General features: G+C 70.9%; 44 protein-coding genes and 2 riboswitches (2 of these 46 only partly in view). Of the genes, 20 read left to right on the plus strand and 24 right to left on the minus strand.

Annotated features, from left to right (window positions below):
• Window positions 1–1,178, minus strand: partial view of an MFS transporter gene (locus FHT38_RS07300; RefSeq protein ID WP_183490978.1) — the 5' portion only. Its footprint begins 268 nt before the window's first position; the window shows 1,178 of its 1,446 coding nt (coding positions 1–1,178); its start codon is at window positions 1,176–1,178; its stop codon lies off the left edge, out of view.
• Between the two features lie 226 nt (window positions 1,179–1,404).
• Between FHT38_RS07300 and FHT38_RS07305 the strand changes: the two genes are divergently transcribed.
• Window positions 1,405–1,602 (plus strand): hypothetical protein, encoded by a 198-nt coding sequence (locus tag FHT38_RS07305; protein WP_147241538.1) that lies wholly within the window; start codon window positions 1,405–1,407, stop codon window positions 1,600–1,602.
• 18 nt (window positions 1,603–1,620) lie between these two features.
• On the opposite strand, the gene FHT38_RS07310 is transcribed toward FHT38_RS07305, so the two are convergent.
• The 4 genes from FHT38_RS07310 to gcvT all read right to left on the minus strand — a co-directional run bounded on the left by FHT38_RS07310 (window position 1,621) and on the right by gcvT (window position 7,786).
• Window positions 1,621–3,012 (minus strand): L-serine ammonia-lyase, encoded by a 1,392-nt coding sequence (locus tag FHT38_RS07310; RefSeq protein WP_183490980.1) that lies wholly within the window; start codon window positions 3,010–3,012, stop codon window positions 1,621–1,623.
• A 135-nt stretch (window positions 3,013–3,147) separates the two neighbouring features.
• On the minus strand, window positions 3,148–6,042 hold the full coding sequence (gcvP, locus tag FHT38_RS07315; protein ID WP_183490982.1) for an aminomethyl-transferring glycine dehydrogenase: 2,895 nt from the start codon (window positions 6,040–6,042) through the stop codon (window positions 3,148–3,150).
• Between the two features lie 137 nt (window positions 6,043–6,179).
• Window positions 6,180–6,551, minus strand: a complete 372-nt coding sequence (gcvH, locus tag FHT38_RS07320; RefSeq protein WP_091724037.1) for a glycine cleavage system protein GcvH — start codon at window positions 6,549–6,551, stop codon at window positions 6,180–6,182.
• 101 nt (window positions 6,552–6,652) lie between these two features.
• Window positions 6,653–7,786 (minus strand): glycine cleavage system aminomethyltransferase GcvT, encoded by a 1,134-nt coding sequence (gcvT, locus tag FHT38_RS07325; RefSeq protein WP_183490984.1) that lies wholly within the window; start codon window positions 7,784–7,786, stop codon window positions 6,653–6,655.
• 64 nt (window positions 7,787–7,850) lie between these two features.
• Window positions 7,851–7,969, minus strand: a riboswitch (glycine riboswitch).
• A gap of 10 nt (window positions 7,970–7,979) precedes the next feature.
• A riboswitch (glycine riboswitch) is annotated at window positions 7,980–8,083 on the minus strand.
• A gap of 51 nt (window positions 8,084–8,134) precedes the next feature.
• On the opposite strand from gcvT, the gene FHT38_RS07330 reads away from it, so the two are divergent.
• The 4 genes from FHT38_RS07330 to xerD all read left to right on the plus strand — a co-directional run bounded on the left by FHT38_RS07330 (window position 8,135) and on the right by xerD (window position 13,019).
• Window positions 8,135–8,794, plus strand: a complete 660-nt coding sequence (locus FHT38_RS07330; protein ID WP_091724043.1) for a response regulator transcription factor — start codon at window positions 8,135–8,137, stop codon at window positions 8,792–8,794.
• Window positions 8,791–10,209, plus strand: coding sequence for an ATP-binding protein (locus tag FHT38_RS07335; protein WP_183490986.1), 1,419 nt, complete (start codon window positions 8,791–8,793; stop codon window positions 10,207–10,209). The genes FHT38_RS07330 and FHT38_RS07335 overlap by 4 nt, the downstream gene beginning before the upstream one ends.
• A gap of 136 nt (window positions 10,210–10,345) precedes the next feature.
• Window positions 10,346–11,929 carry a DegQ family serine endoprotease gene (locus FHT38_RS07340; protein WP_183490988.1) on the plus strand — a complete coding sequence of 528 codons (1,584 nt, stop codon included), beginning with the start codon at window positions 10,346–10,348 and terminating at the stop codon, window positions 11,927–11,929.
• Between the two features lie 115 nt (window positions 11,930–12,044).
• The gene (gene xerD / locus FHT38_RS07345; protein WP_183490990.1) at window positions 12,045–13,019 is read left to right on the plus strand and encodes a site-specific tyrosine recombinase XerD; all 975 of its coding nucleotides are present in this window, start codon (window positions 12,045–12,047) and stop codon (window positions 13,017–13,019) included.
• A gap of 23 nt (window positions 13,020–13,042) precedes the next feature.
• Here the strand turns inward: xerD and FHT38_RS07350 are convergent, their stop codons facing one another.
• Complete coding sequence (locus FHT38_RS07350) at window positions 13,043–13,606, minus strand: Lrp/AsnC family transcriptional regulator (protein ID WP_183490991.1); 564 nt, start codon at window positions 13,604–13,606, stop codon at window positions 13,043–13,045.
• A 116-nt stretch (window positions 13,607–13,722) separates the two neighbouring features.
• On the opposite strand from FHT38_RS07350, the gene FHT38_RS07355 reads away from it, so the two are divergent.
• Window positions 13,723–14,325, plus strand: a complete 603-nt coding sequence (locus FHT38_RS07355; protein ID WP_091724054.1) for a MarC family protein — start codon at window positions 13,723–13,725, stop codon at window positions 14,323–14,325.
• On the opposite strand, the gene FHT38_RS07360 is transcribed toward FHT38_RS07355, so the two are convergent.
• Both FHT38_RS07360 and FHT38_RS07365 read right to left on the minus strand, forming a co-directional pair.
• On the minus strand, window positions 14,304–14,879 hold the full coding sequence (locus FHT38_RS07360) for a GNAT family N-acetyltransferase (RefSeq protein ID WP_183490994.1): 576 nt from the start codon (window positions 14,877–14,879) through the stop codon (window positions 14,304–14,306). The genes FHT38_RS07355 and FHT38_RS07360 overlap by 22 nt on opposite strands.
• Before the next feature lie 46 nt (window positions 14,880–14,925).
• The gene (locus FHT38_RS07365; RefSeq protein WP_183490996.1) at window positions 14,926–16,938 is read right to left on the minus strand and encodes a CHASE domain-containing protein; all 2,013 of its coding nucleotides are present in this window, start codon (window positions 16,936–16,938) and stop codon (window positions 14,926–14,928) included.
• Window positions 16,939–17,301: 363 nt separating this feature from the next.
• Between FHT38_RS07365 and FHT38_RS07370 the strand changes: the two genes are divergently transcribed.
• Window positions 17,302–17,859, plus strand: coding sequence for a GGDEF domain-containing protein (locus FHT38_RS07370; protein WP_221213985.1), 558 nt, complete (start codon window positions 17,302–17,304; stop codon window positions 17,857–17,859).
• Between the two features lie 64 nt (window positions 17,860–17,923).
• On the opposite strand, the gene FHT38_RS07375 is transcribed toward FHT38_RS07370, so the two are convergent.
• From FHT38_RS07375 to FHT38_RS07410, 8 genes are all read right to left on the minus strand, one after another.
• On the minus strand, window positions 17,924–19,066 hold the full coding sequence (locus FHT38_RS07375; protein ID WP_183491000.1) for a lipocalin-like domain-containing protein: 1,143 nt from the start codon (window positions 19,064–19,066) through the stop codon (window positions 17,924–17,926).
• The gene (locus tag FHT38_RS07380) at window positions 19,066–21,657 is read right to left on the minus strand and encodes an FtsX-like permease family protein (protein WP_183491002.1); all 2,592 of its coding nucleotides are present in this window, start codon (window positions 21,655–21,657) and stop codon (window positions 19,066–19,068) included. The genes FHT38_RS07375 and FHT38_RS07380 overlap by 1 nt, the downstream gene beginning before the upstream one ends.
• A 40-nt stretch (window positions 21,658–21,697) precedes the next feature.
• A complete protein-coding gene (locus FHT38_RS07385) occupies window positions 21,698–22,357 on the minus strand; it encodes an ABC transporter ATP-binding protein (protein ID WP_183491004.1) in 660 nt (219 codons plus the stop codon).
• An 8-nt stretch (window positions 22,358–22,365) separates the two neighbouring features.
• Entirely contained in the window at window positions 22,366–23,355 is a 990-nt protein-coding gene (gene miaA, locus FHT38_RS07390) for a tRNA (adenosine(37)-N6)-dimethylallyltransferase MiaA (protein ID WP_183491006.1), read from the minus strand.
• Between the two features lie 17 nt (window positions 23,356–23,372).
• The gene (locus FHT38_RS07395; protein WP_183491008.1) at window positions 23,373–25,205 is read right to left on the minus strand and encodes a pseudouridine synthase; all 1,833 of its coding nucleotides are present in this window, start codon (window positions 25,203–25,205) and stop codon (window positions 23,373–23,375) included.
• Between the two features lie 73 nt (window positions 25,206–25,278).
• Window positions 25,279–27,309 carry a DNA mismatch repair endonuclease MutL gene (gene mutL, locus FHT38_RS07400; protein WP_183491010.1) on the minus strand — a complete coding sequence of 677 codons (2,031 nt, stop codon included), beginning with the start codon at window positions 27,307–27,309 and terminating at the stop codon, window positions 25,279–25,281.
• The gene (locus FHT38_RS07405) at window positions 27,210–28,136 is read right to left on the minus strand and encodes a CPBP family intramembrane glutamic endopeptidase (protein ID WP_183491013.1); all 927 of its coding nucleotides are present in this window, start codon (window positions 28,134–28,136) and stop codon (window positions 27,210–27,212) included. The genes mutL and FHT38_RS07405 overlap by 100 nt, the downstream gene beginning before the upstream one ends.
• Window positions 28,137–28,189: 53 nt before the next feature.
• Entirely contained in the window at window positions 28,190–28,399 is a 210-nt protein-coding gene (locus FHT38_RS07410) for a hypothetical protein (RefSeq protein ID WP_183491015.1), read from the minus strand.
• A 245-nt stretch (window positions 28,400–28,644) separates the two neighbouring features.
• Between FHT38_RS07410 and FHT38_RS07415 the strand changes: the two genes are divergently transcribed.
• From FHT38_RS07415 to FHT38_RS07435, 5 genes are all read left to right on the plus strand, one after another.
• Window positions 28,645–29,298: a DedA family protein gene (locus FHT38_RS07415; protein ID WP_147242330.1), complete on the plus strand. Its 654-nt coding sequence runs from the start codon at window positions 28,645–28,647 to the stop codon at window positions 29,296–29,298.
• 318 nt (window positions 29,299–29,616) lie between these two features.
• Window positions 29,617–33,081: a S41 family peptidase gene (locus FHT38_RS07420; RefSeq protein ID WP_183491017.1), complete on the plus strand. Its 3,465-nt coding sequence runs from the start codon at window positions 29,617–29,619 to the stop codon at window positions 33,079–33,081.
• Window positions 33,082–33,134: 53 nt separating this feature from the next.
• Entirely contained in the window at window positions 33,135–33,653 is a 519-nt protein-coding gene (locus FHT38_RS07425) for a nucleotidyltransferase family protein (RefSeq protein WP_183492412.1), read from the plus strand.
• A gap of 130 nt (window positions 33,654–33,783) precedes the next feature.
• Complete coding sequence (locus tag FHT38_RS07430; RefSeq protein ID WP_310737356.1) at window positions 33,784–34,194, plus strand: type II toxin-antitoxin system RelE/ParE family toxin; 411 nt, start codon at window positions 33,784–33,786, stop codon at window positions 34,192–34,194.
• Window positions 34,195–34,196: 2 nt separating this feature from the next.
• Window positions 34,197–34,589 carry an XRE family transcriptional regulator gene (locus FHT38_RS07435; protein WP_091724082.1) on the plus strand — a complete coding sequence of 131 codons (393 nt, stop codon included), beginning with the start codon at window positions 34,197–34,199 and terminating at the stop codon, window positions 34,587–34,589.
• A gap of 6 nt (window positions 34,590–34,595) precedes the next feature.
• On the opposite strand, the gene FHT38_RS07440 is transcribed toward FHT38_RS07435, so the two are convergent.
• Window positions 34,596–36,092, minus strand: coding sequence for an N-acetylmuramoyl-L-alanine amidase (locus FHT38_RS07440; protein ID WP_254783257.1), 1,497 nt, complete (start codon window positions 36,090–36,092; stop codon window positions 34,596–34,598).
• Between the two features lie 31 nt (window positions 36,093–36,123).
• Window positions 36,124–36,687, minus strand: coding sequence for a tRNA (adenosine(37)-N6)-threonylcarbamoyltransferase complex ATPase subunit type 1 TsaE (tsaE, locus tag FHT38_RS07445; RefSeq protein ID WP_183492414.1), 564 nt, complete (start codon window positions 36,685–36,687; stop codon window positions 36,124–36,126).
• Window positions 36,688–36,779: 92 nt separating this feature from the next.
• Here tsaE and queG point away from each other — a divergent pair, with 92 nt between their 5' ends.
• On the plus strand, window positions 36,780–37,859 hold the full coding sequence (gene queG, locus FHT38_RS07450; protein WP_183492413.1) for a tRNA epoxyqueuosine(34) reductase QueG: 1,080 nt from the start codon (window positions 36,780–36,782) through the stop codon (window positions 37,857–37,859).
• Here the strand turns inward: queG and FHT38_RS07455 are convergent.
• The gene (locus FHT38_RS07455; protein WP_183478925.1) at window positions 37,837–38,718 is read right to left on the minus strand and encodes a LysR family transcriptional regulator; all 882 of its coding nucleotides are present in this window, start codon (window positions 38,716–38,718) and stop codon (window positions 37,837–37,839) included. The two genes, queG and FHT38_RS07455, sit on opposite strands and share 23 nt — an antisense overlap.
• A 128-nt stretch (window positions 38,719–38,846) precedes the next feature.
• Here FHT38_RS07455 and FHT38_RS07460 point away from each other — a divergent pair, with 128 nt between their 5' ends.
• A complete protein-coding gene (locus tag FHT38_RS07460) occupies window positions 38,847–39,740 on the plus strand; it encodes an amino acid ABC transporter substrate-binding protein (protein ID WP_183491021.1) in 894 nt (297 codons plus the stop codon).
• 7 nt (window positions 39,741–39,747) lie between these two features.
• Entirely contained in the window at window positions 39,748–40,563 is an 816-nt protein-coding gene (locus FHT38_RS07465; RefSeq protein WP_221213745.1) for an aspartate/glutamate racemase family protein, read from the plus strand.
• A 6-nt stretch (window positions 40,564–40,569) separates the two neighbouring features.
• Here the strand turns inward: FHT38_RS07465 and FHT38_RS07470 are convergent, their stop codons facing one another.
• A complete protein-coding gene (locus FHT38_RS07470) occupies window positions 40,570–41,463 on the minus strand; it encodes an AEC family transporter (protein WP_183491023.1) in 894 nt (297 codons plus the stop codon).
• 144 nt (window positions 41,464–41,607) lie between these two features.
• Between FHT38_RS07470 and FHT38_RS07475 the strand changes: the two genes are divergently transcribed.
• Window positions 41,608–42,585 carry a tripartite tricarboxylate transporter substrate binding protein BugE gene (locus FHT38_RS07475; protein WP_091724097.1) on the plus strand — a complete coding sequence of 326 codons (978 nt, stop codon included), beginning with the start codon at window positions 41,608–41,610 and terminating at the stop codon, window positions 42,583–42,585.
• A gap of 340 nt (window positions 42,586–42,925) precedes the next feature.
• Window positions 42,926–44,224 carry an isocitrate lyase gene (gene aceA, locus FHT38_RS07480; protein ID WP_141225253.1) on the plus strand — a complete coding sequence of 433 codons (1,299 nt, stop codon included), beginning with the start codon at window positions 42,926–42,928 and terminating at the stop codon, window positions 44,222–44,224.
• A gap of 93 nt (window positions 44,225–44,317) precedes the next feature.
• Here the strand turns inward: aceA and FHT38_RS07485 are convergent, their stop codons facing one another.
• Together FHT38_RS07485 and FHT38_RS07490 are read right to left on the minus strand one after the other, a co-directional pair.
• Complete coding sequence (locus tag FHT38_RS07485; RefSeq protein WP_183491025.1) at window positions 44,318–46,750, minus strand: response regulator; 2,433 nt, start codon at window positions 46,748–46,750, stop codon at window positions 44,318–44,320.
• Window positions 46,741–51,843 (minus strand): HAMP domain-containing protein, encoded by a 5,103-nt coding sequence (locus FHT38_RS07490; protein ID WP_183491027.1) that lies wholly within the window; start codon window positions 51,841–51,843, stop codon window positions 46,741–46,743. Before FHT38_RS07490 ends, FHT38_RS07485 begins: the two co-directional genes overlap by 10 nt.
• A 209-nt stretch (window positions 51,844–52,052) precedes the next feature.
• Between FHT38_RS07490 and FHT38_RS07495 the strand changes: the two genes are divergently transcribed.
• The 3 genes from FHT38_RS07495 to FHT38_RS07505 are packed head-to-tail and all read left to right on the plus strand — an operon-like array spanning window position 52,053 to window position 54,192.
• A complete protein-coding gene (locus tag FHT38_RS07495; RefSeq protein ID WP_183491028.1) occupies window positions 52,053–52,520 on the plus strand; it encodes a response regulator in 468 nt (155 codons plus the stop codon).
• A 16-nt stretch (window positions 52,521–52,536) separates the two neighbouring features.
• Window positions 52,537–53,172 (plus strand): UdgX family uracil-DNA binding protein, encoded by a 636-nt coding sequence (locus FHT38_RS07500; RefSeq protein ID WP_183491030.1) that lies wholly within the window; start codon window positions 52,537–52,539, stop codon window positions 53,170–53,172.
• 57 nt (window positions 53,173–53,229) lie between these two features.
• The gene (locus FHT38_RS07505; RefSeq protein WP_183491032.1) at window positions 53,230–54,192 is read left to right on the plus strand and encodes a helix-turn-helix domain-containing GNAT family N-acetyltransferase; all 963 of its coding nucleotides are present in this window, start codon (window positions 53,230–53,232) and stop codon (window positions 54,190–54,192) included.
• A gap of 65 nt (window positions 54,193–54,257) precedes the next feature.
• Here the strand turns inward: FHT38_RS07505 and FHT38_RS07510 are convergent, their stop codons facing one another.
• Together FHT38_RS07510 and FHT38_RS07515 are read right to left on the minus strand one after the other, a co-directional pair.
• Entirely contained in the window at window positions 54,258–56,255 is a 1,998-nt protein-coding gene (locus FHT38_RS07510; protein ID WP_255488625.1) for a TonB-dependent siderophore receptor, read from the minus strand.
• Window positions 56,256–56,850: 595 nt separating this feature from the next.
• Window positions 56,851–57,139: the 3' portion of an alkaline phosphatase gene (locus FHT38_RS07515; RefSeq protein ID WP_183491036.1), read on the minus strand. 1,250 nt of this gene lie beyond the right edge of the window; the window shows 289 of its 1,539 coding nt (coding positions 1,251–1,539); its start codon lies off the right edge, out of view — the gene reads right to left on this strand; it ends in the stop codon at window positions 56,851–56,853.

Raw genomic sequence — 57,139 nt, forward strand, 5'->3', positions numbered from 1 at the left:
CTCGGCGCGACCTCGCTCATCGCCGCCAGCAGCACCGGGTTGAAGGCCACTCCGGCGCCCAGGCCCAGCAGCAGCATGCCGGGCAGCACGTCCAGCCAGAAGCCGCCGTCCGCCGGCGCCCGCGCGAACAGCGCCAGCCCCAGCGCCGCCAGCAGCAGCCCGCCGCACAGCGGCTTGCGCAGGCCCAGCTTCATCACCAGCTTCGCCGACAGGCCGACCGAGAAGGCGGCCATGATCAGGTTGGCCGGCAGGAAACCCAGGCCCACGTGCATCGCGTCGTAGCCCAGCACCAGCTGCATGTAGAGCGCCGACAGGAAGAACCACGCGAACATCGCCGCCGCCCAGAGCACGCCGATCACGTTGGACACCGCCACCGAGCGCAGCCGGAACAGCGACAGCGGCATCAGCGGATGCGCCACCCGCGTCTCCAGCACCAGGAAGGCCGCCATCAGCGCCGCCGCCACGCCCAGCAGGCCCAGCGTGCGGGGCGAGGTCCAGCCGGCCTCGTTGCCGTTGACGACGGCGTAGACCGCCAGCATCAACGACAGCGTCACGGTCACGGCGCCGGCCCAGTCCAGGGTCTCGTCGGGCGCCGTCGGGCCGGCGCGCTCGATCAGCCACAGGCACAGGCCGATCACGACCGCGCCGATCGGCAGGTTCACCAGGAAGATCCAATGCCAGCTCAGCGTGCTGGTCAGCAGGCCGCCCAGCAGCACGCCGATGCTGCCGCCGCCGGCGCAGACGAAGCCGTAGACGCCCATGGCCTTGGCCCGCTCCGCGGGCTCGGTGAACATGTTCATGATCAGCGACAGCGAGATCGCCGACACCACCGCCCCGCCCAGCCCCTGGACCGCGCGGGCCGCGATCAGCAGCCCCTGGGTGTGCGCCAGGCCGCAGGCGGCCGACGCGGCGGTGAACAGCGCCAGCCCCGCCAGGAACATGCGCCGGTGGCCGTACAGGTCGCCCAGCCGGCCCCCCAGCAGCATGAAGCCGCCGAAGGTCAGCATGTAGGCGTTGACCACCCAGACCAGCGAGGTCTCGGTGAAGTGCAGGTCGGCGCGGATCGAGGGCAGGGCGACATTCACGATGGTCGTGTCCAGCACGATCATCAGCACGCCCAGGCAGAGCACGCCCAGCGCCAGCCAGCGGCGCCGCTTCGGATCAAGGTGAGCAGTCATGGCGGATTCGCATCCATTCAGAGGGGGTGGCAGGACCCGTGACGGCTTCGTGAAGACAGACGGGGTTTCGCTTCACGACGATCGGGGCTGACGGATTTCTACATCCTCGTTGTCGGTCGATCGCCGACGCGCGCTGACGGCATTGCGGGACCCGGCGATGCGTCATCGGCGTCTGCCTCGGCGGCATCGACGGGCGGACCATGCGTCAGATCCAAAGGAGACCGCCATGAGCATCACCAAGCACGCCAAGGCCGCGAGGACCGAACCTACCAGCTTGTTCAAGACCGCGCTGTTGCTGTGCAGCCTCGCCATGACCATCGGCCTGCTGTTCAGCGCAGTGCAGGACGCCCGCGGCGCGGGCCTGGAGGACGACGGCGACGCCGGCTCGACTCCGGCCTCGTTCACGGTCGGCGACGACGGCTGACGCGTCGCCGCCGGCGCGTCAGCATTCGACGATGTTGACCGCCAGGCCGCCGCGCGCGGTCTCCTTGTACTTGGTCATCATGTCGGCGCCGGTCTCCCGCATGGTCTTGATGACCTTGTCCAGGCTGACATGGTGGGTGCCGTCGCCGCGCAGCGCCATGCGCGCCGCGTTGATGGCCTTGACCGAGGCGATCGCGTTGCGTTCGATGCAGGGGATCTGCACCAGGCCGCCGACCGGATCGCAGGTCAGGCCCAGGTGGTGCTCCATGCCGATCTCGGCGGCGTTCTCGGCCTGGGCCGGCGTGCCGCCCATCACCGCGCACAGCGCGCCGGCGGCCATCGAGCAGGCCACGCCCACCTCGCCCTGGCAGCCGACCTCGGCGCCCGAGATCGAGGCGTTCTCCTTGTAGAGGATGCCGATCGCCGCGGCGGTCAGCAGGAAGTCGACGATGCCGTCCTCACTGGCGCCATGCACGAAGCGGGCGTAGTAGTGCAGCACCGCCGGCACGATGCCGGCCGCGCCATTGGTCGGCGCGGTCACGACGCGGCCGCCGGCGGCGTTCTCTTCATTGACCGCCAGCGCGTACAGGTTGACCCAGTCCATCACCTGCAGCGGATCACGCAGCGCCGCCTCCGGATGCGCGACCAGATCGCGGTACAGCGCCGCCGAGCGTCGCTTCACCTTGAAGCCGCCGGGCAGGATGCCCTCGGTGCGGCAGCCGCGCTGCACGCATTCCTGCATCACGCGCCAGATCTTCAGCAGGCCGGCGCGCGTCTCCTCGTCGGGACGCCAGTGGCGCTCGTTGCGGCGCATGATCTCGGCGATCGAGCAGCCTTCCTGTTCGGTCAGCGCGAGCAACTCGGCGCCGGTCTTGAACGGGTAGGGCAGCACCGTGGTGTCCGGCGCGATCTGCTTCTGCTTGGCGCCGTCGGCCAGGACTTCCTCGGTGACGACGAAGCCGCCGCCGACGGAGTAGTAGACGCGGTTCTGCAGCTCGTTGCCTTCGGCGTCGTAGGCGATGCAGCGCATGCCGTTGGCGTGCAGCGGCAGGCTCTGGCGCCGGTACATCACCAGGTCGCGCGCCTCGTCGAAGGCGACGACATGGTCGCCGCCCAGCGCGATGCGCTTGTCGTTGCGGATGGCGTCGAGGATGCCGGGAATGCTTTCGATGTCGACCGTGTCCGGCTCATGGCCGGCCAGGCCCAGCAGCACGGCCTTGTCCGAGCCGTGGCCCTTGCCGGTCGCGCCCAGCGAGCCGTACAGCGCGGTGGCCACGCGCACCGTGCGCTCGAGCACGCCCTCGTGCCGCAGGCGCTGCACGAACATGCGCGCGGCGCGCATCGGCCCGACGGTGTGCGAGCTCGACGGCCCGATGCCGATCTTGAACAGGTCGAAAACGGAAACTGCCATGGCGGACCTCGTGGGTATTCCCTTGCGGGCTTGCGCCGTCCGGTTCTGCGCGCTCGTGACGCGCCGACCGTGCGGCCTTGAAAGAAGCTAGGCCAAAAAGAAGGCCGCGTCAGCGGCCTCCTTGATTCACCCTGATCACTCGTCAGCGTAGGCCGACAGGGGCGGGCACGAGCAGACGAGATTGCGGTCGCCGTAGACGTTGTCCACGCGGCCCACCGGCGACCAGTACTTCACGTGACGCAGCGCCGGGACCGGATAGGCCGCGTCGTCGCGGCTGTAGCCATGCGTCCACTCGGTCTTGAGCAGGCTCTCGGCGGTGTGCGGCGCGTTGAGCAGCGGGTTGTCCGTCTTGGACCAGGCGCCGGATTCGACCTTCGCGATCTCCTCGCGGATCTGGATCATCGCGGCGATGAAACGGTCCAGCTCGAACTTCGACTCGCTCTCGGTCGGCTCGACCATCAGCGTGCCGGCGACCGGGAAGGACAGCGTCGGCGCGTGGAAGCCGTAGTCGATCAGGCGCTTGGCGACGTCCTCGGCGGAGATGCCGGCGCTGTCCTTGAGCGGGCGCAGGTCCAGGATGCACTCGTGGGCCACGCCGCCGCCCTTGACGCCGTCGATGTTGCCGCTGAAGTGGATGTCGTAGTGGTCCGACAGGCGCGCGGCCACGTAGTTGGCCGACAGGATCGCGGTCTCGGTCGCGGCCTTCAGGCCGGTCTCGCCCATCATGCGGATGTACATCCACGAGATCGGCAGCACCGCCGCGTTGCCCAGCGGCGCGGCGGAGACGGCGCCGATGGCGGTCTTCTCGCCCAGGCCGGCCGAGCGGTGCGCCGGCAGGAAGGGCACGAGGTCCTCGACCACGCAGACCGGGCCGACGCCCGGACCGCCGCCACCGTGCGGGATGCAGAAGGTCTTGTGCAGGTTCAGGTGGGACACGTCGCCGCCGAACTGGCCCGGCGCCGCGATGCCGACCAGCGCGTTCATGTTGGCGCCGTCCACGTAGACGCGGCCGCCGTGTTCATGCACCAGCGCACAGATCTCCTTGACGTGGGTGTCGAAGACACCGTACGTCGAAGGGTAGGTGATCATGATCGCGGCGAGGTTGGCGCTGTGCTGCTCGCACTTGGCCTTCAGGTCGGCCAGGTCGATGTTGCCTTCCTTGTCGCACTTGGTGACGACGACCTGCATGCCCACCATCTGCGCCGAGGCCGGGTTGGTGCCGTGCGCCGACTCGGGAATCAGGCAGATCTTGCGATGCGCGTCGCCACGCGACTCATGCCAGGCCTTGATGATCAGCAGGCCGGCGTACTCGCCCTGCGAGCCGGCGTTGGGCTGCAGCGAGACGCCCGCGTAACCGGTGGCCTGGCACAGCCAGGACGTCAGCTGCTGGTCCAGCTGGGCGTAGCCCTGCAACTGGCTCTGCGGCGCGAAGGGGTGCACCTGCGCGAACTCGGGCCAGGTGATGGGGATCATCTCGCTGGTCGCGTTGAGCTTCATCGTGCACGAGCCCAGCGGGATCATGCTACGGTCCAGCGCCAGGTCCTTGTCGGACAGCAGGCGGATGTAGCGCAGCATCTCCGTCTCGGAGTGGTGGATGTTGAAGATCGGATGCGTCAGGTAGGCGCTGGTGCGCGAGAGCGCGGCCGGCACCAGCGTGGTCGGCGCCCCGGCCGCGGCGAAGGCGTCCGGCACCGGCTTGCCCTCGGCGAAGACGGTCAGCAGCGCCTGCACGTCGGCGCGGGTGGTGGTCTCGTCCAGCGTCAGGCTGATGCTGTCCTCGCTCGCGCGGCGCAGGTTCATGCCGGCGGCGACGGCGGCGGCCAGCACCGGACCGGTGTGCGCGCCGGTCTTCACGTGCAGCGTGTCGAAGGCGGTCTCATGGGCCAGCGTCAGGCCCAGCGCCTTCAGGCCCTGCGCCAGCACGGCGGTGTAGGCGGCCACGCGCTGCGCGATGCGCTTGAGGCCCTGCGGGCCGTGATAGACGGCGTACATGCTGGCCACGACGGCCGGCAGCACCTGCGCCGTGCAGATGTTGGAGGTGGCCTTCTCGCGGCGGATGTGCTGCTCGCGCGTTTGCAGCGACAGGCGGTAGGCGGGCTTGCCGTGCGCGTCGACGGACACGCCCACCAGGCGGCCCGGCAGCGAGCGCTTGAACTCGTCGCGGCAGGCCATGTAGGCGGCGTGCGGGCCGCCGGCGCCCATGGGCATGCCGAAGCGCTGGGTGGTGCCGACGGCGATGTCGGCGCCTTGCTCGCCGGGCGCGGCGATCAGCGTCAGCGCCAGCAGGTCGGCCGCGGCCACCAGCAGGCCACCGTGCGCGTGGACCGCGTCGGCGATCGCCTGCAGCGGGCGCACCACGCCGGTCACGCCGGGGTACTGGACCAGCGCGCCGAAGCACTCGGCCTTGCCGGCGTCCTCGGCGGGACCGACCTGGACGGTGATGCCCAGCGGCTCGGCGCGGGTGCGCACGACTTCCAGCGTCTGCGGCAGCACGTCATCGGCGACGAAGAAGGTCTGGCTCTTGCTCTTGCCCACGCGCGCGGCCAGCGTCATCGCTTCGGCGGCGGCGGTGGCCTCGTCCAGCATCGAGGCGTTGGCGATGGCCAGGCCGGTCAGGTCGCAGACCATGGTCTGGAAGTTGACCAGCGCCTCCATGCGGCCTTGCGAGATCTCGGCCTGGTAGGGCGTGTAGGCGGTGTACCAGGCGGGGTTCTCGAGGATGTTGCGCAGGATGACGCCCGGGGTCAGGGTGCCGTGGTAGCCCTGGCCGATGAAGGACTTGAGGATCTGGTTGCGGCCCGCGATGGCCTTGAGCTCGGCCAGCGCCTGCGCTTCGGTCACGGCGTCCGGCAGGTCCATCTTCGCGGCGCGCTTGATGGCGGCCGGCACGATCGCGTCGATCAGCGCGGCGCGCGAGGCGCTGCCGATGGCCGACAGCATCAGCGCTTCGTCGTGCGCGTCGGGACCGATGTGGCGGGCGTGGAACTCGACGGCGTTCTCGAGTTCGGCGAAGGAGGGCAGGGCGGACATGGCGGGGCGATCCTGGAGATGAAGTTCTTTGCGGCGCAAGGCCTGCCGGGCTCCCTCTCCCGCTTGCGGGAGAGGGCAGGGGTGAGGGCCAGCGGCGGCGACAGGCCTGACGAGGCCTTGCGCGCAGGGGGCGACGATTAGGAGTTCTTCACCAGCTCGTCGTAGGCCGTGGTGTCCATCAGCCCGTCGAGTTCCGCCGGGTTGGACAGCTTGACCTTGAAGAACCAGCCCGACTTCAGCGGGTCGGTGTTGGCCAGCGACGGGTCGGCGCGCAGCGCCTCGTTGACCTCGACGATCTCGCCCGAGACCGGGGCGTAGACGTCGGCGGCGGCCTTGACCGACTCGACCACGCCGGCCACTTCCTTGGCGGCGAAGGACTTGCCGACGTCCGGCAGGTCCACGAACACGACGTCGCCCAGCGCGTCCTGCGCGTGGACCGTGATGCCCACGGTGGCGATGCCGTCGGTGGTGTCGACCCACTCGTGGTCGGGCGTGTACTTGATGCTCATGGAGAGGCTCCGTGCAATCGGATGGTTGGAACGGGAATCCCGAGGACGACTCGCGTCGGCTCGAGGGAACGGGGGACGAGGTGACCCAGGAGGATCGCGGATCAGCCGCGGAAGTATCCGTTGGGCGTGAACGGCGTGGAAGAGACCGTCATCGGGGTGCGCTTGCCGCGGACTTCGGCGAAGAGCTCGGTGCCCAGCGCGGCGTACGGCGTCTGCACATAGGCCAGCGCCACCGGCTTGCCGACCGTCGGGCCCAGCGTGCCGCTGGTGACGACGCCGATCTCCTGGCCGTCGGCGTTGACCAGCTTGGCGCCTTCGCGCACCGGCATGCGTTCGGCGCTCACCAGGCCCACGCGCTTGCGCGCCGCGCCTTCGGCGAACTGGCGGTCGATCACGGCCGCGCCGGGATAACCGCCGGCACGCGCGCCGCCGGCGCGGCGCACCTTCTGGATCGCCCAGGTCAGGGACGCCTCGACCGGCGTGGTCGTCGTGTCGATGTCGTGCCCGTACAGGCACAGGCCGGCTTCCAGGCGCAGCGAGTCGCGCGCGCCCAGGCCGATGGGCATCACCTCGGGCTGGGCCAGCAGCTTGCGGGCCAGCTCGACGCTGCGATCGGCGGCGACGGAGATCTCGTAGCCGTCCTCGCCGGTGTAGCCCGAGCGGGTGACGAAGGTGGGAATGCCGTCCAGCTCGAAGAAACCGCCGGTCATGAAGACCAGCTGGGCGACGCCCGGGTTCAGGCGCGACAGCGCGGTCACCGCCTGCGGGCCCTGCAGCGCGAGCAGCGCCTGGTCGGGCAGCGGACGCACCTCGCAGCGGCCCGACAGATGCTTCTGCATATGGGCGATGTCCTGGTCGCGGCAGCCGGCGTTGACGACCACGAACAGGCCGTCGGTGCGGCGGGCCACCATCAGGTCGTCGAGGATGCCGCCATCGTCGGCGGTGAAGAGCGCGTAGCGCTGCTTGAACATCCCGAGGTCGACGATGTCGACCGGCACCAGGGTCTCGAGCGCGGCGGCGGCGTCGTCGCCCACCAGCAGCACCTGGCCCATGTGGGAGACGTCGAACAGGCCGGCCTTGGCGCGGGTGTGCTTGTGCTCGGCCATCACGCCGGCGGGGTACTGGACCGGCATGTCGTAGCCGGCGAAGGGCACCATCTTGGCGCCCAGTTCCAGGTGCAGCGCGTGCAGGGGGGTTTTGTGCAGGGGCGTGTTCAGGTTCTGATCGGCGGACATGTCTCGCTCCGAGGGCATTCGTCATGACCACCCGACTGTGAACCGATCACGTCCGGGTGGGGGAGATGCCCTCGCTGTCCGCTTTACCTGAGAGATTGGCCGCCGGTGGTTGACCGGTGGCTTGCCCCTTCGGTGGACGGGCTCGACCGGTGGTCCGCCCCGCCTCTCTCCAGTGAGGACGCCCGATGTCTCGGGCGTTTCGTCAGTCCTTTTGCCTGAGCGTTCGCAGCGTGGGATCGCCAGTGCCACTGCGCCTTCGGCGGCCCCCGCGAGGGGGCTCTCTCCTGACAGGCGCGCATTGTAGTCATGGAAATGACCCGGTCCAGCCGGACGTGCACAATCGCGCCCATGCGACTCCTGCTGGTGGAAGACGACCTCATGATCGGCGAGCAGCTGCTCGGGCTGCTGCGCGCCGAAGGTTATGCCGTGGACTGGGTGCGCGACGGCGAGATCGCCGACACCGCGCTGCAATCCCAGACCTACGACCTGGTGCTGCTCGACCTGGGCCTGCCCAAGCGCGACGGCATGAGCGTGCTGCAGGCCCTGCGCGGGCGCAAGCAGACGGTGCCGGTGCTCATCGCCACCGCGCGCGACGCCACCGCGCAGCGGGTGGCCGGGCTCGATGCCGGGGCGGACGACTACGTGCTCAAGCCCTTCGAGCTCGACGAGCTGCTGGCCCGCATCCGCGCGCTGCTGCGCCGCGCCGCCGGCCGCGCCGAGCCGGTCTATGAGCACATGGGCGTGAGCATCAACCCGGCCACGCGCGAGGTCACCGCCAACGGCCATCCGGTGACGCTGTCGCAGCGCGAATGGGCGGTGCTGGAGCCGTTGCTGGCGCGCCCCGGCATGGTCCTGTCGCGCCAGCAGCTCGAGGAGAAGCTGTACGGCTGGAAGGACGAGATCAGCAGCAACGCCGTCGAGGTCTACATCCACGGCCTGCGCAAGAAGCTGGGCGCCGAGCTGATCCAGAACGTCCGCGGCGTCGGCTACCGCGTGCCCAAGGAATGAACGCGGGCCTGGAGCCCGACGCGCCGCGGCGCGGCCGGTTCGCGTTGCTGCCCCGCTCGCTGCGCTACCGGCTGCTGCTGTTCCTGCTGGGCGCGATGCTGACCAGCGCGCTGATCCAGGGCATGAGCGCCTATCGCAACGCGCTGATGGAGACCGACGAGATCTTCGACTACCAGATGCAGCAGGTGGCGCTCTCGCTGCGCGCGGGCATGGGCACCGGCCTGCCGCTGCCGCTGGGGGAGGAGCAGAGCATCGACCTGATCGTGCAGGTCTGGGGCCTGGACGGCACGCCGCTGTACCGCTCGGCCGGCCCGGACTGGCTGCCGCAGCGCGCGGTGCTGGGCTTCTCGAATGTCGCGCTGCGCGGCAAGCGCTATCGGGTCTTCGCGGTGCAGGGCCGGTTCCAGGTCGTGCAGGTCGCGCAGGACATCGCGGTGCGCCAGCGCATGGCGGGGCAGCTCGCGTGGCGCACGGTGCTGCCGACGGCGCTGATGCTGCCGATGCTGGCGCTGGTCGTGTGGTGGGTGGTCTCGCATTCGCTGGCGCCGCTGGAGCGGGTGCGCCAGCAGCTGTCGCGCCGCGCGGCGCAGGACCTGGCGCCGGTCGACGACGAGGACCTCCCCGCTGAGATCCAGCCGCTGGTCACCGAACTCAACGGCCTGCTGGACCGCGTGCGGCAGGCCTTCGAGCAGCAGCAGCACTTCGTGGCCGACGCGGCGCATGAGCTGCGCTCGCCGCTGGCGGCGCTGAAGCTGCAGCTGCAGTCGCTGCGGCGCGCGCCGGACGACGCCGCCCGCGCGCAGGCGCTGGAGAAGCTCGGGCAGGGCATCGACCGCGCGTCCCATCTGATCGAGCAGCTGCTGGCGCTGGCGCGGCAGGACAGTGCCAGGGCGCAGGCGCCGTCGCAGCCGATCGCGCTGGATGCGCTGTGCCGCGACGGCGTGATCGACGCGGCGACGCTCGCGCAGGCCCGTGGCATCGACCTGGGCATGGAGCGCTGCGATGCGGTGCTGGTGGACGGTCACCGCGAGGCGCTGACCATGCTGCTGCGCAACCTGCTGGACAACGGCATCAAGTACGGACGCAGCCGCGTCGACCTGAGCCTGGAGCGCAGCGGCGGCATGGCGCTGCTGGTGGTCGAGGACGATGGGCCCGGCATTCCCGACGCCGAGCGTGGCCGGGTCTTCGACCGCTTCTACCGCTCCGAGGCGCAGGCCCAGCAGGCCCCGGGCAGCGGCCTGGGCCTGGCGCTGGTGCGCAGCATCGCCGACGACCACGGCGCCAGCCTGCGCCTGGGGCACAGCACCGCGCTGGGCGGCCTGCGCGTGGAGCTGGCGATGCCGCTCTCGCGCGCCACGCCGGCCGCGGCGCCAACCTTGCCGCCCGCGGTGCCGCCGGCGCTGCCGCACGCCTGAAAGGCGCTCGCCACCGCCGCTTCACGGCGGGGCCACGGCGATTAAGAGCGACCTAAGCGAAGCTCCTCACACTTCGAGCCATCGAATCGGCGCAAGGCCTCCGGGCCGACCGCCGGCAGCGAATCTGGAGGTTCAGATGGCTCAACAAGTGGAGAAGATGATTCCGGTGAAGAAGCTCGTGTGGGCGCTGGCCGCGGCTGGCGTGTTGGGTGCCGCGGGCGGTGCGCTGGCGATGCGCAACGCCAAGGTGATGCCGGTCTCGGTTTCGGACTCGGCGGCGACCGCGCCGGCGCAGGCCGGTGAGGCGCAGGTCGCCGCGGTGACGACGCCGCTGGCCAACGCGGCCGCGCCGGCGGCGAACTTCACGCCGCCGCCGGCGGGCATGCCCGACTTCGCGCAGATCGCCGCGGCGCAAGGGCCGGCGGTGGTCAACATCAGCGTGTCCGGCACGGTGAAGACGCGCGCCGCGCGCGTGCCGCAGATCGATCCGGATGATCCGTTCTACGAGTTCTTCCGCCGCTTCGGCGTGCCCGGCATGCCCGGCGGCCCGAATGGCGGCGGCGAGGGCGGCAGCCGCGAGATCCGCGGCCAGGGCTCGGGCTTCATCGTCAGCGCCGACGGCGTGATCCTGACCAACGCCCACGTCGTGCAGGACGCGCAGGAAGTGGTGGTCAAGCTCACCGACCGCCGCGAGTTCCGCGCCAAGGTGCTGGGCAGCGACAAGTCGACCGACGTCGCGGTGCTCAAGATCGAGGCCAAGAACCTGCCGACGGTGCGCCTGGGCGCGACCCGCGACCTGCGCGTCGGCGAATGGGTGCTGGCGATCGGCTCGCCCTTCGGTTTCGAGAACAGCGTCAGCGCCGGCGTGATCAGCGCCAAGGGGCGCTCGCTGGGCCCGGACGAGAGCCGCGTGCCCTTCCTGCAGACCGACGTCGCGATCAACCCCGGCAATTCCGGCGGCCCGCTGTTCAATGCGCGCGGCGAGGTGGTCGGCATCAACTCGCAGATCTACAGCGCGTCGGGCGGCTACCAGGGCCTGTCCTTCGCCATTCCGGTCGAGGTGGCCAACAAGGTCCGCCAGCAGATCGAGAAGGGCGGCAAGGTGCAGCACGCCAAGCTGGGCGTGATGGTGCAGGAGGTCAACCAGGGCTTCGCCGATTCCTTCAAGCTGGACCGCCCCGAAGGGGCGCTGGTCGCCAACGTCGAGGAGAACGGCCCCGCCGCCAAGGCCGGCCTGCGCTCGGGCGACGTGATCCTGGGCTTCAAGGGCCAGCGCATCGTCTCCAGCGGCGACCTGCCGGCGCTGGTGGACCAGTCGCTGCCCGGCGACAAGGTGGACATCGAGGTCTGGCGCAACGGCAAGCGCGAGACCATCACCGCCACGCTCGGCGACGCGAACGAGAAGGGCGCGAAGCTGGCCAAGGCCGGCGGCGACGCCGATGGCGACCACGCCAAGCTCGGCCTGGCCCTGCGTCCGCTGCAGCCCGAGGAGCGCCGCCAGCTCGGCACCCGTGACGGCCTGCTGATCCAGGAAGTGGGCGAGGGCAGCGCCGCGGCGCGTGCCGGCGTCCGTCCGGGCGACGTGCTGCTGGCCGTCAACGGCACGCCGGTGCAGTCGGTCGAGCAGGTCCGCGGCGCGGTCAAGGGTGCGGAGAAGTCGGTCGCGCTGCTGGTGCAGCGCGGCGCCGACAAGATCTTCGTGCCGGTGCGCATCGGCTGATGACCTGAACCGTTCTCCCAACCAACCGCTGCCTGTGGCGGTTGCTCCGTGGGGCCCGCGCGTGGTGGCGCGGGCCCCTTTTTTTCGGCGGCCTCGCGCTGGCATCATGCGCGGCATGTCCTCGTCCCGATCGACCCCATCCGCACCACGCCCCCCCGAAGCCTCGCCCGGTGAGCCGGCCCTGCGCTCGGCCGAGCGCGAGCGCAGCCAGCGCGCGATCGACGCCTTCATCGAGGCCCTCTGGATCGAGGAGGGCCTGTCGCGCAACACGCAGCTGGCCTATCGCCGCGACCTGCAGCTGCTGGCCGACTGGCTGGCGGCCGAGCCGCGTCTGTCGCTGGACGAGACCCGCGAGCAGGACCTGTTCGGCTACGCAAGCGCGCGACACGAGGGCGGCAAGGCGACCTCCGCGAACCGGCGGCTGTCGGTGTTCAAGCGCTACTTCCGCTGGGCCTTGCGGGAACGCCGGCTGGAGCGCGATCCCACCCTCAAGCTCAGCGCCGCCAAGCAGCCGCTGCGCGTGCCCAAGACGCTGCACCAGACCCAGGTCGAGGCGCTGCTGGACGCGGCCGACGTCGGCACCGCGCAGGGGCTGCGCGACCGGGCGATGCTCGAGCTGATGTACGCCAGCGGCCTGCGCGTCACCGAGCTGGTGACGCTCAAGAGCGTGCATGTCGGCCTGCGCGAGGCGGTGCTGCGCGTGACCGGCAAGGGCGACAAGGAGCGGCTGGTGCCCTTCGGCGAGGAGGCGCACGCCTGGCTGATGCGCTACCTGCAGGAGGCGCGTCCGCAGCTGCTGAGCGCGCGTAACACCGATGACCTCTTCCTGTCCCGTTTCGGCCAGGCCATGACGCGCGAGACCTTCTGGCGCATCGTCAAGAAATACGCGGTGGTGGCGGGCATCACCAGCCCGATCTCGCCGCACACGCTGCGGCATGCCTTCGCCACGCACCTGTTGAACCATGGCGCGGACCTGCGCGCGGTGCAGCTGCTGCTGGGCCATGCCGACCTGTCCACGACGCAGATCTACACGCACGTGGCGCGGGAGCGGCTGAAGGCGCTGCACGCGGCGCACCATCCGCGGGGCTGAGCGCCGGTCGCGCCGACGCCGCCTCAGTCCACCGGCAGGCCCGCTGGCGGCTTGATCTCCTCCAGGCAGATCATCGACCGCACGTCCGCGACGCCGTCCAGCTGCATCAGCTTGTCGGTGAGGAACTTGGACAGCGCCTGCAGGTCGCGCGCCACCACCTTCAGCAGGTAGTCGGAGTCGCCCGAGACGGTGTGGCACTCCAGGATCTCGGGGAAGTCGCGGATCAGCGACTCGATCTCGCGCACGCGGGCGAAGGCCTGGGCGGTGATGTTCAGGCTGACGTAGGCGGTGACGCCCAGCCCGAGCGCCAGCGGCGCCACGTCGGCGCGATAGCCCCGCAGCACGCCGCGTTCCTCCAGCGCGCGCACGCGGCGGAAGCACTGCGGCGCCGACAGGTGGACCTGCGCCGCCAGGTCCACGTTGGACATGCGGCCGTCGCGCTGCAGCGCCTCCAGGATGCGCAGGTCGATCGCGTCCAGCGTCACCGGCCCGAGGGGGCGGGGGCGCGCCGGCGCCGCGGCCAGCCGGCCCGCGCTGATCGCCGGGGCGGGAACGGATCGAGGCGGCTTCTTGTCCAACTTGTTCATCGGCGAGGTCGTGATGAGGAATTGTTGCGATTCTAGGGATTCGCGTGAACGAAGCGTGCGTGAGAGCGCGCTGCCCGCAGCGAACGCGACGCCGTCATCGGCGAGAATCGCGCCCCATGGATCACAGCTTCCTCTCCGCCCTCATCCTGCTGCTGCTGGTGCTCGACCCGCTGGGCAGCCTGCCGATCTTCATCCCCATCATGCGGGCCGTGCCGCGCGAGCGCCGGCTGAAGGTCGCGCTGCGCGAGGTCGGCATCGCCTTCGCGGTGCTGCTGGCCTTCATGTTCCTGGGCGAGGGCTTCCTGCGCCTGATGCACCTGTCGGAGCGCTCGCTCGAGGTGGCCGGCGGCGTGATCCTGATCATCATCGCGATCCGGATGATCTTCAGCCACGCCGGCGAGTCGGCCTACGGCGTGGACACCGGCCGCGAGCCCTTCATCTTCCCGCTGGCGGTGCCGCTGCTGGCCGGCCCGTCCGCGATGGCCACGGTGCTGCTGCTGGCCTCGCGCCAGCCGGACCGGGTGGCCGAGTGGATCGGCGCGCTGTTCACCGCGATGGTCATCTCCTTCCTCGCGCTGATCCTGGCCGACCGCATCCGCAAGCTGCTGGGCGACTCGGTGGTCTCGGCGCTGGAGAAACTGATGGGCCTGGTGCTGACCGCCATCGCGGTCGAGATGATCCTGTCGGGCCTGAAGCGCTACTTCGTCGGCGGGCTCTGATCGGCTGAATTGGCCGGCCCGGTCCGCGCGGCCTGCGCCGCGCGCCATTCCGCCGCCGTCATGCCGTAGACCGCGACGTCGTTGTCGTACCAGCGCTCGACGCCGCGATAGCGCATGCCGAGCTTGGTCATCACATGCGAGGACGCCTCGTTGGCCGGGTCGCAGACGGCCACCAGCTGCGGCGCGCGCAGGTCGTCGAAGGCGAAGGCGGCCATGCGGCGCGCGGCCTCCGAGCCGTAGCCGCGGTTCCAGCGGTCGCGCCGCAGGCGCCAGCCGATCTCGTGCGGATTGGCCGCGTCGCGGCCCAGGTGCTGGATGCAGCCGGCACCGACGATCTCGCCGGTCTCGATCTCGAAGAAGGTCCACCAGCTGTAGCCCCATTCGGCCCAGCGCGCCTTGACGCGGTCGATCATCGCCTGCGTGTCCTCGAGCGTGTCGGGCTTGCCCGTGATGTAGCGCATCACGTCCAGGTCGCGATTCATCTCGAACAGGCCGTGCAGGTGCGCATCGGTCATGGGCTCCAGGCGGAGCCGGGCGGTGGTCAGTGAGGTCATCGGGCGACTGTACGGCGGTTCAGCGGTTCAGCGGGCATGACGCCGGTCATCCGGCGGCCTCGGCGGCCAGTTCCTCGGCCGTGCGCCGCAGCGCCGAGAGGTCGAGCTCCTCCGGCGGCAACGCGCCGTTGAGCCAGCGGATGCGGCAGCGGCCGGCGCGTTTGGACTCGAACATGGTCTGGTCGGCGCGGCTCATCAGCACCTCCGGGTCGACGCCGTCCAGCGGGTAATGCGCCACGCCGAAGCTGCTGCCGACCTGCACCGTCACGCCGCTGGACAGCCGCACCGGGGCGAGGATCTCGCGCAGCAGCCGCTCGCAGGCCGGCCGGCTGTCGGCCACCGCGGGCAGCGGGGTCAGCAGCACGACGAACTCGTCGCCGCCCAGCCGCGCGGCCGTGTCCGAGCCCCGGATGCCGCTGGACAGCCGCTGCGCGACGACCTGGAGCACCTCGTCGCCGGCGTCGTGGCCGTGGGCGTCGTTGATGGCCTTGAAGCCGTCCAGGTCCAGGTAGGCCACCGCCATCTTCTGCGACTGCCGCTGCGCCACGGCCATCGCCTGGCGCAGCCGGTCGGCCAGCAGCACCCGGTTGGGCAGGCCGGTGAGCGCGTCATGGAAGGCGGCCCGCTCGACGCGCGCCTCGTGCGCCTTGCTCTGCGTGATGTCGGCCATCATCCAGAGCGTCGTGTCCACGTCGCGCTCGCCCGGCAGCGCCACGCCGTTGAGGTCGATCCAGACCAGGCTGCCATCCTTGCGCCGCATCTGCAGCTGGCTGCGGTAGTGGCCGCCGCGGCTCAGCACCGGATAGGCATTGCGGCCCAGCGCGGCGAAGGTGTCCTCGTCGACATAGAGCTCGCGCACCGGCAGGCCGAGCATCTCGTCGGCGCCGTAGCCGAAGAGCTGTTCCAGCGCGCGGTTCTTCCAGACGATGCGTCGGCCGCGCAGCTTGGCGATGGCGATGACGTCGGCGTCCAGCATCGCCTGCTGGTCCAGCGTCAGGCGGCGCAGGTCCTCGGTCATCGCGTCGGCCAGCGCCTGCGCCCGAGCGCGGCCGGCCGCGAGCAGGTAGGTCGTGGCCGCCAGCAGCGCGGTCAGCAGCAGGCCGATCAGGCCCGGCCCCCAGCCCGCCGCGTCGATCACCGCGCGCTCGTAGGCGGTCGTCAGCGCGGCCTCGAGCCGGAACGCCCGGCCGGCGATCTCCACCCGACGCTCGGCCGCCACCACGCGGAGGTCGAAGGCGGGCTGCGCGCTCGGCGCGGCATCGAGTGGCTGGATGCCGGTGCTGGAGTCGAGCAGCAGGTCCTCGGTCGCGGTGTGGTCGTCGACCAGCAGGCGGAAATCCATCGGCGCCGCCGCCAGGCCTTCCTTGAGCCCGTGCAGGATCTCCTGCGCCACCAGCGGCGCGTAGAGCAGGCCCAGCAGCGCCTGGCGCCGCTGGGCGGCGTCGATCGGATCGGCGCCATCGCGGAACACCGGCACCAGCAGCAGCATGCCGGGGCCGTGCGCGTGGTCCTGCACCAGCGGCACCGGCGCCGACAGCGTGGCCTCGCCGGTGGCGATGGCGCGCTCGATCGCGCGCCGCCGGATCGCCTCCGAGCCCAGGTCGAAGCCCCAGGCCGCGTAGTTCTGCGACAGCGGCTCGATGTGCGCGACGACGAACAGGTCGGGCGCGTCGCCCCGGCTGCGCACGGTGAACTGCGGCGCGCCGTTGGCGCGCTCGGCGGCGATGAAGGCGGGCAGGTCGGCGCGCTGGACCCGCGGCACGAAGCCGAAGCCGCGCACGCCGGGGAATTCGCGCGTCAGGTCGCGCGACTGGACGTAGGCGCGGAAGGATTGCCGGTCGACGCGCCCGCCCAGCGCGGCCAGTGCGCCGCGCGCGCCCTTGAGGCCGTACACCGGCTGGACGAAGCGCTGGACGATGTCGCGCTCCAGCCGCTCCATCTGGGCGTCGAGTAGGCGATGGGCCTCGGCCACGACGCGGTTGCGGTTCCACAGCATCGCGCTGAGCGTCAGCGCCAGCCCGGCCAGCAGCACCAGCAGCGCGCCGACGACGGCGGGCATCGGCAGGTCGCCGGCCCCGGAGGATGGTGCGGGCGTGGGCGCTGGGGCGGGGAGCGGGGACGCGAGGTCGTGCGCTGGAGCGTCGTGCACGGGCGGGGCGGCGGGGCCGCTGGGCGTGGACACAGCCGGGTACTTTAGAGCAGCCGCCGCGCGGCGGCATGGCGTCCCTGCGGCGCGTCCGGATTCGTTACATCTGCCGCGACGCGTCGCCGCGCAAGCGCCTATCCTCCCTCGCTCAAGGGGGCGGCGCGCGGCTTGCTCCTGTGCTGCAATCAATCCTCATCTCCGGCGAAGGCGGGCAGCATGGCTCAAGACTCGGACAGGGGCCCCGGGGCCTGGTGGGCATTCCTGAGGCGGCGCTGGGTGGCGCGCCGCGACCCGCCCGCGCGGGTGGCCGCGGCGGACGAGGCGCAGTTGATGGACGGCCTCAAACGCGAGGCCGCCCGGGCGCAGCGCCATCGCCACGACGGCGTGCTGATGCTGCTGGAACTTGATCCCTGGACCCGCCTGCAGCAGCAGCACGGCGAGGAATGCCTGCAGGCGCTGGACGAGCGCCTGGACCAGCTGATGCGGCAGCAATTGCGCGGCGGCGACTGGCTGCTGCCGCTGCCGCGCGGCGTCTGGGCCGCCTACCTGCCGTGCACCGATCCGCTGGGCGCGCTGGACGCGGCCGACCGGCTGCGGGCCCGCGTCGCGACGCTGGACTATCGCTGGCAGGGCCAGTCGCTCCCTCTGAGCGCGAGCCTGGGCCTGGCCCATTGGCAGGACTGGCGGCGCGAGCCGCAGCAGGGCGCCGACCAGCTGCTGCAGCAGGCGCGCCAGGCGCTGGCGATGGCGCGCGGCGCCGGCTGCAACTGCGTGCGCGCTTACGCGGCGATGCCCTCCGGCCGCAACCGCTACAGCGGAACGCGCCCGGCCTGACGCCGTCGTCCGTCGTCCGCCATCCCGCGGCCATCGGCCCGCGGTCCGTCCGTGGTCGGTGGCGCTACAGCGGCACCCGACCGGCGTAGCCGGTCATCTCCAGGTAACCCCAGCCCAGCCCGCGGCCGGCCTCGTCGCTCACGCGCGCCACGCCCTCCCAGTACGGGAAGCCGGTGCTGAGCCGGGTGTCGATCTCCTGGGCCGCGTAGGCCGCCTCGACGAGCAGCACGCCGCGCGGCGTATGGATGCGCCAGCGCACCGGGTAGGTGGCCCGGCTCACCGGGCTCTTCCAGAAGGCCAGCGGCTCGAAGCGCAGTTGCTGGTCGAAGTCGACCGGCGCGCCGCCTTGCGCGCCGCGCCAGCTGCCGCCGGTCCGGATCACCGCGCCGTCGTGCGCGCGCATCTGGAACAGCGTCAGCGACGAGCCGTCGTCCAGGTTCAGGCCGAGCCAGTCCCAGCCGACCGCCCGGTCCGGCGCGGCGTCGGCGCCACGACCGAGGTACTGGTTGCTCCACTCGTGGTCCAGCCAGGCGCTGGCGCGCACCGTGCGCGTGCCGCCGTCGCGCAGCGCGAGCCGGCCGCTGCCGGCCAGCTGCGGCTCGCTGACGTAGCGGCTGGCCTGCTGCGCGCCCGGGCCCTTGCGCGACCAGCCCGCTCGGCCCTGCAGCAGCGGCGCCTGCGGCGCGTCCAGCGTCAGCGCGAGCGCGAAGCCCGCGCGCTCGCCGGGCATCGACAGCGCATAACGGCTGCGTCCATCGGGGCCGTCGCTGCGCCGGAGCTGCCAGCCGCCCAGGCGCACGCGGGTGTCGTCGGTGTCGGCGCGCGCGTTGGCGAAGCCGTGGCGCAGCACCTGCTGGTCGTGCAGCAGCCGCTGGCGGCCGAGGTCCGAGATCGCCGCGTGGCCCAGCATCACCTGGTCCGGCGCGAAGGCCGACGACAGCGGACGCTGGAGCGCATGGCGGACGCGGAAGAAGGTGAGCTGGAAGCCGAAGTCCGGCCGCGTCGTCTCGCCGGCGCGCCCGTTGACCCGCAGCACGCCGGTGACGTACCACCACTCGATGCGGGCCTCGGGGTGCGCGCCATGGTCGCGGGGAAACCGCAGCGGCGCGTCGGACAGCGTGTCATCGGCCAACGCGGCCTGCGCGCGGGCCGGCCCTATCGCGCCGAGGCCGCCGAGCGCGCCCAGCAGCGGTCGTCGTCCGATCATCACCAGTCCTCCCGCACCGCGCGCAGCGCCTCGCCCCGACCGGCGCGCAGCGCGCGGGCGCTGGCCCAGGCGGCGGTCACGCCGGTGGCGACCAGGCTGGCCGCGAGCAGCGCCGCGACCCGGCCCGCCGGCACCGACCAGTCCATGCTCCAGTGAAAGCTCTGCGGATTGAGCCGGAACACCAGCACCGCGCTGATCGCCAGGCCGACGACCAGTCCCATCAGCGCGCCGGCCACCGCCTGCAGCAGGCTCTCGGCCAGCACCAGTCGGCGCAGCATCGCGCGCGTCAATCCCAGGTGCAGCAGCAGGCCGAATTCCCGCCGGCGCGCCAGCAACTGCGCCGACAGGCTGGCCGCGACGCCGAACAACCCCAGCCCCAGGCCCACCGCCTGCAGCCAGTAGGTGATGGCGAAGCTGCGGTCGAAGATCGCCAGCGAGAAGCGGCGGAGCTCGCCCGCGGAGGCGATCTCCAGCGAGTCCGGCGCCCCCGAGGCCTCGCGCAGCGCCTGCTGCGCCGCCACCGGATCGGCGCCGGGCCGCAGCCACAGCGCCAGCTCGGTGATCGCCGCGTCGCCGCTGAGCCGTTCCCAGTCGCGCCGCTCCATCAGCACCGCGCCGGTCTGGCGGCTGTAGTCGCGCCAGATCGCCTTCACCGCGACCGGCAACTGGCGGCCCTCCAGCCGCAGCGTGAAGCGGTCGCCGGGCGCCAGGCGCAGCTCGTCGCGCATCGCCTCGTTGATGTAGACCGGCTGCACGCCGTCCGGCAGCGCGACCGCCTCGCCCTGCAGCGGCAGGCGGTGGTCCAGCGGCCGTGCCAGCAGCGTCGTGCTGCCCGTCATGCCGCGCACGGTGAAGCCGATGTCGCGGGTGCGCTGCGCCGCCACGCGGTCGATGCCGGGCAGCCGGGCGGCCGAGGCGGCCAGCCCCGGCGGCATCGGCTGGCCCTGCTGGGCGCTGTCGCGAGCAGTCTGGCGCAGGTAGAGATCGGCCGGCAGCATGTCGCTCAGCCATTGGTCCAGGGACTGGCGGAAGCTCGCGACCATCACCAGCATCGCCACCGCGAGCGCCAGCGCGACCAGCACGCCGGCGATCAGCCGGCCCGCCTCGCCGGCCTGGTCGCGGGCGCGCTCCACCGCCAGCAGCGGCAGCGCGCGTCGCGCCGCCCAGCCGCGCAGCAGGCCGGTGATCGCGCGCAGCACGAAGGGCACGCTGCCCAGCGCACCCAGCAGCAGCGCCACCATCGCGGCGTAGGCGCCCAGCGGCAGCCCGAGCACCGGCCGCATCGCCGCCAGTGGCAGCGCGGCCAGCAGCAGCGCCGGACCGATCCACCACCAGCGGCCCGTGTCGCCGCCGCTGCCCAGGCCCTTGAGCACCTGGGCGACGGGCAGCCGGCGCAGCCGCGCCAGTGGCAGCGCCGCCGCGCCCAGGCTGACCAGCGGGCCGAGCGCGAGCAGGCCCACGATCGACGCCGTCGAGAGCCGCAGCGCGGGCCGGCCGCCGCTGAGCCCGGTCAAGCCGCTGCCCAGGTCACCGCCGAGCGCCCGCAGCCCGAGTTCCGCCAGCCCGATCGCCAGGCCCAGGCCCAGCACCGCGCCGGCCAGGCCCAGCGCCAGCGCCTCGGACACCAGCAGCGCCAGGCGCTGCCTTGCGCTCATGCCCAGCACGCCGAGCAACGCCAGTTGCGGCAAGCGCTGCGCCACCGACAGGCTGTGCACCGCGAAGACCATGAAGGCGCCGACGAACAGCGCCATCAGCGACAGCACGCCCAGGTTGAGCCGGTAGGCGCGCGTCAGGCGGCGGGCGTCGTCGGCCTGCTGGCGGGCCTGGTCCTCGGGCGCGTGCGCCGACACGCCGGGCGGCCAGGCCGCGGGCACCGCGTGGCCGGTGGCCATGCGCAGCAGGATGGCGTCGAGCTGGCCCGGGCGATGCAGCAGCTGCTGGGCCCAGGCGATGTCCATGATCACCAGCGCCTGCTGGCGATCCGGCACCCGGCCGACGACCGGCAGCGGCGCGGGCTCGCCGGGCAGGTCCACGCGCAGCGCGGCGGGGGGCTCCAGGCCGAGCCGCGTCCAGGCGGCGTCGCTGACCAGCAGCGCAGGCTCGCGCAGCGCGCGGCCGAGGTCCGCGCCGTCCAGTCGCGGCAGCCACTGCGGATGGAAGGCGCCGATCTGGAACAGGTCCAGGCCGATGAGCCGCACCCGCTGCCATTGGCCGTCGCGTCCCTGCAGCCGGATGCTCGCGTCCAGCCGGGGCGCGATCGCGGCGATGTCCTCGCGCGCGGCGAGCTCGGCGAAGAAGCGGTCGGACAGCGGCGCGGCGCCGGCGGTGGCGCCGAGCTCGACATCGGCCTGCGCGCTGCTCTGCCGCGCGGCCGATTCGAACTGCGCCAGGGCCGAGGCATTGATCCAGTGGACCGCGCCCGCGAGCGCCAGGCCCAGCGCGATCGTCAGCAGCGCGGCGAGCTGCCGGCCCCACTGCAGGCGCAGCGCGGGCCAGGACAGCTGCCACCACCAGCCCCAGGCGCGCCGCAGGCCGGCGAGCGGGGCGTGGCGGCCGGTGTCGCGCGGCGGGGAGACGGTCGGGGCGCTCATGCGGTGGGGACGGGCAATCGGCGGGCGCGGCGTCGCGCCTTCAGGCCTCGACGAGGCGGCCGTCCTCCAGCCGCAGGCGCCGGTCCGCGAGCTCGGCGGCATGGGCCGAGTGCGTCACCAGCAAGCAGGCCGCGCCCTGGTCGCGCAACTGCTGGCGCAGCAGCCGCATGACCTGGTCGGCATGGGCGGGATCGAGGTTGCCGGTGGGCTCGTCGGCCAGCACCAGCACCGGGCGGTGCACCAGCGCGCGGGCGATGGCCACGCGCTGCAACTGGCCGCCGGACAGCTGGCGCGGCAGGTGGCGGGCCTGCGCGCCCAGGCCCACCGCGTCCAGCATCTCCTCGACGCGGCGCGCGTCGGGCTTGCCCTGCAGCAGCAGCGGCAGCGCGACGTTGTCCCGCACGTTCAGGTGGGGCAGCACATGGAAGGCCTGGAACACGAAGCCGAGTTGCTCGCGGCGCAGTCGGGCCTGGCCGGATTCGTCCAGCGCCAGCAGGTCGCGGCCCTGCAGCACCACCTGGCCGCGATCCAGCGGTTCGAGCGCCGCCAGCCCGTTCAGCAGCGTGGACTTGCCGCTGCCGGATTCGCCGAGCAGGGCCAGCATCTCGCCGCGATGCAGCGTCAGCGAGAGGTGCTCGAACAGGGTTTGCGCGCCGTAGCGCTTGGTCAGGCCGGTGGCGGTGAGGAGGGGGACGTCCATCGTCGAGCTCAGTCTGCGCCGGCAGTGGCGGTGTCGTCGGCGAGCGCCATCAGCTGCTCGAGCGCGTCGGGCGCTTCCGCCGCCACCACGCGCCGCGCCGACATGCTGCGCAGCCAGGTGATCTGGCGCTTGGCGAGTTGCCGCGTCGCGGCGGTGCCCAGTTCGCGCAGGGCCGCGAGGTCGGGCGCGGCCTCGTTGGCGTCGAGCAGTTCCCAGGCCTGCCGATAACCGACGCAGCGCATCGACGGCAGCCCCAGGTGCAGGTCGCCGCGGGCGCGCAGGCGCCGCACCTCGTCGACGAAACCCTGTTCGATCATCAGCTCGAAGCGCTGCGCGAGGCGCTGATGCAGCCAGGCGCGTGCCGCATCCGAGGGCTCCAGGGAGATCAGCGGCCAGTCGACGCCCTGCGCGCGCTGGCGCCGGTAGAGCGCCGACATCGGCTCACCGCTGAGCAGGCAGACCTCGAGCGCGCGCTGGATGCGCTGCGCGTCCAGCGGCGCCAGGCGGGCGGCGGTGTCCGGATCCAGCGCCGCCAGCCGTGCATGCATCGCAGGCCAGCCCTCGCGGGCGGCCTCGGCATCGAGTTGCGCGCGCAGCGCCGGGTCAGCCTGCGGCAGCTCGGACAGGCCGTCGAACAGCGCCTTGAAATAAAGCATCGTGCCGCCGACCAGCAGCGGCCGCGCGCCGCGGGCCTGGATCTCGGGCACCAGGCGCAGCGCGTCGCGGACGAACTGCGCCGCCGAGTAGCTCGCGGTCGGCTCGAGGATGTCGATCAGGTGATGCGGCACCGCGGCGAGTTCTTCCGGCGTCGGCTTGGCGGTGCCGATGTCCATGCCGCGGTACACCAGCGCGGAGTCGACGCTGATGATCTCCACCGGCTGGCTGCCCGCGATCGCGAGCGCGGCCGCCGTCTTGCCGCAGCCCGTCGGCCCGGCGAGGCACAGCGGCCGCAATGCCGGCGGCGGGCAGGGCGCGACCGCGGCGGCCGTTGCGGCCATCGCGGCCGGCGCTTCGATCAAAAGCGCTCCCAGGGCGCGAGGTAGCGCCACTGGCCCGGCGGAAGCTGGCCCAGCGGGATGCGGCCGATGCGCACGCGCTTGAGCGCCAGCACCTTCAGGCCGACCAGTTCGCACATGCGGCGGATCTGGCGCTTGCGGCCCTCGCGCAGGACGAAGCGCAGCTGGTCCTCGTTGGCCCAGCTGACCTTGGCCGGCTTGAGCTGGACGCCGTCCAGCTCGAGGCCATGGTTCAGCAGCGCGATCGCCTTCGGATCGAGCTGGTGCTGCGGATGCTGCCCGGCGTCGCCGTGCTCGAGGGCGACGCGCACCAGGTATTCCTTCTCGACGTCGGAGTCCTCGCCGATCAGGTGGCGCGCGATGCGGCCGTCCTGCGTCAGCACCAGCAGGCCGGTGGAGTCGATGTCCAGCCGGCCGGCGGGCGCGAGGTTGCGGCCGTGGCCGGGTGCCCAGTGGATCTTGGCGGGATCCTCGCCCCAGTGCGTGTCGGCCTTGACCAGCACCGACGCCGGCTCGTAGCCGTCCTCGGCCTGGCCGGAGACATAACCGATGGGCTTGTGCAGCAGGATGGTCACGCGCTGCGCCTGCTGCTCGCGGGCGGCGGGATCGACTTCGATCTTCGCGTCCGGGCCGACGCGCTGGCCCAGCGTCGCGGGCTCGCCGTCGACGGTGACCCAGCCGGCCTCGATCCACTCGTCGGCTTCGCGGCGCGAGGCCAGGCCAAGCTCGCTCATGCGCTTGGACAGGCGCTCGCCGGCGTCGGGATCGGCCAGGCGCACCGGCGCGGGTTGACGCGGCGCGTCCAGCTGGCGCGGACGGTCGGTGCGCTCGGCGCGCTCCTCGCGTTCGGCGCGGGCGTGGACGTCGCCCGGATGGGCGGCGCCCCGATCGCCAGCGGGCGCGCGGCGCGGCCGGTCCTCGCCGTGACGGAAGCCGGGATTCGCGCCGGGGCCTGAGCCGTAGCGAGAGCCTTCGGCGCCACGGCCGTAGCGGTCGCCGCCCCGGTCGCCGCCGCGCTCATCGCGACGCGGGCGGTCGCCGTAGCCGCGGTCCCCCGCCGGGCGGTCCCCGAAGGGACGGTCGCGCTGAGGGCGGTCTCCCTGGGAACGCTCGCCAAAAGCGCGTGGGCCCTGAGGACGGTCGCCGTAGCCGCGCTCGCCATGGCCGCGCTCCCCAAAACCACGATCCCCGTCGCTGCGGTCACCGTAGCCGCGGTCCCCTTGCGGGCGGGCGGGCCGGTCACCGTAACGGCCCTCGCCGCGGTCGTCGCGGCGCGGACGGTCTCCCTCGAAGCGGGAACGGTCCTCTTGGCGCGGGCGGTCGTTGTCACGCGGGCGATCGCCGTAGCGGGAACGATCCCCTTGCGAGCGGTCTTCGTAGCGGGGGCGATCTCCGTGCGGACGGTCGCCGTAGCGACCGCGGTCGCCCTGGGGACGGTCGCTGTGGGCGCGGCGTTCGTCGCCGCCCCGGTCAGGGCGGGCGCCGAAACCGCCGCGGTCCTCGCGCGGGCCGCGGTCGGCGCGATCGCCGTAGCCGCCTTCGCGTTGCGGGCGGCCAGGGCCTCCGCGGCGTTCATCGCGGCCTTGCGGACCGCGCGCGTCGCGGTGGCGGTCGTCGCCGCGCGGATCACGGCGCTCCTGGCGACCTTCCTCGGCGCGGCGCTGCTGGAACGCAGCCTCGCGTTCGGCGCGTTCGGCCTGCGCCTTGGCCAGCGTCGGGCGCGGCTTGTTGACGCCCTGGCCGCGCAGCGGCGCGCGGCGGGGGCCCTTGTCCGGACCGTCCGCGGATTTGGCGTCGGCCGATTTGTTCTTGTTGAGCTTGAGCGTGGCCATGTCGGTACTGCTTCTGGTGAAAGGGTGGATCGCCGATGCGAACGGGAAAGCGGGCGGGGCGAGCGGCGACGGCTCAGCGTCCGCGCAGGAACAGCGCGTCGAGGTCGCGGAGGGTCAGTTGGCGCCAGGTCGGGCGGCCGTGGTTGCACTGGTCGGCGCGTTCGGTGCGTTCCATGTCGCGCAGCAGCGCGTTCATCTCGTCGATCGTCAGCTGCCGGTTGGCGCGCACCGCGCCATGGCAGGCCATCGTGGCCAGGATCTCGTGCTGGGCGCGCTCGATCGCATGGCTGGCGTCGAACTGCGCCAGCTCGGCCAGCACGCCGCGGGCCAGCTCCACCACGTCGCCGCCGGCCAGCAGCGCCGGCCGCTCGCGCACCGCCAGCACCTTGGCCGACAGCGGCGAGATGTCCAGCCCGAGCCGGCGCAGCGTCTCGGCCTGCGCCTCGGCGGTGGCGATCTCCGCCGGCGTCGCGGCGAAGGTCACCGGGATCAGCAGCGGCTGGGAGTCGATGCGGGTCTCGCCGAGCGCGGCCTTGAGGCGCTCGTAGACGACGCGCTCATGGGCCGCATGCATGTCGACGATCACCAGGCCCTGGGCGTTCTCGGCCAGCACGTAGATGCCCTGGATCTGCGCGATCGCGCGGCCCAGCGGCCATTCGCCGGCCTGGCTGGTCGGCAGCGGCATCGGTGGCGCATCGCGCAGCAGCGCGGCGGCGGACGAGGCCGGCGCCGTCGGCAGCCCGGCCGCCGGCGCGCCGGCGTAGAGCGCCTCGGCCTGCTCCAGCGCGAGCGCGGTCTGCGCGCGGGTCGGGATCGGCGCGCGCCAGCCTTCCGGGCCGGCGAAGCGGGCCGAGGGGGCGTGATACGGCGCGGGCGGCTCGTAGGCGCGAACGCCGGGCGCGTCCGTGTCGGACGACGCACTGGACGAGGGTCCGGAGACGGCGGTCGCGCCGTCCATCGGCCGCTCCCAGGCCGGCGTGCCGGTCCATCGCTGGCGGCCCGGGTCCGCGGCCGGCCCGGCGGCAGCGCCTTCGGCCAAGGCCGGCGCGCCGTCCTCCGCGCGGGACAGCGCCAGCGCGGCGACCACGGCGCGGCGCACCTGCTGGTGGATCTCGCGGCCGTCGCGGAAGCGGACCTCGATCTTGGTGGGGTGGACGTTGACGTCGACCAGCTCGGGCTGGACGTCGATGAACAGCACGTAGCTGGGCTGGCGATGGCCGTGCAGCACGTCGTCGAAGGCCGAGCGGATCGCATGGGCGATCAGCTTGTCGCGCACGTAGCGGCCGTTGACGTAGACGTACTGCATGTCGGCGCGGCTGCGGGCGGCTTCGGGCAGGCCGACGCGGCCGTGGATGCGCATCGGGCCGACCTCGGCGAAGACCTCGCGGCTCTGCGCGATGAATTCCTCGTTCAGGACTTCGGCGATCCGCTGCGGCAGCGGCGACGCGCGCCACTGGTCGACCAGCTTGCCCTCGTGCCAGACGGCGAAACCGACGTCGGGGCGGGCGAGGGCGTGGCGCCGCAGCGCTTCCAGGCAGTGCGCCAGCTCGGTGCCCTCGCTCTTGAGGAACTTGCGGCGGGCGGGGGTGTTGAAGAACAGCTCGCGGACCTCGACCGAGGTGCCTCTGGCGCGGGCGGCGGGGCTGAGCTCGCCGGTGCGGGCTTCCAGGCGCCAGGCATGCGGGGCGCCGTGGAAGCGGGAGATGATGGCCAGTTCCGCGATCGAGGACACGGCGGCGAGGGCCTCGCCGCGGAAGCCCATGGTGGCGACGGCCTCGAGGTCGCCCAGGCTGCCGATCTTGCTGGTGGCGTGGCGCTTGATGGCCAGCGGCAGTTCGCCATCGGGGATGCCGTGGCCGTCGTCCTCGACGATCAGGGAGCGGATGCCGCCGGCGATCAGCTTGAGCTGGATCTGGCCGGCGCCGGCGTCCAGCGCGTTGTCGACCAGTTCGCGCACGACGGAGGACGGGCGTTCGACGACCTCGCCGGCGGCGATCTGGGAAATCAGTTCATCGGGGAGTTCGCGGATCGCGCGGCGCGCGCCGGAGACGGCGTGGCCCGGATCGGCCGCGGAGTCCGCCATCGGGGCGAGGGTGTCATCCATGGGGCGCGATTGTAGGAGGAGCGGGAAATGCGCTCCGGTCCTGGCGGGCGGCCACCCCGCCAACGAATCACCCAGTAGGTGATCACACCGATTCCCCACACCAGCGTCGCCTGGCGGGGCCAGTCCAGCGCCATCGACTCCACGATCCGGTGCGTCATCCAGTAATTGGCTGGACCCGTCTGAGCCACGCAGATGTCCACCACGGCATGGAGCAGCACGACGAGGAGGAAAGACCGCGTTGCCAGGTAGAGCGTTCCCAGCGTCGCGCCGCCGACGAGGTACCACGACATCGTTTCCGGACTGGTCATCGCCTTTTTCCCATGGACCAGCAGGAACAACCCAGCTTGAATCACCACCGCGAGCACGGCGGGAATGCCGACGCGGATCAGACGACCCAGCAGCACATAGCGATGGATGAATTCCTCCATCAATGCAATAGACAGCACGGCCAGGGTGGAGCCGACCAGCGCGGATGCGCTGATCAGGTCCAAGGCGCGCCAATCCGAGAATCGCTCGACGTCAAGGAGCATGCACAGCGGTGCAGTGAGCAGCGCCAAGGCGGCGAATCTCCTGTCGTTTCGTTGGGCTCGGCCGGTGTTCAGGCCGGAGGCGATCAGCCCATATCTGGGGCGCAGCGCCGGCACGATCGCCATGATGCCGATGCCGGTGATGACAAACGGAGTCGCTCTTGCCCAGACCGCGTCATCAAGCCAGCTTCGCCAGGGAAGGCTGAATACGGCGCCAACAGCGTAGAGGAGCGCCGCGTAAATCACGGAGATTTCAACGACTGTGCCGATGGCATGGAGGCACTTTTGAACGATCCGCATGCGTCATTTCCAATGAAATTGGGGAACCCCTGCGGGATTCCCCAATCGTTCGATCAGAACGTGCAGACCGCGAATGCCTGCAGCGGCGTCTTCTGCGAACCGCCGCGGCCGGTCATTTCCGCCATCATGCAGTCGAACCAACTCTCCTCGCCGGTGTAGTGAAGGTTGTCTCCCATGCCTGTGGCACCCACTTCGCCGCCCGTGGCGCCGTTCAGCAGTGGGTGGTCCATGCTCAGTTCCTCGATGCCTGTTGCGTAGCTCATTTCAAGTCCTTTAGGTTGCTCAACAGAATGGGCACCCGTCGATGCCCGTTGAAGAACCTCCGGAGGTGACGCCATTCTTTGGGCGGAGGCGCTGTGCCGTCGATTGGCGTTTGTCGCATCGCACCGACTGGTGGGCCGCTGACTCGCTCCAGCGGCTCCCGCCGGGGCCTGGCAATAATTTCGAGTCGGTCACGCTCGCGTTTCGTCACCGGTTGTCATGGAACCGCCCGCCATAATCCGCGCCCATGGATCTGATGCACTTCCTCGTCGACTTCATCCTGCATGTCGACAAGCACCTCGCCGAGTTCGTGGCCGCCTATGGCATGTGGGTCTACGCGCTGCTGTTCCTGATCGTCTTCGTGGAGACCGGCCTGGTGGTGATGCCCTTCCTGCCGGGCGATTCGCTGCTGTTCGTGGTCGGTGCGCTGTGCGGCACCGGGATGATGAACCTGCCGCTGGCGATCACCGTCCTGCTGGTGGCCGCGATCCTGGGCGACCAGTGCAACTACACGATCGGGCGCTACTTCGGGCCCAAGGTATTCCAGTGGGAGCAGTCCCGCTTCTTCAACAAGCGCGCCTTCGACGCCGCGCATGAGTTCTACGAGAAGCACGGCGGCGTCACCATCATCCTGGCGCGCTTCATGCCATTCATCCGCACCTTCGCGCCCTTCGTGGCCGGCGTCGCCGAGATGACCCGCAGCCGCTTCACCGCCTACAACGTCGCCGGTGGCGTCATCTGGGTGGTGGGCCTGACGCTGGCGGGCTACCTCTTCGGCAACATCCCCTTCGTCCAGACCCATCTCTCCAAGATCATCTGGGCCATGATCATCATCCCCGGCCTCATCGCCCTCTACGGCGGATGGAAGGCCTCGCGCGCGAAGTCCACCTCCGCCGCATAACCGCACCCCCAAACAGCGCACAGCTCGACGCACGCAGCGAGCCGCGTCGCGGACAGTGAGCCGTTCGGGGGGCGGTGGGGCGTGGGGTTCTGGCCCTTGCGGCCAGGGCCCCACGCCCCAGCGACCAAGCGCTCGACCTCGGCAGGTAGGCGGCCCCCCCAGCCCAAGCGCTCGACCTCGGCAGTTGGGCGGTCCCCCCACCAGCCACCCTCCCGGGAAAACACCGACGCACCCCGCGCGCAAACCCCGGGGGTGAGCTTCGTCACGGGAAATTCACGGGGCTATCCTCGCCCGCTGCCTTTCACCGCCGACAAGCCCATGCAACTCAGCACTCTCAGCAAGGCCGCCACCCTGGCCCTGAGCTTGACCGCCGCCATCGCGGCGGCGCCCACGCAGGCCCAGCAGGCCGCGACGGCTTCCGCTTCTTCCGCCGCGAGCGTCGCCGCGCCGGCGCCCGCCGTGACGATGCTGCTGCGCGAGCCCGCCGTCTCGGCGCGCCACCTGGCCTTCGTCTACGGCGGCGACCTGTGGATCGCCAACCGCGACGGCAGCCAGCCGCGCCGCCTGGCCGGTCATGCCGCGCCGGAGTTTGCGCCGCGCTTCTCGCCCGACGGGCAGTGGATCGCGTTCTCCGCCGGATACGACGGCAACACCGATGTCTACGTGATCGCCGCCAGCGGCGGTCAGCCGCGGCGCCTGACCTGGCATCCGTCCGCGGACCAGGTCACCGGCTGGAGCGCCGATGGCAGGCGCGTGCTGTTCGCCTCCAACCGCGAGGTGCTGAACACCCGCAGCAAGCAGCTGTTCGAGGTGGCGCTGGAAGGCGGCTTCGAGCAGAAGGTGATGGAGGCCGTCGCCTATGAAGGCGTGTGGTCGCCCGACGGCACGCGCCTGGCCTACCGCCCCAACGGCGCGGCCTACTCGGGCCCGAGCGGCTGGCGCCAGAGCCGCGGCGGCACCACGCCGCCGATCTGGATCCTCGATCCCAAGGGCAAGACCTGGGAGCAGATCCCGCATGTCAACGCGACCGACAGCAATCCGATCTGGATGGGCGACGAGGTCGTCTTCATCTCCGACCGCAACGACGGCGCGGCCAACCTCTTCGCCTTCCACACCAGGACCAAGGCGCTGCGCCAGCTGACGCGGGAAACCGTCTGGGACGTGCGCAGCGCCGATGGCCGCGACGGGCGCATCGTCTACGAGGCCGGCGGGCAGCTCAAGGAGATCGGCCTCGAGGGCGGCACCGCGCGCATCCTGAGCATCGCGCTGAATGAGCCCAGCAACGAGGCCCGCGTGCAGTGGAAGGACGCGGCCCGCACCGTCACCAAGGCGGCGCTGTCGGCCACCGGCAAGCGCGCGGTGATCAGCGCCCGCGGCGAGGTCTTCACCGTGCCGGTGAAGGACGGCGTCGTGCGCAACCTGACCCAGACCTCCGGCGTGCGCGAGAAGGATGCGATCTGGAGCCCCGACGGCCAGCAGGTCGCCTATGTCTCCGACGAGCCCGGCATGCGTCACCAGGTGGTGATCCGCGACCAGCTCGGCGACCAGGCCGCCAACAAGCCCACGCGCAAGATCCTGCTGCCCGAGATCGGCTACTACACGCTGCTGGACTGGTCGCCCGATGGCGCGCGGCTGGTGCTGCAGGACAACCACCTCAACCTCTACCAGCTGCCGTTGAGCGGCCCGCAGTCGGGCAGGCTCGCGAAGATCGACACCAGCGAGCGCCGCGCCGGCTTCGACATCAGCTTCTCGCCCGACGGTCGCTACCTGGCCTACACGGTGGTCGGGAAGAACTTCTTCAGCCAGGTCCGCATCGTCGACTTCCAGACCGGCCAGCAGCACACCGTCACCGACGGCCTGAGCCACGCCAACCTGCCGGCGTTCTCGACCAAGGGCGACGTGCTGTTCTTCGCCGCCTCGATCAACTCCGGGCCGGCCCAGGTGGGCCTGGACATGTCGACGCAGGAGCGCTCGCTGCGCATGGGGCTGTACGCGGCGGTGCTGCGTGCCGACGGCAAGTCGCCGCTCGAACCCAAGGCGGGCGACGAGGAGGGCAAGGACGGCAAGGGCAAGGCGGACGAGGCCAAGGACGCTGACAAGTCCGACAAGGGCGAAAAGTCCGACAAGGGCGACAAGGGCGACAAGGACGCGAAGGCCGACAAGTCCGACAAGAAGGACGACGCCAAGGACGCCAAGGACGTCAAGCCCAAGGCCAAGCCGGTGCGCATCGACTTCGCTGGCCTGAAGGACCGCATCGTCGGCCTGCCGGTCGCGACGGCCCGCTACGACGACCTGGGCGTGGCCGACGACGGCGCGCTGTTCTACCTCGAGCGCAAGCAGCCCGGCGTGTCGATCGACGCCGAGGGCGGCAACGGCCGCAAGGGCGACCTGTACCGCTTCGATTTCGAGGAGAAGAAGGCCAAGCTGGTGAAGCCGCAGGTCGAGGACTACAGCCTCAGCCCCGATGGCAAGAAGCTCCTGCTGAACCTGGGCGGCGGCCGACTGGAAATCGCCGATGCCCGCGAGAAGGTCGACACCAAGAGCATCGACCTGTCGGGCCTGAAGACGCGCATCGACCCGCGCGCCGAGTGGCGCCAGATCTTCGACGAGACCTGGTGGATGGAGAAGGAGTTCTTCTACGACCCCAAGCTCCACGGTCTGGACTGGCAAGGCGTCTATCAGCGCTATGCGCCGCTGGTGGCCGGCGTGCAGCGCCGCGAGGACCTGAACGACCTGCTGGTCGAGATGATCGGCGAGCTGCAGGTGGGCCACAACCGCGTGGGCGGTGGCGACGTGGCGCAGGAGGCGCGCGTCGCGGTGGGCCTGCTGGGCGCGGACTTCAGCTTCGAGAACGGCAAGTACCGCATCAAGAAGATCTTCAAGGGCGACCGCTGGGATCCCTACCTGAAGGCACCGCTGGCCGCGCCCGGACTGGGCGTCAAGGAAGGCGACTACCTGCTGGCGGTCAACGGCCAGCCGGTGGACGGCACCCACAACCTGTACCAGCAGCTGGAGAACACGGTCGGCAAGCAGGTGCAGCTGACGGTGTCGGCCAACGCGGGCGGGCAGGGCGCGCGGCGCGTGACGGTCGAGCCGATCTCGACCGAGAGCCGCCTGCGCCAGTGGGCCTGGATCGACCACAACCGCGAGGAAGTGGATCGCCTGAGCGGCGGCAGGATCGCCTACGTCTACATGCCGGACACGGCCGGCCCGGGCTTCCAGCACTTCAACCGGATGTTCTTCGCGCAGGTGGACAAGCCGGGCCTGATCGTCGACGACCGCCGCAATGGAGGCGGCCAGGCGGCCAACTACGTGACCGAGCTGCTGAACCGGGCCTACCTGGGCAGCTGGAAGGACCGCGATGGCCTGATCTACGACACGCCCGCGGGCGCGATCTACGGGCCCAAGGCGATGCTGATCGACCAGGACGCGGGCTCCGGCGGCGACTTCATGCCGTATGCGTTCAAGCGCACGGGGCTGGGGCCGCTGATCGGCAAGCGGACCTGGGGCGGGCTGATCGGGATCTCGGCCAATCCGAGCCTGATCGATGGCGGCTTCCTGGTCGTGCCGTTCTTCCGCTTCTTCACGCCGGAAGGCGAATGGCGCATCGAGAACGAAGGCGTCTCGCCCGACATCGATGTGGACCTGGACCCGGTGGCGGTCAATGCCGGCCGTGACGTTCAGCTCGAGGCGGCGGTCGCGAACGTGATGGAGCGCCTGAAGACGTGGCAGCCGATCCAGCGCACCGTGGCGCCGCCGATGCCGACGCAGCTGGGCAAGTGAGCGTCGACCACCGCGCGCGGCTCGTCGAGCTCGCGCGCGGCAGCGGCTGGCTCATGGACGCGCTGCGCGCCGTGGGCTCGCTGGGCCTGGCGTCCTGGTGCATCGGTGCCGGCGCGGTTCGCAACCTCGTGTGGGATGCGCTGAGCGGGCATCGGCAGCCCTCGGCGCTGTCCGATGTCGATGTGGCGTTCTTCGATCCCGTGGACCCGCGTGGCGAACGGGATGCCGAACTCCAGCGCCGGTTGTCTGAGCGCCTACCGGGGCTGCCGTGGGAAGTGACGAATCAGGCCGCGGTGCACCTCTGGTTCGAGTCGTACTTCGGCCACGCCGTGGCGCCGTTGCGCTCGCTCGAGGAAGCCGTCGGTAGCTGGCCCGAGTACGCGACCTCGGTGGCGCTCTGGCTCGACGCGGACGACACGATCCATGTGATCGCGCCCCATGGGCTCGACGACCTCTTCAACATGGTCGTGCGCCGCAACCCGACGCGCGCCAGCGAGCAGAACTTCCGGGACAGGACCGCGGCGAAACGCTACGTCGAACGCTGGCCGCGGACAACGGTCATCGCGGATTGAGCGCTGCTTACGGCGAACGGACGTCGGTCCCCCTTGCGGGTGGAGCACCGAGCGCGATGGGGGAGAAGCGCCGCAAGCTGGCACGAGGGGCTCTACCATCACCTTGACGTGATATCACGCAAGGATTATGGTGAGCGCCTCGATTGACTGCACAGGGCAAGAGTGGGAGGTCTACTTCCATGACGAGTTCGACGCCGAGTTCGAGCATCTGGATCGGGCCGTGCGCCTGGGACTGATCGCCGCGATGCGGGCTGTGGAGCGTGCTGGACCGCACGCGGGCAGGCCGCACGTGGATGTTCTCCATGGGTCCAAGTTCGCCAACATGAAGGAACTGCGCTTCACCGCGAGGGCGGGAAGGGAGGTCTGGCGGGCGGCCTTCGCCTTCGATCCCGACAGGCGCGCCTGCGTCCTGGTGGCGGGTGCGAAACAGGGCAAGAGCCAGTCAGCGTTCTACAAGCAGCTTATCCAGGTGGCGGATCGTCGGTTTGCAGACCTGCTTGCCAGCGCGGTCAATGGAATTGAGAAGCCTGAAAGGAGTTGAAGATGGGCCGCACCTTGAAGAGCGTCATCGCGGACCTGCCGCCGGATGATCGGGCCTGGGTCGAGACGAAGGGGCGGGAAATGGCGGACGACATGATCCGCTACGCCGACACCTTGGCCGACGCGCGCCGCGCCCTGGAGAAGACACAGACCGAACTGGCGGATGTGCTTCAGATCAGGCAGAACGCGGTCACGCAGCTGGAGAAGCGCAGCGACATGCTCTTGTCCACGCTGCGGAAATACGTCTCCGCCATGGGGGCGGAGCTTCAACTCACGATCCGCACGGCCGCCGGTGTGGTGATCGTCCTGGATGGCCTGGGAACACTGTCGTCCGACGGCGCACCCTTGGCGATCAAGTCCGAGTCCGGCAAGGCGAAGGCGCGGCGCCGCGCCTGAGCGCGTTCACAACGCCCGATGTCTCGCCGCCAGTGGCGGATTTTTTGCGAAGTAGCGCGCGATGCCGGTGGCCAGCGCCTTGACCAGGTCGTCCTGGTAGTCCGGGTCGCGCAGCTTGGCTTCTTCCTCGGGGTTGGAGATGAACGCCGTCTCCACCAGGATCGACGGCACGTCCGGCGCCTTCAGCACCGCGAAGCCGGCCTGCTCCACGCTGCCCTTGTGCAGCTTGGCCAGCTTGCCGATCTGCCCCAGCACCTCGCCGCCCAGCTTCAGGCTGTCCTTGATCTGCGCCGAGGTGCTCATGTCCAGCATCGCCCGCAGCACGCCGGCATCCTTCACCGCCTTGCTGTTGACGCCGCCGATCACGTCGGCCGCGTTCTCCTTGTCCGCCATCCAGCGCGCCGCCGTCGAGCTCGCGCCGCTGGTGGACAGCGCGAAGACCGAGGCCCCGCGCGCCTTCGGCGTGATGAAGGCGTCGGCATGGATCGACACGAACAGGTCGGCCTGCACCCGCCGCGCCTTGCGCACCCGCTCGCCCAGCGGGACGAAGAAGTCCGCATCGCGCGTCATCATCACGCGGATGCGCGGGTTGGCGTTCAGCCGGTCGCGCAGCTTCTTGCCGATCGCCAGCACCACGTCCTTCTCGCGCAGGCCCGTGGGGCCGATCGCGCCGGGGTCTTCGCCGCCATGGCCCGGATCGATCGCGATCACGATCAGGCGATCCAGCTTGGACTGGCTCATCTCCGGCGCCACCTCCTTGAGCGGCGGCGCGGGCGGCGGCGGGGTCTCGATCCGCGCGACGGCGCTGGCCGGCCGCTGCGGGGGCAGGGCCGCCGCGCTGGCGGCGCTCTCGGCGCTCGAGGCCGCCGTCTGCGGCCGGTCGATGCGGCCGATCAGCTCGCCCAGCGCGTCGTTGACCGACTGCGCCGCGGCGCTCTCGGCCGCTTCCTTCTCGCGCACCAGGTCCAGCAGCGGATCGCGCTCGCGCGTCGGATGCAGGTCCAGCACCAGGCGGTTCTTGTAAGCCGCCACCGGCTCGATGGTGAACACCTGCGGCGCCACCGCCTGCTTCAGATCCAGCACGATGCGCACCACGCGCGGCTGGTTCTGTCCCACGCGCACGCCGGCGATGTAGGGGTCGTCCGGCTTCACCTTGCCGAGCAGCTCCTTCAGGCCGGCGTTCAGTTCCAGGCCATCGATGTCGATGACGAGCCGGTCCGGATTCGCGGCCATGAAGCTCCTGGCGGCCAGTTGGCGGTCGGACTCGATGGTCACGCGCGTGTAGTCGCTCGCCGGCCAGACGCGCACCGCGACGATGGTGGCGGCGCCGGTGACGCCCGCAGCCAGCGCGGGCAGGGCCGGGAAGCTCAGCACCACCGCGCCCATGCGGCGCAGGGCCTTGCGGCGGTCGCGCGACGCGGGCGCGGTCACGGGCGTGGACGGGGCCGCCACCGCGTCGTGCGGCAGGGGGGCGGCAGGCAGGCCGGTCAGGTCTCCGTTCATGTGAGGCGTGTCGGTCTCGTTCGAATCGATGTCAATACGGGGCGCCGTTCGTGCCAGGCGCATCGGAAGCGGCGGGCGCGGTGGACGATGAGGTCGAGGCGGCCAGTTGCCGGTCCAGCTCGGCGAGCAGCGCCTGGCCGCGCGGCGTGTGCGCCTCGGCGTGGACGTCCCGGCTGTCGTCGTCATTGACCGCGAGCACCAGCCGCAGGTCCGGGGGCGGGAGCATGCCGGCGGCCTTGGACGGCCATTCGCTGAGCTTGAGCCCCGGCGCGGCGAAGACGTCCCGGAAGCCCGCGTCCTCCCACTCGCGCGGATCGCTGAAGCGGTAGAAGTCGAAGTGATGGGCGGGCAGGCCGCCGAGGCCGGGCGGCGTGTAGTCCTCGACCACCGCGTAGCTGGGGCTCTTGATGCGGCCGGTGACGCCCAGCGCGCGCAGCAGGTGGCGCACCAGGCTGGTCTTGCCGGCCCCCAGGCCGCCGTCGAGCTCGATGCCCAGGTCCGCGATCTGCGGACAGCGGGCCAGCGCCTGCGCGAAGCGCTCGCAGGCGGCCTCGTCGGGCCAACGGAATGGGCGGGTTTCTAGAATGCTCAACAGCGATGAATTCCTTGGTCAACACCCCGCGGCCCGACGCGCCCTCCGACGCCTCCTCGAGCCCCTCCCGCGACCCCGACGCGCTGGCTGCGCTGATGGTCGAGGTCCGCGCCTGGGCGCATGAGCTCGGATTCTCACAGATTGGGGTGGCCCACGTCGATCTGAGCGATGCGGAGGCCGGGCTGCAGGCCTGGCTCGACGCCGGCTTCCATGGCGAGATGCAGTACATGGCCGCGCATGGCCTCAAGCGCGCCCGCCCGGCCGAACTGGTGCCCGGCACGATCAGCATCCTCACCGCGCGCATGGACTACCTGCCCGAGGCCATCGGCCCCGAATGGCAGGCGCGGGAGTGGGCCGCGCTGGCCGACCCGGCGCGGGCGCAGGTGTCGCTCTACGCCCGCGGCCGGGACTACCACAAGGTCCTGCGCCAGCGCCTGCAGCAGCTGGCGGACCGCCTGCAGGCGCGCGTCGGCCCGATGGGGCACCGCGTGTTCACCGACTCGGCGCCGGTGCTGGAGGTGGAACTCGCCAGCCGCTCGGGCATCGGCTGGCGCGGCAAGCACACCCTGACGCTGCACCGCGACAGCGGCTCGATGTTCTTCCTCGGCGAGATCTACCTGGACCTGGCGCTGCCGCCCAGCGAGCCGGTCAGCGCGCATTGCGGCCAGTGCCGCGCCTGCCTGGATGCCTGTCCGACCGGGGCGATCATCGCCCCCTACCGGCTCGACGCGCGGCGCTGCATCAGCTACCTGACGATCGAGCAGGACGGCCCGATCCCGGTCGAGTTTCGCGCCGCGATCGGCAACCGCATCTACGGCTGCGACGACTGCCAGCTCGCCTGCCCCTGGAACAAGTTCGCGCGCAGGAACCCGCTGCCCGACTTCGAATGGCGCGAGCCGCTCGGGGACGCCTCGCTGCTGACGCTGTGGGCCTGGGACGAGGCGACCTTCCTCAAGCGCACCGAAGGCTCGGCGATCCGCCGCATCGGCCACGCGCGGTGGCGCCGCAACATCGCGGTCGCGCTGGGCAACGCGCTGCGGCAAGACCTGGCGCCGGCGCTGCGGGCGGCGATGCGGGCGGCGCTCGAGGCGGCGCGCGCTGGCGCGTCGCCGCTGCTGGCGGAGCACATCGACTGGGCCCTGGCGCAGGACCTCAGCCCTCGACCGCCTGCCTGAACGCGGCGATGAAGTCGGACACGGCTTGCGGCGAGCGCAAGCCCTGCGGCTGCACCGCGCGCACCTCGACCGGCACTTCCGGCAGCAGCGTCCGGATGTGCAGGTCGCCCGCGCTGGCCTGCGCGGTGAACGAATCGATGATGGCCGGCCCGAATCCCTGTTCGGCCATGATCATCGCGATGTGGTGGGTCTGCACGGTGATGCCGGCCCGCGGCGACAGCTCCAGCCGCGCCCATTGATCGGCCAGCACGGCGCCCAGCGGGTCGCGTTCGTCGATGCGGATGAAGGGCTCGCGCAGCAGGTCCTGCAGCGCGACGGTCGTGCGGCGGTCGGCGCCGGTGCGGCTGCGCGGCGAGGCGCACACCAGCCGGCCGGTCGCCACCAGTTCATCGGAGAGGGCGGGGTGGGGCAGCCGCCCGTAGACGATGCCGACATCGCCCTCCTGCAGCGCCATGGCGCGGGCGATGTCGTTCGAATGCATCGTCCGCACGCTGATGGGCAGGTCGCGGTAACGGCGGCGGAAGCGCTTGAGCGCCTCGGGCAGGGCCTTCACCGCCAGCGACGGGACGATCAGGATGCGGAAGCCCTGGCCCTCGCCGCTGCCCAGCGCGCCGGCCATGCGCCGTACCGACTCCAGCTGCGACATCAGCGCCTGCACCTCCGGGTAGAGCGCCTGCGCTTCGCGCGTGGGTACGAGGCGGCGTCGCTGGCGTGTGAACAGCGCGTAGCCCAGCTGGAGCTCGGCCAGCTGCAGCGACTGCGTCACCGCCGGCTGTGTCACATGAAGCAGCTTCGAGGCCGCGCTGACCGATCCCGTCAGCATGACGGCGTGGAAGACCTCGATGTGCTTCAGGCGCATGACGCCGTCTCCGCGGGGAACATAAGGCCAGCTTATAGGATGACGCGCAACCGCGATGCCCGTTGGGCGCTGAGGTTCAATATCGTTCACGGCATTGCAACCCCCGCGTCCCCGAGAAAGGAATTCCCATGAAGGTGTTCGTTTCCAGTGCAGTCGTCGCCCTGTCGCTCGTCGCGCCGATGGGCGCGTGGGCCCAGACGGGCGGCACGCTCGACAAGGTCAAGGCCTCCGGCGTCATCACGGTCGCCTACCGGGATTCCTCGATCCCGTTCTCCTACCTGGGCGCGGACGCGCAGCCGACCGGCTTCGGCTGGGAGATCTGCGGCCGGATCGTCGAGCAGGTCCGCAAGGCCACCGGCCGCGCCGACCTGAAGGTGGCGACCCAGTCGGTCACCTCGCAGAACCGCATCCCGCTGCTGGCTAACGGCACGGTGGACATCGAATGCGGCTCCACCACCAACAACAGTGAGCGCGCCAAGCAGGTGAGCTTCGCGATCAACTACTTCTACACGGGCACGCGGCTGCTGGTGAAGAGCAGTTCGCCGATCAAGTCCTTCGCCGACCTGAAGGGGCGCAAGGTGGTGTCCACCACGGGCACGACCAACTTCCAGGTGATGCGCAAGCTCAACGCGGAGAAGCAACTGGGCTTCGAGTTGATCAGCGCGAAGGACCATGCGGAATCGGCGCTGCTGGTGCAGTCGGACCGCGCCGACGCGTTCGCGATGGACGACATCCTGCTCTACGGCCTGCGCGCCAGCGCGATCAATCCCGCGGAGCTGGCCGTGGTCGGCGACGCGGTCCAGGTCGAGCCCTACGCGATCATGCTGCGCAAGGACGATCCGGCCTTCAAGCAGCTGGTGGATGCGACGCTGACGCAGCTGATGAAGAGCGGCGAGTTCGAGTCGCTCTACAAGAAGTGGTTCCAGTCGCCGATCCCGCCCAAGGGGATCAACCTCAATGCGCCGATGAGCCGCGAGCTGCAGGACAACCTCAAGACGCTGTCCGACAAGCCGGCGCTGTAAGACCGCGATGACGCACGACACACCGCGCCTGGCGCGCGGCGCGGGCGGAGCCTTGCCCGCCGCGCCGATGGCCGTCGAGGCGATCCGGCGTCCGGTCGCGGCGCCCGGTGCCGCGGGCATCGTCGGCATCCTGGGCGGCATGGGCCCGCTGGCGACGGTGGACTTCATGCGCAAGATGCTCGAGGCCACGCCCGCGGCGACGGACCAGGAGCACGTGCCGGTCGTCGTCAGCAGCATCCCGCAGGTGCCGGACCGCACGGCCGCATTCCGCGGCGAGGGCGAGTCGCCGCTCGCGGCCATGGTCGACAGCGGGCGCCGGCTGGTGGCCGCTGGCGCGGGCGTGGTGGTGGTGCCTTGCAACACGGCGCACCTCTGGTTCGATGAGCTCGAACGGGCGCTGGCGCTGCCGATGCTGCACCTGGTCGACGCGGCGATCGCCGAGGCGCTGGCGCGCGTGCCTGATGGCGGCAAGGTCGGCCTGCTGGCGACCGATGCGACGCTCGCGTCCGGGCTCTACCTGAACCGGGCTTCGCCGGACGGACGCCGCGTCCACTGGTTGCTGCCCACGGCGGGCGAGATGCTGGAGCTGGTGATGCCCGGCATCGCCGACGTGAAGGCCGGAGCCATGGACTCGGCGGCGCAGCGGCTGACGAGGGCCGCGCAGGCCCTGTGCGCACGCGGCGCGCGGGCGATCGTGCTGGGCTGCACCGAAATCCCCCTTGTGCTGGACGCCGCGGCGGCCGGCGCGCCCGTCATCGATGCCACCGCGGCGCTGGCGCGCCGGGCCGTGGCCTGGGCGCTGACGCCGCGGCCCGGCGATTGAGCCGGCTCACTGCGCTGCCGTCCCCAGCGCCAGCCACAGCGGCAGCACGATCATCCCCAGCAGCGTGGAGACGGTCACCAGCCCCGCCACGAACGGGCCGTTGCCGCCCATGCGCACGGCCAGCACGTAGGCGCTGGAGGCCGTCGGCATCGCCGCGAAGGCGAGCAGCAGGGCCGCCTGCGGCGCGGGCAGCGCGAGCGCATGGCCGATCGCCAGCGCGATCACCGGCAGCACCAGGTGCCGGATCGCGAGCAGGGCGCTCGCCAGCCACGGCGCGTCCTTGAGCGCCCCCAGCCGCAGTCCCGCGCCCACCGCCATCAGCCCCAGCGGCAGCGCCGCCAGGCCGATCTTCTGCAGCGAGATCGCCGCCGGCTCCGGCAGGCGCAGCCCGGTGAGGTTGGCGGCCAGGCCGGCCAGCGTCGACACGATCAGCGGATTGCGCGCCAGCTCGCGCAGGTAGCCGTGCCCGCCATGCCGGGCCAGCGGATAGACCGCCGCGACATTGGCCACCGGCACGCACACCGCGACGATCATCGCGATCCACGCCACGCCCTGCGCGCCATGCAGCCGCTCGGCCAGCGCGAGCGCGACGAAGGAGTTGAAGCGGAAGGCCACCTGCGCGCCGGAAGCATGCGTTCTCGCGTCGACGCCCGGCACCCAGCGCAGCGCGAAGGCCAGCGCGATGCCGCTGAGCATCACGCCCAGCCCGCCGCCCATCAGCGCCATCGTGTCGCCCGGCGACAGGCTGCTGCGCGAGATCGAGTTGAACAGCAGCACCGGGAACAGCAGGAAGTACACCAGCTTCTCGGCCGCTTCCCAGACCGGGCGGTCCAGCGGCGTGTACCGGCACAGCACGAAGCCGGCGACGATCAGCAGGAAGTCAGGCAACAGCAGCAGCATCGGAAGACTCGAAGGGGGCGTCCGAGTGTGCCAGCGCTTTCCCGCCCCGCCGGCGAGGTCTCTACGTAGTTCCGCTAGCGCGGGCGCGCCGACGAGATACTTAAGCTGTCCCGATCCCCCAATCCTTCAGAAGACGAGGAGCTCATGAACCGTCGCTCGATCCTCCAACGCGGCCTGCTGCTGGGCACGCTGACGCTGTCCTGCGCCGCGGCGCTGGCCCAGTCCTATCCCACCAAGCCGGTCAAGCTGGTCGTCCCGTTCGCGCCGGGCGGCACCACCGACATCGTGGCGCGCGTGGTCGCGCAGCACATCGCCGGTCCGCTGGGCCAGACCATGGTCGTCGAGAACAAGGCCGGCGGCGGCGGCATCATCGGCGCCAACGACACCGCCAAGTCCGCGCCCGATGGCTACTCGCTGGGCGTGGCCACCGTGTCCACCACGGCCACCAACCCGGCGATCAATCCGAAGACACCGTACAACCCGCTGACCGACTTCACGCCGATCGTGAACCTCGCGGCCACGCCCAACGTCATCGCGGTTCATCCGTCCTTCCCCGCCAAGGACTACAAGGCCTTCATCGCCGAACTGAAGAAGAGCCCCGGCAAGTACAGCTATGCGACCTCCGGCACCGGCGGCATCGGCCACCTGCAGATGGAGCTCTACAAGAGCCTGACCGGCGTCTTCGTCACCCACATCCCGTACCGCGGCGCCGGCCCGGCCTTGAACGACACCGTCGCGGGCCAGGTGCCGATGATCTTCGACAACCTGCCGTCCGCGCTCCCGTTCATCAAGGACGGCCGCCTGGTGGCCATCGCCGTGGCCGCGCCGCAGCGCCTGGCCGTGCTGCCCAACGTGCCCACCTTCAAGGAACTGGGCCTGGAGCCGGTCAACCGCATGGCCTATTACGGCATCCTCGGCCCGAAGAACCTGCCCAAGGAGGTCGTGGCCAAGATCAACGAGGCCGCGCGCAAGACTGTCGACATGCCCGAGGTCAGGAAGCGCATCGAGGAAACCGGCTCGATCGTGATCGGCAACTCGCCGGAGCAGTTCAGCGAGCAGATCAAGGCCGAATACGCGGTCTACAAGAAGGTCGTCGAGACGCAGAAGCTCAAGCTCGACTGACCGGACCGGTCTCCGCAAAAGGGGCGCCCCGAAAAGGGCGCCCCTTTTTCTTGGCCGGATTTCCGGCTTGCGGATTCCCATCGCCGCCCGGGTGATTTCAGATCATGAAAAGAGTTTGTCGGCATGCAAAAAGCTCCCGTGCTGCAGCGCCGCAAGATTTCTCATGATGGAAGAGTCACTCTCACCATCCGGTTTCTTGTTCGCAAGTGATTGATTTGTATGGATAAAAAATTCAGTCTTATATAAGACATACGCCGACACGGCGGCGGTCAAGGCGCCTAGATTTGAGCCCATCGGTTTTCGTTTTCTCCAGCAACTTCATTCCCCACAGGAGCTCACCATGACGACCTTGACCCGCGAACAACAAATTGCCGCCCTCGAGAAGGACTGGGCCGAGAACCCCCGCTGGAAGGGCATCCAGCGCGGTTACTCCGCCGCCGACGTGGTGCGGCTGCGCGGTTCGCTGCCGATCGAGCACACGCTGGCCAAGCGCGGCGCCGAGAAGCTCTGGAACCTGGTCAACACCGAGCCCTTCGTCAACTCGCTGGGCGCGCTCACCGGCAACCAGGCCATGCAGCAGGTCAAGGCCGGGCTGAAGGCGATCTACCTGTCCGGCTGGCAGGTCGCCGGCGACGCCAACAGCAATGGCGAGATGTACCCCGACCAGTCGCTGTACTCGGTGGACTCGGTGCCGAAGGTGGTCAAGCGCATCAACGCGACCTTCAAGCGCGCCGACGAGATCCAGTGGAGCGAAGGCAAGAACGACATCGACTACTTCGCCCCGATCGTGGCGGACGCGGAAGCCGGCTTCGGCGGCGTGCTGAACGCCTTCGAGCTGATGAAGGGCATGATCGACGCGGGCGCCGCGGGCGTGCACTTCGAGGACCAGCTCGCCGCCGCCAAGAAGTGCGGCCACATGGGCGGCAAGGTGCTGGTCCCGACGCGTGAAGCGGTGGCCAAGCTGGTCGCGGCGCGCCTGGCGGCAGACACCATGGGCGTGCCCACCGTGCTGCTGGCCCGCACCGACGCCGAGGCCGGCGACCTGGTGACCAGCGACATCGACGACAACGACAAGCCCTTCTGCACCGGCGAGCGCACCGTCGAAGGCTTCTTCCGCACCCGCAACGGCCTGGACCAGGCCATCAGCCGCGGCCTGGCCTACGCGCCTTACGCCGACATGATCTGGTGCGAGACCGGCAAGCCCGACCTGGCCTTCGCCAAGGCCTTCGCCGAGGCCATCCATGCGAAGTTCCCCGGCAAGCTGCTGGCCTACAACTGCTCGCCGAGCTTCAACTGGAAGAAGAACCTGGACGACGCCACCATCGCCAAGTTCCAGCGCGAACTGGGCGCGATGGGCTACAAGTTCCAGTTCATCACGCTGGCCGGCTTCCACAGCCTGAACTACTCGATGTTCAACCTGGCCTACGGTTATGCGCGCAACAACATGAGCGCCTTCGTCGAGCTGCAGGAGGCTGAATTCGCCGCCGCCGAAAAGGGCTTCACCGCGGTGAAGCATCAGCGCGAGGTCGGCACGGGTTACTTCGACGCGGTCACCACCACGATCGAGGCGCAGGCGTCGACCGCGGCGCTGAAGGGTTCCACGGAGGACGAACAGTTCTTCGATGCCAAGCACGGCTGATCGCCGCGCGGCGGCCCCGCTCACGCGGGGTCGATGAACCGGAAGAGGGGCTGCGGGGAGCAGCCCCTTTTTTCATGGCGCCATGGCGCGGGCTCAGCGCGTCGTGGCCTCGGAATGCAGGGCCGCGGGCGCACGCAGCCGCCATTCCTGGATCAGTTCGACGACCGCATCCGGGTCCGCCGGCTTGACCAGGTGCACATCGAAACCCGCTTCGTGCGCGCGCCGACGGTCGTCCTGCTGGCCGTACCCCGTCAGTGCGATCAGCAGGCAGCGATCGCCGCCGGGCAGGGTGCGCAGCCGGCGGGCCACCTCGTAGCCATCCAGGCCGGGCAGGCCGATGTCCAGCAGCACCACGTCGGGCGCGCTGGCGGCGGCCAGATCCAGCGCGCGGGCGCCGTCCAGCTCCACCTGCGTGTCGAAGCCGGCCAGCTCGAGGAAGACCGCCATCGAATCGGCCGCGTCGCGGTTGTCGTCGACGACCAGCACGTGGCAGGGCTCGTCATGCTGCTGAGGCTGCGGCTGCGGCTGCGGCTGCGGCTGCGGCGCCGACGTGCCGCGACCGGCCCCCGCGCCGCCGGTCGGAGCGGTGCTGGCCGCAGCTGCGGGCTCCGGCGGCACCGTGTCCATCGCCTCGTCCGCCTGCACCGCGGGCAGGCGCACCACGAACTCGGAGCCGTGGCCGGGGCCGTCGCTGCGCGCCTCGACCTCGCCGTGATGCAGCTGCACCAAGCGCTGCACCAGCGTCAGCCCGACGCCCAGGCCGCCCTGGTTGCGATCGAGGCCGCGCGGGCCCTGCTCGAAGAGGTCGAAGACGTGCGGCAGCAGCGAGGCGGGGATGCCGCGGCCGTTGTCGCGCACGGTCAGCGTGAAGCCCGGCGCGCGCGACGCCGCGGCGCGGCCGTCGTCATCGCTGTCGCCATCGGCCGGCTCGTCGCGCGCCAACGTCAGCTCGATGCGGCCTTCGGGCCCGGTGTACTTGCTGGCGTTGTGCAGCAGGTTGGTGATGACCTGGATCAGCCGCGCGGCATCGCCGCGGACCCGCGCCGGCCGGTCGGGCAACTGCAGGCGCAGTTCCTGGCGCTGCAGGTCCACCAGCGACTGCACCGCCTCCAGGCTCTGCCGCACGACATCGCGCAGGTCCAGCGTCTCGGTCTTGAGCACGATCTTCCCCTGGCTGATGCGGGCGACGTCCAGCAACTCGTCGACCAGGCGCGTCAGGTGGCGCGCCTGACGGTCGGTCACCGCGAGCGCCTGGGCGAGCCGGGCGTCGCGATCGGCGCGCGCGGCAGCCTCCTCGCCCGCTTGCGGCACCACCAGCGCGCGCATCACCTCGATCGCGCTGCGGATCGGCGCGAGCGGATTGCGCAGCTCGTGGGACAGCATCGCGAGGAATTCATCCTTGCGGCGGCTGGCCTCGAGCAGCCCGGCCTCGGCCTGCCGGCGCTCGACGATCTCGGCCTGCAGCGCGCCATACAGGCGCGCGTTCTCGAAGGCGATCGCGGCCCGTCCGGCCAGCTCCTCCAGCGTCGGCCAGTCGGGCGGCTGGTGCGGCTCGACCAGCAGCAGCCCGCCGAGCGCGCGCTCGCCCGCCACCAGCGGCAGCACGACGCCGCTGGCCGTGTCGCGGCGCAGCAGCGCCCGCGGCGGCGGCTCGTCGTCCTCGGGCAGCACCGACGTCGCGAAGGCGGGCGGCGCCGCGGGCAGGGCGGCCGCTCCGGCGCCGGACCCGCCGGGCTGCAGCGCCGGCACCATCTGCTCGAGCGCGTTGCGCGTCGCGTTGTAGAGGACCTCGGAGAGCATCTGTTCGCGGCCCTCGGTGAACAGCGCCGGCTCGCCGGCCGCGATCGGCGCGTCGCAGCGCAGCACGCGCTCGTGGCCATGGCCCGCGTCGCGCAGCCAGAGCAGCGCGCGCGGCGCGAAGCGCGGCACCAGCAGCGCAAGCAGGCGCCGCATCGCGACCTCGGCGTCCAGCGAGTCGGCCAGCTCGCGCCCGGCCTGCGCCAGGAAGATCGAGCGCCGCGTGTTCTCCTCGGCGGCGCGCTGCGCCGCTTCGGCGCGCGCGATCGCGATGCGCTCCAGCGCCTGCTGTCGCAGGCGCTGCTGCATGATGAACAGGTCGACGAAGACCCGCACCTTGCTACGCAGCACGTCGGGAATGACGGGCGAGAGGATGTAGTCGACCGCACCCAGCGAGTAGCCCTGCGCGGTCTGCAGCTCGTCGGCGTAGGCGGTGACGAAGATGATGGGCGTGTGCGCCGAGCGCCGGTAGCCGCGGATCAGCCGCGCCGTCTCCAGGCCGTCGATGCCCGGCATGTTCACGTCCATCAGGATCACCGCGAACTGCTGGCGCAGCACCTCGCGCAGCGCCTCGCTGCCCGAGCGCGCGATCACCAGGTGCTGGTCGAGGTCGGCCAGGATGGTCTCGAAGACCAGCAGCTTCTCGGGCAGGTCGTCGACGATCAGGATGCTGGCGCGCTCCGCCGCGTCGGGCGTCGCGTAGCCGTCGAAGAGGGCGCTCAGCGGCATAGCCAGCCCCGCAGCACCGTCAGCATGTTGGCGGGGTCGACGGGCTTGGAGAGGTAGTCCCAGGCGCCGGCCTCGATGCACTTCTGGCGGTCGCCCTTCATCGCCTTGGCGGTGACCGCCACCATCGGCAGCTCGCGGCCGCGCGGCAGGCGGCGGATCTGCTGCATGGTCTCCAGGCCATCCATCTCCGGCATCATGATGTCCATCAGCACGATGTCGATCGACGGATCCTCCTGCACCAGGCGGATCGCCTCGCGGCCGTTGTCGGCCGAGACGATCACCATGCCGTGGCTGTCCAGCACGGTCGCGAGCGCGAAGATGTTGCGCATGTCGTCATCGACGATCAGCGCCTTCTTGCCGGCCAGCGGGCAACGCGCCTCCTGCGCGTCGCGCAGCGCCTGGCCCTCGCGGTCGCCCATGTCGGCCGCCGCGCGGTGCAGCGCCATCGCCAGGGCCGCGAGCGCCGCATCGGTGCCGACGGCGGTGCGCACCGCCAGGCCATGCGGCCGCGACCATCGTCGCGCCACGCCCGGCTCGTCGGACGCTTCGGCGCCGGCGGGCGGCTCGGCGTTCAGTACCACCACCGGCAGCGGCAGCGTGCCGGGCCGGCGCTCCAGCGCATCCAGCACGTCCTGCGGCCCGAAGGGGCAGTTGGCCGCGTCGACCAGCAGCGCGTCGACGCCGGGCAGCAGCTCGCGCGCCTCCTCGGCCGAGCGGACGAAGATCGTCTCGACGTCATGCGCCAGCGGCGCCAGCAGCGCGATCCGCTCCGGCCCGTCGGGCATCGCGACGGCGAGCCGGCGCTGCGGCCGGTCCAGGTAGCGCTGCAGCTCGCGCAGCGCCACGTCCACGTCGTCGCGCGACTGCAGCGGCTTGGACAGGAAGCCGAGCGCGCCGGCCTGCAGCGCGCGGTCGCGCGCGTCGTCGGTGGAGACGACGCAGACCGGCAGGTGCCGGGTGTCGGGGTCGGACTTGAGCCGGTCCAGCACCCGCCAGCCCTGCATGTCGGGCAGGAAGATGTCCAGCGAGATCAGGCTGGGCCGGAACTCCTGCGCCATCGCCAGCGCACCGGCGCCGGTGGTGGCCACCAGCCCCTTCATGCCGCCCTGGCGCGCCGCCTCCAGCAGCACGTCGGCGAAGGCGAGGTCGTTCTCGACGATCAGCAGCACCCGGTCGCCGCTGGCGATGTCCTCGCGATCGTCCTTGGCGACATTGGCGAAGACGATGCTGTCCGGCGGTGCGTCCATCTGCGGGCGCTGCGGCTCCAGCGGCGGCGGTTCGGCGGCGTCGGACGGGGCCGGACGGGCTCGCCCGGCCGGCGCGCGGCGTGCAGCGGCGCGCTGCACGGCGGCCTCGGCCAGTTCCGCCGCGGTGATCGCCGCGCGCGAGCGCGGCGCGTCGTCGGCGCCCGCCGTCGCGGCGTCCGCTTTCGCCGCATCGGCTGCAGGGGACGTGTCCACCACGTCGACGGCATCGACCACCGGCTTCGCGCCGGCCGGGCGCGGACGGGCGGTGCGCGCCGGCGTGTAGTGCTGCGGCAGGTAGAGCGTGAAGGTCGATCCGCGGCCCGGCGCGCTCACCAGCTTGATCTCGCCGCCCAGCAGCCGCGCGAGTTCACGGCTGATCGCCAGGCCCAGGCCGGTGCCGCCGTACTTGCGCGAGGTCGAGCCGTCGGCCTGCTGGAAGGCCTCGAAGATGATCTGCTGCTTGTCGGCCGAGATGCCGATGCCGGTGTCCGCCACCGAGAACGCGATCACCTGGCCCGCGTGGTTGAGCACCTCGTTGTCCGCCGACCAGCCGTCGGCGGCCGCGGTGACGGCGAAGGTGACCTGGCCCTGGTGGGTGAACTTGAAGGCGTTGGACAGCAGGTTCTTGATGATCTGCTGCAGCCGCTTGACGTCGGTGACCAGCGACTTGGGCAGCGGCGGCTCCATCTCGACGCTGAAGCCCACGTGCTTGGACTCGGCGAAGTGGCGGAAGCTGCGTTCCACCGAGCGCTGCAGCTCGTCCAGGCGCAGCTCGCTGACGTCCACGGCCACGGTGCCGGACTCGATCTTGGACAGGTCCAGGATGTCGTTGATCAGCATCAGCAGGTCGTTGCCCGACGCATGGATGGTCTTGGAGAACTCCACCTGCTTGAGCGTCAGGTTGCCCTCGCTGTTCTTGCAGAGCTGGTCGGACAGGATCAGCAGCGAGTTCAGCGGCGTGCGCAGCTCGTGCGACATGTTGGCCAGGAATTCCGACTTGTACTTGGAGGTCAGCGCCAGCTGCTCGGCCTTTTCCTCCAGCGCCTGCCGGGCCTGCTCGACCTCGGCGTTCTTGCGCTCCACCTCCTGGTTCTGGTGGGCCAGCAGCTGCGCCTTCTCCTGCAGCTCGCCGTTGGTCTGCTGCAGTTCCTGCTGCCGGCGCTGCAGTTCCTCGGCCAGCGACTGCGACTGGATCAGCAGGTCCTCGGTCCGGGTGCTGGCCTCGATCGTGTTGATCACGATGCCGATGGATTCGGTGAGCTGGTCCAGGAAGGCCTGGTGGGTCGGGTTGAAGCGCTCCAGCGAGGCCAGCTCAAGCACGCCGCGCACGCGGCCCTCGAAGATCACGGGCAGCACCAGCACTTCCATCGCCGCCGTCTCGCTCAGACCGGAGGCGACGCGGAAGGCGCCGCTGGGCACGTTGGCCAGCAGGATCTTCTCCTGGTCCAGCGCGCACTGGCCGACCAGGCCCTGGCCGAGCGCGAGCTCCTTGCCATGCGTGGCCAGGCCACCCGAGGCATAGCTGGCGATCAGCTTCAGGCGCGGCATCTCGCCGCGCATGTTGAGCACGTAGAACTCGGCCTGCTGCACGCCGACCACGGGCGCCAGCTCGCTGAGGATCAACTGGCCGACGGTCACCAGGTCCTTCTGGCCCTGCAGCATGCGGCTGAACTTGGCCAGGTTGGTCTTGAGCCAGTCCTGCTCGGTGTTCTTCTGGGTCGTGTCCTTGAGGTTGACGATCATCTCGTTGATCGTGTCCTTCAGCGCCGCGACCTCGCCCTGCGTCTCGACGGTGATGGAGCGCGTCAGGTCGCCCTGCGTCACGGCGGTGGCGACCTCCGCGATCGCGCGCACCTGGGTGGTCAGGTTGGCGGCGAGCTCGTTGACGTTCTCCGTCAGGCCCTTCCAGGTGCCGGAGGCGCCGGGCACCTTGGCCTGGCCGCCGAGCTTGCCCTCGACGCCCACCTCGCGCGCCACGGTGGTCACCTGGTCCGCGAAGATGGCCAGCGTGTCCGTCATCGAGTTGATGGTGTCGGCCAGCGCGGCGATCTCGCCCTTGGCCTCCACGGTCAGCTTCTGCGCCAAGTCGCCGTTGGCCACGGCGGTCACGACCTTGGCGATGCCGCGCACCTGGCCGGTCAGGTTGCCGGCCATGAAGTTCACGTTGTCGGTCAGGTCCTTCCAGGTCCCCGAGACGCCGCGCACCGTGGCCTGGCCGCCGAGGCGGCCCTCGGTGCCGACCTCGCGCGCGACGCGGGTCACTTCCGCGGCGAAGGACGAGAGCTGGTCCACCATCGTGTTGATCGTGGTCTTGAGTTCGAGGATCTCGCCCAGCACGTCGACGGTGATCTTCTTGGAGAGGTCGCCGGCGGCCACGGCCTTGGTCACGTCGGCGATGTTGCGCACCTGCGAGGTCAGGTTGGACGCCATCGAGTTGACCGAGTCGGTCAGGTCCTTCCACGTGCCGGCCACGCCCTGCACGTCGGCCTGGCCGCCGAGCTTGCCCTCGGTGCCCACTTCGCGCGCCACGCGGGTCACCTCGGCGGCGAAGGAGCGCAACTGGTCCACCATCGTATTGACGGTGTTCTTGAGCTCCAGGATCTCGCCCTTGACGTCGACGGTGATCTTCTTGGACAGGTCGCCGGCGGCCACGGCCGTGGTCACCTCGGCGATGTTGCGCACCTGGGAGGTCAGGTTGCCGGCCATGAAGTTCACCGACTCGGTCAGGTCCTTCCACGTCCCGGCCACGCCCTGCACGTCGGCCTGTCCGCCGAGCTTGCCTTCGGTGCCGACCTCGCGCGCGACGCGGGTCACCTCGGCGGCGAAGGAGCGCAGCTGGTCCACCATCGTGTTGACGGTGTTCTTGAGCTCCAGGATCTCGCCCTTGACGTCGACGGTGATCTTCTTGGACAGGTCGCCGGCTGCCACGGCCTTGGTCACGTCGGCGATGTTGCGCACCTGCGAGGTGAGGTTGCCGGCCATCGAGTTGACCGAGTCGGTCAGGTCCTTCCAAGTGCCGGACACGCCTTCGACCCGCGCCTGGCCGCCGAGCGAGCCCTCGGTGCCGACCTCGCGGGCCACGCGCGTCACCTCCGACGCGAACGAGCGCAGCTGGTCGACCATCGTGTTGATGGTGTTCTTCAGCGTCAGGAACTCGCCCTTGACGTCGACCTCGATCTTCTTGGAGAGGTCGCCCTGCGCGACGGCGGTGGTCACGTCGGCGATGTTGCGGACCTGGTCAGTGAGGTTGCCGGCCATGGAGTTGACCGAGTCGGTCAGATCCTTCCAGGTGCCGGCCACGCCCTTGACCTTGGCCTGGCCGCCGAGCTTGCCCTCGGTGCCGACCTCGCGCGCGACGCGGGTCACCTCGGCGGAGAAGTCGCCGAGCTGCTCGACCATGCGGTTGATGGTCTTGGCTGTGTGCAGGAACTCGCCCTGCAGCGGGCGGTTGTCGACCTCCAGGGCCATGGACTTCGTGAGGTCGCCCTCGGCGACGGCGCCGATGACGCGGGCGGCCTCGCTGGTGGGATGGACGAGGTCGTCGATCAGCGCGTTGATGCAGTCGATCTGCTGGCCCCAGAAGCCCCGCATCTCGGGCAGGGCCGCGCGCTGCTTGAGCCGGCCTTCCTTGCCGACGACCTGCCGCAGGCGGGAGAGCTCCGCGGCCATCGACGCGTTCTGCTCGACCACCTCGTTGAAGGCATCGGCGAGCTTGCCGGCGACGCCGGTCCAGTGGAACGGCAACCGGACGTCGGGGTCGCCACGCCGCAGCGCGTGGAGCGCAAGCAGCATCGCATTCAGGTGTTCGGCCGGGACCACGGCCACCCCTTCTTCCAAGACGCTCATGGTCATCTCCCGGCCGTCTCGACGCGGCTCAACCGGTGGACTTTAGCCGGGCGTACACCCTCATGGGGGCTGGGTTTAGGAGTGTTGGCGCGAGGGGGTGCGGGCACGCGGCTTGCCCTCATCGGTCATCGACGGACGGCTTTGGCCGGACGCGCTTTGTCGCGCGGGTAGGGCTGTTGCGTCGTGTTGCACTCTGGGAGAACACCTCGATGTCCGAACCATCGCCTCATGCGCTGCGGGTGCTCGTCATTGACGACGACCCGGAGGGAGCGCGCAGCCTCAGCGAGCTGTTCCGCTGCTACGGCTGCGCGACGGCGGTGGCCTACAGCGGCCGGGTCGGCCTGCGGCTGCTCAAGCTGTTCAAGCCGGAGCTGGTGTTCGTCGACTTCGACATGCCCGACATGAATGGCCTGGAGGTGGTGTCCGAAGCCAAGCTCATCGACGCCGAGGCCGGCCGCCACGTGATGTACGTCTGCCTGACCGGCGGCGGCCCCGAGATCACCGATGAGAGCGCCGGCGCGGCGGGCTTCAACCGCTTGCTCTACAAGCCGCTGAAGGTGACCGACCTGCTGGCGGTATTGCTGACCGCCCGGCCCGGCAATTTCGTCGCCGGCAGCAGCGCGCCGGCGATCCGGCCGGCGCGTCCGGCGTACGGGGATCGCACGCCGAGGCATTGAGTGGGCCGGAAGCGACATGGCCCGCGTCGCTCGCGCCGTCAGGCAGGCCCAGTGGGCGCAGCTCGCCGAGCAGGCGAAGGCGTGCCAAGCCTGTCCCTTGTGGCAGGGCGCGACACAGACGGTGTTTGGTGAAGGACCGGTCGCGGCGCGGCTGATGCTCGTCGGCGAGCAGCCCGGCGATCGCGAGGATCTGCAGGGGCATCCCTTCGTCGGCCCGGCGGGGCGTCTGCTTGATGAGGCGCTCGAGCAACTGGGCTGGCCGCGCGACCAGCTCTACCTGACCAACGCGGTCAAGCACTTCAAGTACGAGTTGCGCGGCAAACGGCGGATGCACAAGTCGCCGGCGCAGCGCGAGGTGCAGGCCTGCGCGCCGTGGCTGGAGCAGGAGATCGCCACGGTGGACCCGGCCGCGATCGTGGCGCTCGGCGCGACGGCGGCCCGTGCGGTGCTCGGGCATGCGGTGCCGGTGCTGGCGAATCGCGGCCAGTGGCTCGCGCGCGAGGATGGCCGGCGCGTGCTGATCACGCTGCATCCGTCGGCGCTGCTGCGCGATCGCGGGCCGGATCGTGACGCGGCGATCGCCGCGTGGATCGAGGACCTGCGCCGCGCCGGGGAGCTGCCGAAGCGTGGCGGCGCTCCGCCCAACGTGTGAGGTCCGCTGGCAATCAATTGCTTGCCAAAAGCAAGTAGATGGCGCAGCATGCGCGCCATGACCGACAGTGACCGTATCGAAGCCGTCCGCCGCTTCAACCGCTTCTACACGCGCCGCATCGGCGTGCTCGACGAAGGGCTGCTGGACTCCGAGTTCAGCCTCACCGAGTGCCGCATCCTCTGGGAGCTGGCGCATCTGGACGCCGGGGCCGGGATGACCGCGACCGAGCTGGGGCGGCTGCTGGACCTGGACGCCGGCTACCTCAGCCGCTTGCTGCGCCATCTGAAGGAGCGCGACCTGGTGCGCGCGTCGCGCAGCGAGGCGGACGCCCGGCAGTCGCTGCTGACGCTGAGCCCGGCCGGCCGCAAGGCCTTCAAGCCGCTGGATCGCCGCTCGCGCGAGCAGGTGGGCGAGTTGTTGGGCCAGCTCGGCGAGGCCCAGCAGGTGGAACTGCTGCAGGCGCTGCGGCGGGTGCAGTCGCTGCTCGAGGAGCCGGGCGCGAAGCCGGCGACGGGCGGCTTCCTGCTGCGTCCGCACCGGCCCGGCGACATGGGCTGGATCGTCGCGCGGCATGGCGCGCTCTATGCGCGCGAGTACCAGTTCGACATGAGCTTCGAGGCGCTGGTGGCGCGCATCGCCGCCGACTTCCTCGAGCGCTTCGACCCGCGTCGCGAGGCCTGCTGGATCGCCGAGCGCGACGGCACCAACATCGGCAGCGTCGCGCTGGTGCAGGCCCGCGACGAGGCGACCGGCGCGCCGATCGACGGCGTGGCGCAGCTGCGACTGCTGCTGGTGGAGCCCTCGGCGCGCGGACTCGGATTGGGTGATCGCCTCGTCGCCGAGTGCCACCGCTTCGCCCGCGAGGCCGGTTACCGGCAGGTGCGCCTGTGGACCAACAGCCAGCTCGATGCCGCCAAGCACATCTATCGCAAGGCGGGCTACCAGTTGGTCGCGAGCGAGCCCTTCCAGGGATTCGGCCTGGATCTCGTGGGCGAGACCTGGGAACTGACGCTGGGCTGATCCGCGAGCACCTGGTCCGCCGCGCCCAGCGTTGCCGCGCTCGCCAGGCTCAAGAGCTGAGTAGCTCAGTAGCTGAGCTGCAGGCTCAGCGTCCAGGTGCGGCCCAGCGCCGGCGAAACCACGTTGGCGTTGATGGCGCCGTCGAAGTAGTCCTTGTCGAGCAGGTTCTTCAAGCCCGCATTGACGCGCCAGGCCGGGCCGGCGTAGCCGACGCTCGCATCGACGACCGCGTAGCCGGGCAGCGCGAAGGGCAGGCTGCCGCGTTGGCGGCTCACCGCGCGACCTCCGAGGCCCAAGGTCCAGTTCGGCAGCCCGGTCGGCTTGTACAGCGCCCACAGCGTCGCCGCATGCAGCGGCTGCAGGTTGATCGGCTTGCCGAGGATCGCGGCGTTGTTGTCGCGCGTGACCCGCGCGTCGGTGTAGGCGTAGCCGGCGGTCAGGCTCAGTCCGTCCTTGAGCCGGGCGCCCACCTCGAGTTCAACGCCGCGCGACTGCTGCTCGCCGGTCTGCACGCTGAAGCCGGTGTTGACCGGATCCGAGGTTGTGACGTTGCGCCGCTTGAGGTCGAACACCGCCAGCGAGCCGGTGAGCCGACCGTCCGCCGATTCGTGTTTCAGGCCCCATTCCCACTGCTTGCCGGTCTCGGGCACGAAGCCCCGGCCGTCGAAGTCCTGGCCGCTGACCGGCAGGAAGGACTCGGACCAGCTGACGTAGGTGGACCAGCCGGGCAGGAACTCCTTGACCAGACCGGCGCTGCCGACGGTGGCCGCGTCGGTCTTCAGCGACTGCGTGTTGCGGACGCGGTCCTCGAGCCGCTCGCGCGAATGGTCGCGGCGCAGGCCCACCAGCGCGGTCCAGCCGGCGCCGAACTTCATCTGGTCCTGCAGGTAGAGGCCCGCCACCGTCAGCGTCGACGGCGCGAAGGCGGTCAGGTTGGCGGGGCAGGTGGCCGGCATGCCGTACTGCGGATTGAACAGGTCCAGCGGCGCGATCGTGCAGGCGCGCGAGCCCTGGCGGCTGTGGCCGCGGCGCGCGTCCAGGCCGACGACCACTTGGTGCGCGACCGGCCCGGTGTCCGCCCGGTAGAGCAGCGAGGTGTCGGTGGCGAGCAGGTCGTAGTCCAGGTACTGCCGCGTCGCCGAGCGATTCTGCAGACGGCGATTGGCTTGCAGCGCCTGCAGCGCGACGAAGTTGCCGGTGCCCGATTCCTCCTCGTAGCGCACGCCCTGGCGCAGCGTCAGCGCCGGATCGAAGCGGTGCTCCAGGCTGTAGCCCAGGGTCTTCTGCTCGACGTCGTAGCCGCCGAAGGCGGTATCGCCGGTGAACATCCGGCGGTCCACCGTGCCGTTGGGATTGGGCAGCAGCGTGCCGTAGGGCGTCGTGCCCTGCTGGCGGATCCACTGGCTGTGCGAGTAGCTGCTGAAGATCACGACCTCGGTGTCACGGCCGAAGTCGATCGACAGCGACGGCGAGATCCAGCGGTCCTTGCGCCAGACCTGGTCGGTGGCGTCGTCGCCGTCGGAGGTCTGCGCGGTGATGCGCAGTGCGGTGCGGCCGTTGGCGGAGAGCGGCTCGTTGATGTCGGCGGACAGCGTGCGGCTGTTGAAACTGCCGATGTCGATGCCGCCATCGAGGCGGCGTACTGTCTCGGGCCGCTTGCTGACCGCATTGACCAGGCCGCCGGGCTGGACCTGGCCGTAGAGGATCGAGGACGCGCCCTTGAGCACCTCGAAGCGCTCGTAGGCGTAGCTGGTCAGGCGCGTCCACATGCCGGGGCTCTGCACCAGGCCGTCGATCAGGATGGACTCGGTGGAGCGGAAGCCGCGGATGTTGATGTCGTCGAAGCCTCGGCGGCCGAAGTTCACCGGGCTCACGCCGGGCACCGTCTGCAGCGCCTGCTGCAGGTTGGTGATCTGGCGCGAGTCCATCACCTCGCGGGTCACGACGCTCATCGAGCGCGGGGTCTCGAGCAGGCGCATCTCGGCCTTGCCGGCGGTGATGCCCTGCGTCGGCGCGAAGCCGGTGTCGCGCTGGACGCTGCCGTAGATCACGACCGAGTCCATGCGGCGCGGCTCGGCCTCCGAGGCGGCATCGGCAGGCGCGGCCGGCGCGGCGGTGCCGCCGGGTGCCACAGGGCCACTGGTTGCCACAGGGCCGCCGGACTGGGACGCGGACGCCGACGGCGTCTGGGCAAGGGCGATGGGGCCGTGCACGCTCAGCGCGATGAACACGGCGATAGCGACGGGATGCTGGGCGGGCGCGCACGGGCGCGGCAGCGTGGAACGACGATGGAGACGGAAGGACATGGACGTCGACGGCAACGGGACGCCGGCGCGGGACACGCACGGCGCACGGGGTGGAGGAATCCGCGTTGCATGGCGTCAGCGAGCAAGACACGGCAGATCAGCCGGCCCCGCGAGGACGGGACCGGCGGCGGCATCGAGGCCGCGATCGAGGCGTTGGCTGGCTGTGCGGATGGCCGCGTCGTGGACGGGCCTGGCTGGCTCGCGCTCCGCGTCGGTGGCGGAGGGCGCTGGCGGCGGGTGGGGCGGACCATCGCTCCCGGGCCGCGAGCGGGGCGGAGTGTACCGAGTTTGTTTCGCGCGCCGAGGAAGCACGGCGACGCCGCGGGGGCGATCGGCGTCCCGTCGCTGCGCCTCAGGAGGCTGCCTGCGCGCCCGGTCGCCCCGCCTCGACGACGAAGCGCGCCGCGGTCGACACCGGGCTCTTCGCATCCCACGGCGACGCCACGCCGCGCAGCTCGACATCGAGCCGGTCCACCCTCAGCTCGAAACGCATGTAGCCGCGCTGGTCGCTGCGGCCGTAGCGCAGGTGCGGATTGAAGGGCAGGGCCTTGTCCAGCTGCGACTGCTCCGCGCCGTGGCTGGAGATCGAGGTGCCGCAGAACTCGCTGGCCAGCACAGGCGCCCGCTCGTCGTCCCAGTCC

The organism is Mitsuaria sp. BK041, assembly GCF_014193085.1.
GTDB lineage: Bacteria > Pseudomonadota > Gammaproteobacteria > Burkholderiales > Burkholderiaceae_C > Roseateles.

Excerpts from the sequence above, each read along its gene's own strand:
- FHT38_RS07305 (WP_147241538.1), top strand. The coding sequence starts at position 1,405 with ATGAGCATCACCAAGCACGCCAAGGCCGCGAGGACCGAACCTACCAGC.
- FHT38_RS07310 (WP_183490980.1), bottom strand. The coding sequence starts at position 3,012 with ATGGCAGTTTCCGTTTTCGACCTGTTCAAGATCGGCATCGGGCCGTCG.
- gcvP (WP_183490982.1), bottom strand. The coding sequence starts at position 6,042 with ATGTCCGCCCTGCCCTCCTTCGCCGAACTCGAGAACGCCGTCGAGTTC.
- gcvH (WP_091724037.1), bottom strand. The coding sequence starts at position 6,551 with ATGAGCATCAAGTACACGCCCGACCACGAGTGGGTCGACACCACCGAC.
- gcvT (WP_183490984.1), bottom strand. The coding sequence starts at position 7,786 with ATGTCCGCCGATCAGAACCTGAACACGCCCCTGCACAAAACCCCCCTG.
- FHT38_RS07330 (WP_091724043.1), top strand. The coding sequence starts at position 8,135 with ATGCGACTCCTGCTGGTGGAAGACGACCTCATGATCGGCGAGCAGCTG.
- FHT38_RS07335 (WP_183490986.1), top strand. The coding sequence starts at position 8,791 with ATGAACGCGGGCCTGGAGCCCGACGCGCCGCGGCGCGGCCGGTTCGCG.
- FHT38_RS07340 (WP_183490988.1), top strand. The coding sequence starts at position 10,346 with ATGGCTCAACAAGTGGAGAAGATGATTCCGGTGAAGAAGCTCGTGTGG.
- xerD (WP_183490990.1), top strand. The coding sequence starts at position 12,045 with ATGTCCTCGTCCCGATCGACCCCATCCGCACCACGCCCCCCCGAAGCC.
- FHT38_RS07350 (WP_183490991.1), bottom strand. The coding sequence starts at position 13,606 with ATGAACAAGTTGGACAAGAAGCCGCCTCGATCCGTTCCCGCCCCGGCG.
- FHT38_RS07355 (WP_091724054.1), top strand. The coding sequence starts at position 13,723 with ATGGATCACAGCTTCCTCTCCGCCCTCATCCTGCTGCTGCTGGTGCTC.
- FHT38_RS07360 (WP_183490994.1), bottom strand. The coding sequence starts at position 14,879 with ATGACCTCACTGACCACCGCCCGGCTCCGCCTGGAGCCCATGACCGAT.
- FHT38_RS07365 (WP_183490996.1), bottom strand. The coding sequence starts at position 16,938 with ATGCCCGCCGTCGTCGGCGCGCTGCTGGTGCTGCTGGCCGGGCTGGCG.
- FHT38_RS07375 (WP_183491000.1), bottom strand. The coding sequence starts at position 19,066 with ATGATCGGACGACGACCGCTGCTGGGCGCGCTCGGCGGCCTCGGCGCG.
- FHT38_RS07380 (WP_183491002.1), bottom strand. The coding sequence starts at position 21,657 with ATGAGCGCCCCGACCGTCTCCCCGCCGCGCGACACCGGCCGCCACGCC.
- FHT38_RS07385 (WP_183491004.1), bottom strand. The coding sequence starts at position 22,357 with ATGGACGTCCCCCTCCTCACCGCCACCGGCCTGACCAAGCGCTACGGC.
- miaA (WP_183491006.1), bottom strand. The coding sequence starts at position 23,355 with ATGGCCGCAACGGCCGCCGCGGTCGCGCCCTGCCCGCCGCCGGCATTG.
- FHT38_RS07395 (WP_183491008.1), bottom strand. The coding sequence starts at position 25,205 with ATGGCCACGCTCAAGCTCAACAAGAACAAATCGGCCGACGCCAAATCC.
- mutL (WP_183491010.1), bottom strand. The coding sequence starts at position 27,309 with ATGGATGACACCCTCGCCCCGATGGCGGACTCCGCGGCCGATCCGGGC.
- FHT38_RS07405 (WP_183491013.1), bottom strand. The coding sequence starts at position 28,136 with ATGCGGATCGTTCAAAAGTGCCTCCATGCCATCGGCACAGTCGTTGAA.
- FHT38_RS07410 (WP_183491015.1), bottom strand. The coding sequence starts at position 28,399 with ATGAGCTACGCAACAGGCATCGAGGAACTGAGCATGGACCACCCACTG.
- FHT38_RS07415 (WP_147242330.1), top strand. The coding sequence starts at position 28,645 with ATGGATCTGATGCACTTCCTCGTCGACTTCATCCTGCATGTCGACAAG.
- FHT38_RS07420 (WP_183491017.1), top strand. The coding sequence starts at position 29,617 with ATGCAACTCAGCACTCTCAGCAAGGCCGCCACCCTGGCCCTGAGCTTG.
- FHT38_RS07425 (WP_183492412.1), top strand. The coding sequence starts at position 33,135 with ATGGACGCGCTGCGCGCCGTGGGCTCGCTGGGCCTGGCGTCCTGGTGC.
- FHT38_RS07435 (WP_091724082.1), top strand. The coding sequence starts at position 34,197 with ATGGGCCGCACCTTGAAGAGCGTCATCGCGGACCTGCCGCCGGATGAT.
- FHT38_RS07440 (WP_254783257.1), bottom strand. The coding sequence starts at position 36,092 with ATGAACGGAGACCTGACCGGCCTGCCTGCCGCCCCCCTGCCGCACGAC.
- queG (WP_183492413.1), top strand. The coding sequence starts at position 36,780 with ATGGTCGAGGTCCGCGCCTGGGCGCATGAGCTCGGATTCTCACAGATT.
- FHT38_RS07455 (WP_183478925.1), bottom strand. The coding sequence starts at position 38,718 with ATGCGCCTGAAGCACATCGAGGTCTTCCACGCCGTCATGCTGACGGGA.
- FHT38_RS07460 (WP_183491021.1), top strand. The coding sequence starts at position 38,847 with ATGAAGGTGTTCGTTTCCAGTGCAGTCGTCGCCCTGTCGCTCGTCGCG.
- FHT38_RS07465 (WP_221213745.1), top strand. The coding sequence starts at position 39,748 with ATGACGCACGACACACCGCGCCTGGCGCGCGGCGCGGGCGGAGCCTTG.
- FHT38_RS07470 (WP_183491023.1), bottom strand. The coding sequence starts at position 41,463 with ATGCTGCTGCTGTTGCCTGACTTCCTGCTGATCGTCGCCGGCTTCGTG.
- FHT38_RS07475 (WP_091724097.1), top strand. The coding sequence starts at position 41,608 with ATGAACCGTCGCTCGATCCTCCAACGCGGCCTGCTGCTGGGCACGCTG.
- aceA (WP_141225253.1), top strand. The coding sequence starts at position 42,926 with ATGACGACCTTGACCCGCGAACAACAAATTGCCGCCCTCGAGAAGGAC.
- FHT38_RS07485 (WP_183491025.1), bottom strand. The coding sequence starts at position 46,750 with ATGCCGCTGAGCGCCCTCTTCGACGGCTACGCGACGCCCGACGCGGCG.
- FHT38_RS07490 (WP_183491027.1), bottom strand. The coding sequence starts at position 51,843 with ATGAGCGTCTTGGAAGAAGGGGTGGCCGTGGTCCCGGCCGAACACCTG.
- FHT38_RS07495 (WP_183491028.1), top strand. The coding sequence starts at position 52,053 with ATGTCCGAACCATCGCCTCATGCGCTGCGGGTGCTCGTCATTGACGAC.
- FHT38_RS07500 (WP_183491030.1), top strand. The coding sequence starts at position 52,537 with ATGGCCCGCGTCGCTCGCGCCGTCAGGCAGGCCCAGTGGGCGCAGCTC.
- FHT38_RS07505 (WP_183491032.1), top strand. The coding sequence starts at position 53,230 with ATGACCGACAGTGACCGTATCGAAGCCGTCCGCCGCTTCAACCGCTTC.
- FHT38_RS07510 (WP_255488625.1), bottom strand. The coding sequence starts at position 56,255 with ATGGACTCGGTCGTGATCTACGGCAGCGTCCAGCGCGACACCGGCTTC.